The organism is Pseudomonas caricapapayae, from assembly GCF_001400735.1.
GTDB classification, from domain to species: Bacteria; Pseudomonadota; Gammaproteobacteria; order Pseudomonadales; family Pseudomonadaceae; genus Aquipseudomonas; species Aquipseudomonas caricapapayae.
The window spans coordinates 1-55658 of sequence record NZ_LJPW01000161.1 but is presented as its reverse complement, the minus strand read 5'-3'; the positions used below and the strand labels follow the sequence as shown (position 1 = coordinate 55658).

59 protein-coding genes and 1 other RNA gene (1 of these 60 running past the window's edge) are annotated in these 55658 nt (G+C 58.5%); 42 read left to right on the top strand and 18 right to left on the bottom strand.

Annotated elements, in window-relative coordinates:
• Nucleotides 1-141, top strand: partial view of a superoxide dismutase gene (locus tag ALO80_RS25070; protein ID WP_055010934.1) — the 3' portion only. The gene continues 471 nt to the left of window position 1, outside the view; 141 of the gene's 612 nt are visible here — the last part of the coding sequence; its start codon lies beyond the left edge, outside the window; it ends in the stop codon at nucleotides 139-141.
• 27 nt (nucleotides 142-168) lie between these two features.
• Entirely contained in the window at nucleotides 169-303 is a 135-nt protein-coding gene (locus ALO80_RS32215) for a hypothetical protein (RefSeq protein WP_122301868.1), read from the top strand.
• 24 nt (nucleotides 304-327) lie between these two features.
• Here the strand turns inward: ALO80_RS32215 and ALO80_RS25065 are convergent, their stop codons facing one another.
• The 10 genes from ALO80_RS25065 to ALO80_RS25020 form a co-directional block, all read right to left on the bottom strand.
• Nucleotides 328-600, bottom strand: coding sequence for an HPr family phosphocarrier protein (locus ALO80_RS25065; RefSeq protein WP_054985088.1), 273 nt, complete (start codon nucleotides 598-600; stop codon nucleotides 328-330).
• Between the two features lie 16 nt (nucleotides 601-616).
• A complete protein-coding gene (gene rapZ / locus ALO80_RS25060) occupies nucleotides 617-1474 on the bottom strand; it encodes an RNase adapter RapZ (protein ID WP_055010933.1) in 858 nt (285 codons plus the stop codon).
• Between the two features lie 2 nt (nucleotides 1475-1476).
• Entirely contained in the window at nucleotides 1477-1941 is a 465-nt protein-coding gene (gene ptsN, locus ALO80_RS25055) for a PTS IIA-like nitrogen regulatory protein PtsN (protein ID WP_055010932.1), read from the bottom strand.
• An 11-nt stretch (nucleotides 1942-1952) separates the two neighbouring features.
• Nucleotides 1953-2261, bottom strand: coding sequence for a ribosome hibernation-promoting factor, HPF/YfiA family (gene hpf / locus ALO80_RS25050; protein ID WP_002555091.1), 309 nt, complete (start codon nucleotides 2259-2261; stop codon nucleotides 1953-1955).
• A gap of 75 nt (nucleotides 2262-2336) precedes the next feature.
• Nucleotides 2337-3830, bottom strand: a complete 1494-nt coding sequence (locus ALO80_RS25045; RefSeq protein ID WP_054985091.1) for an RNA polymerase factor sigma-54 — start codon at nucleotides 3828-3830, stop codon at nucleotides 2337-2339.
• Between the two features lie 182 nt (nucleotides 3831-4012).
• A complete protein-coding gene (gene lptB / locus ALO80_RS25040; protein ID WP_002555089.1) occupies nucleotides 4013-4738 on the bottom strand; it encodes an LPS export ABC transporter ATP-binding protein in 726 nt (241 codons plus the stop codon).
• A complete protein-coding gene (gene lptA, locus ALO80_RS25035; protein ID WP_002555088.1) occupies nucleotides 4739-5287 on the bottom strand; it encodes a lipopolysaccharide transport periplasmic protein LptA in 549 nt (182 codons plus the stop codon). It lies immediately after the preceding gene.
• Nucleotides 5274-5846: an LPS export ABC transporter periplasmic protein LptC gene (gene lptC, locus ALO80_RS25030; protein WP_054985092.1), complete on the bottom strand. Its 573-nt coding sequence runs from the start codon at nucleotides 5844-5846 to the stop codon at nucleotides 5274-5276. Before lptC ends, lptA begins: the two co-directional genes overlap by 14 nt.
• An 8-nt stretch (nucleotides 5847-5854) precedes the next feature.
• A complete protein-coding gene (locus tag ALO80_RS25025) occupies nucleotides 5855-6394 on the bottom strand; it encodes a KdsC family phosphatase (RefSeq protein ID WP_055010931.1) in 540 nt (179 codons plus the stop codon).
• Nucleotides 6394-7368: a KpsF/GutQ family sugar-phosphate isomerase gene (locus ALO80_RS25020; RefSeq protein WP_055010930.1), complete on the bottom strand. Its 975-nt coding sequence runs from the start codon at nucleotides 7366-7368 to the stop codon at nucleotides 6394-6396. Before ALO80_RS25020 ends, ALO80_RS25025 begins: the two co-directional genes overlap by 1 nt.
• A 304-nt stretch (nucleotides 7369-7672) precedes the next feature.
• Here ALO80_RS25020 and ALO80_RS25015 point away from each other — a divergent pair, with 304 nt between their 5' ends.
• The 10 genes from ALO80_RS25015 to hisC all read left to right on the top strand — a co-directional run bounded on the left by ALO80_RS25015 (nucleotide 7673) and on the right by hisC (nucleotide 15675).
• Complete coding sequence (locus ALO80_RS25015; RefSeq protein WP_005754063.1) at nucleotides 7673-8482, top strand: ATP-binding cassette domain-containing protein; 810 nt, start codon at nucleotides 7673-7675, stop codon at nucleotides 8480-8482.
• Nucleotides 8482-9279: a lipid asymmetry maintenance ABC transporter permease subunit MlaE gene (gene mlaE, locus ALO80_RS25010; RefSeq protein ID WP_054985095.1), complete on the top strand. Its 798-nt coding sequence runs from the start codon at nucleotides 8482-8484 to the stop codon at nucleotides 9277-9279. The genes ALO80_RS25015 and mlaE overlap by 1 nt, the downstream gene beginning before the upstream one ends.
• Nucleotides 9279-9746 (top strand): outer membrane lipid asymmetry maintenance protein MlaD, encoded by a 468-nt coding sequence (gene mlaD, locus ALO80_RS25005; RefSeq protein WP_054985096.1) that lies wholly within the window; start codon nucleotides 9279-9281, stop codon nucleotides 9744-9746. The genes mlaE and mlaD overlap by 1 nt, the downstream gene beginning before the upstream one ends.
• A 19-nt stretch (nucleotides 9747-9765) precedes the next feature.
• On the top strand, nucleotides 9766-10416 hold the full coding sequence (locus tag ALO80_RS25000; RefSeq protein ID WP_054985097.1) for an MlaC/ttg2D family ABC transporter substrate-binding protein: 651 nt from the start codon (nucleotides 9766-9768) through the stop codon (nucleotides 10414-10416).
• The gene (locus tag ALO80_RS24995; RefSeq protein WP_054985098.1) at nucleotides 10413-10718 is read left to right on the top strand and encodes an STAS domain-containing protein; all 306 of its coding nucleotides are present in this window, start codon (nucleotides 10413-10415) and stop codon (nucleotides 10716-10718) included. Before ALO80_RS25000 ends, ALO80_RS24995 begins: the two co-directional genes overlap by 4 nt.
• A gap of 114 nt (nucleotides 10719-10832) precedes the next feature.
• Nucleotides 10833-11072, top strand: a complete 240-nt coding sequence (locus tag ALO80_RS24990; protein WP_002555079.1) for a BolA family protein — start codon at nucleotides 10833-10835, stop codon at nucleotides 11070-11072.
• Between the two features lie 22 nt (nucleotides 11073-11094).
• Entirely contained in the window at nucleotides 11095-12360 is a 1266-nt protein-coding gene (gene murA / locus ALO80_RS24985) for a UDP-N-acetylglucosamine 1-carboxyvinyltransferase (protein WP_002555078.1), read from the top strand.
• A gap of 156 nt (nucleotides 12361-12516) precedes the next feature.
• Nucleotides 12517-13152: an ATP phosphoribosyltransferase gene (gene hisG, locus ALO80_RS24980; RefSeq protein ID WP_002555077.1), complete on the top strand. Its 636-nt coding sequence runs from the start codon at nucleotides 12517-12519 to the stop codon at nucleotides 13150-13152.
• 124 nt (nucleotides 13153-13276) lie between these two features.
• Nucleotides 13277-14623 carry a histidinol dehydrogenase gene (hisD, locus tag ALO80_RS24975; protein ID WP_055010929.1) on the top strand — a complete coding sequence of 449 codons (1347 nt, stop codon included), beginning with the start codon at nucleotides 13277-13279 and terminating at the stop codon, nucleotides 14621-14623.
• Nucleotides 14623-15675: a histidinol-phosphate transaminase gene (hisC, locus tag ALO80_RS24970; RefSeq protein WP_055010928.1), complete on the top strand. Its 1053-nt coding sequence runs from the start codon at nucleotides 14623-14625 to the stop codon at nucleotides 15673-15675. Before hisD ends, hisC begins: the two co-directional genes overlap by 1 nt.
• A 174-nt stretch (nucleotides 15676-15849) precedes the next feature.
• On the opposite strand, the gene algW is transcribed toward hisC, so the two are convergent.
• On the bottom strand, nucleotides 15850-17010 hold the full coding sequence (algW, locus tag ALO80_RS24965) for a Do family serine endopeptidase AlgW (protein ID WP_004656566.1): 1161 nt from the start codon (nucleotides 17008-17010) through the stop codon (nucleotides 15850-15852).
• Between the two features lie 111 nt (nucleotides 17011-17121).
• On the opposite strand from algW, the gene ALO80_RS24960 reads away from it, so the two are divergent.
• The 3 genes from ALO80_RS24960 to cysN all read left to right on the top strand — a co-directional run bounded on the left by ALO80_RS24960 (nucleotide 17122) and on the right by cysN (nucleotide 20855).
• Nucleotides 17122-17880: a Nif3-like dinuclear metal center hexameric protein gene (locus ALO80_RS24960; RefSeq protein ID WP_055010927.1), complete on the top strand. Its 759-nt coding sequence runs from the start codon at nucleotides 17122-17124 to the stop codon at nucleotides 17878-17880.
• Between the two features lie 146 nt (nucleotides 17881-18026).
• Complete coding sequence (gene cysD, locus ALO80_RS24955; protein WP_003313577.1) at nucleotides 18027-18944, top strand: sulfate adenylyltransferase subunit CysD; 918 nt, start codon at nucleotides 18027-18029, stop codon at nucleotides 18942-18944.
• 12 nt (nucleotides 18945-18956) lie between these two features.
• Nucleotides 18957-20855 carry a sulfate adenylyltransferase subunit CysN gene (gene cysN / locus ALO80_RS24950; RefSeq protein ID WP_055010926.1) on the top strand — a complete coding sequence of 633 codons (1899 nt, stop codon included), beginning with the start codon at nucleotides 18957-18959 and terminating at the stop codon, nucleotides 20853-20855.
• 123 nt (nucleotides 20856-20978) lie between these two features.
• Here cysN and ALO80_RS24945 read toward each other — a convergent pair whose 3' ends face one another.
• Nucleotides 20979-21422 (bottom strand): YhcB family protein, encoded by a 444-nt coding sequence (locus tag ALO80_RS24945; RefSeq protein ID WP_054986676.1) that lies wholly within the window; start codon nucleotides 21420-21422, stop codon nucleotides 20979-20981.
• A gap of 145 nt (nucleotides 21423-21567) precedes the next feature.
• On the opposite strand from ALO80_RS24945, the gene ALO80_RS24940 reads away from it, so the two are divergent.
• The 3 genes from ALO80_RS24940 to zapE all read left to right on the top strand — a co-directional run bounded on the left by ALO80_RS24940 (nucleotide 21568) and on the right by zapE (nucleotide 24743).
• A complete protein-coding gene (locus ALO80_RS24940) occupies nucleotides 21568-22197 on the top strand; it encodes an alpha/beta hydrolase (protein WP_055010925.1) in 630 nt (209 codons plus the stop codon).
• A gap of 39 nt (nucleotides 22198-22236) precedes the next feature.
• Entirely contained in the window at nucleotides 22237-23586 is a 1350-nt protein-coding gene (locus ALO80_RS24935; protein ID WP_055010924.1) for a tryptophan--tRNA ligase, read from the top strand.
• Between the two features lie 62 nt (nucleotides 23587-23648).
• Nucleotides 23649-24743 (top strand): cell division protein ZapE, encoded by a 1095-nt coding sequence (gene zapE, locus ALO80_RS24930; RefSeq protein ID WP_054986673.1) that lies wholly within the window; start codon nucleotides 23649-23651, stop codon nucleotides 24741-24743.
• Nucleotides 24744-24809: 66 nt separating this feature from the next.
• Here the strand turns inward: zapE and ALO80_RS24925 are convergent, their stop codons facing one another.
• Nucleotides 24810-25715: a GlxA family transcriptional regulator gene (locus ALO80_RS24925; RefSeq protein WP_162491474.1), complete on the bottom strand. Its 906-nt coding sequence runs from the start codon at nucleotides 25713-25715 to the stop codon at nucleotides 24810-24812.
• Nucleotides 25716-26210: 495 nt separating this feature from the next.
• On the opposite strand from ALO80_RS24925, the gene rplM reads away from it, so the two are divergent.
• The 4 genes from rplM to ALO80_RS24905 all read left to right on the top strand — a co-directional run bounded on the left by rplM (nucleotide 26211) and on the right by ALO80_RS24905 (nucleotide 28382).
• Nucleotides 26211-26639, top strand: coding sequence for a 50S ribosomal protein L13 (gene rplM, locus ALO80_RS24920; RefSeq protein ID WP_002555065.1), 429 nt, complete (start codon nucleotides 26211-26213; stop codon nucleotides 26637-26639).
• A 14-nt stretch (nucleotides 26640-26653) separates the two neighbouring features.
• A complete protein-coding gene (gene rpsI / locus ALO80_RS24915) occupies nucleotides 26654-27046 on the top strand; it encodes a 30S ribosomal protein S9 (protein WP_002555064.1) in 393 nt (130 codons plus the stop codon).
• Between the two features lie 281 nt (nucleotides 27047-27327).
• Nucleotides 27328-27945, top strand: a complete 618-nt coding sequence (locus ALO80_RS24910; RefSeq protein WP_054986671.1) for a glutathione S-transferase N-terminal domain-containing protein — start codon at nucleotides 27328-27330, stop codon at nucleotides 27943-27945.
• 17 nt (nucleotides 27946-27962) lie between these two features.
• Nucleotides 27963-28382, top strand: a complete 420-nt coding sequence (locus tag ALO80_RS24905) for a ClpXP protease specificity-enhancing factor (protein ID WP_003313571.1) — start codon at nucleotides 27963-27965, stop codon at nucleotides 28380-28382.
• A gap of 60 nt (nucleotides 28383-28442) precedes the next feature.
• On the opposite strand, the gene ALO80_RS24900 is transcribed toward ALO80_RS24905, so the two are convergent.
• The 4 genes from ALO80_RS24900 to ALO80_RS24885 form a co-directional block, all read right to left on the bottom strand.
• The gene (locus tag ALO80_RS24900; RefSeq protein WP_003364054.1) at nucleotides 28443-29021 is read right to left on the bottom strand and encodes a BON domain-containing protein; all 579 of its coding nucleotides are present in this window, start codon (nucleotides 29019-29021) and stop codon (nucleotides 28443-28445) included.
• Nucleotides 29018-29611, bottom strand: coding sequence for a phosphoheptose isomerase (locus ALO80_RS24895; protein WP_003418801.1), 594 nt, complete (start codon nucleotides 29609-29611; stop codon nucleotides 29018-29020). The genes ALO80_RS24900 and ALO80_RS24895 overlap by 4 nt, the downstream gene beginning before the upstream one ends.
• Nucleotides 29612-29782: 171 nt before the next feature.
• Complete coding sequence (locus ALO80_RS24890) at nucleotides 29783-30157, bottom strand: YraN family protein (protein WP_054986670.1); 375 nt, start codon at nucleotides 30155-30157, stop codon at nucleotides 29783-29785.
• Entirely contained in the window at nucleotides 30154-31968 is a 1815-nt protein-coding gene (locus ALO80_RS24885; protein ID WP_055010922.1) for a penicillin-binding protein activator, read from the bottom strand. Before ALO80_RS24885 ends, ALO80_RS24890 begins: the two co-directional genes overlap by 4 nt.
• Before the next feature lie 279 nt (nucleotides 31969-32247).
• On the opposite strand from ALO80_RS24885, the gene rsmI reads away from it, so the two are divergent.
• The 18 genes from rsmI to lpxC all read left to right on the top strand — a co-directional run bounded on the left by rsmI (nucleotide 32248) and on the right by lpxC (nucleotide 51690).
• Complete coding sequence (gene rsmI / locus ALO80_RS24880) at nucleotides 32248-33117, top strand: 16S rRNA (cytidine(1402)-2'-O)-methyltransferase (RefSeq protein WP_055010921.1); 870 nt, start codon at nucleotides 32248-32250, stop codon at nucleotides 33115-33117.
• Between the two features lie 98 nt (nucleotides 33118-33215).
• An RNA gene (rnpB, locus tag ALO80_RS25370) (RNase P RNA component class A) lies at nucleotides 33216-33573 on the top strand.
• Between the two features lie 306 nt (nucleotides 33574-33879).
• Nucleotides 33880-34335 (top strand): division/cell wall cluster transcriptional repressor MraZ, encoded by a 456-nt coding sequence (mraZ, locus tag ALO80_RS24875; protein WP_002555055.1) that lies wholly within the window; start codon nucleotides 33880-33882, stop codon nucleotides 34333-34335.
• Nucleotides 34336-34337: 2 nt separating this feature from the next.
• A complete protein-coding gene (gene rsmH / locus ALO80_RS24870; RefSeq protein WP_083493403.1) occupies nucleotides 34338-35279 on the top strand; it encodes a 16S rRNA (cytosine(1402)-N(4))-methyltransferase RsmH in 942 nt (313 codons plus the stop codon).
• Complete coding sequence (gene ftsL / locus ALO80_RS24865) at nucleotides 35276-35569, top strand: cell division protein FtsL (RefSeq protein ID WP_002555053.1); 294 nt, start codon at nucleotides 35276-35278, stop codon at nucleotides 35567-35569. Before rsmH ends, ftsL begins: the two co-directional genes overlap by 4 nt.
• On the top strand, nucleotides 35569-37296 hold the full coding sequence (locus ALO80_RS24860; protein WP_162491698.1) for a peptidoglycan D,D-transpeptidase FtsI family protein: 1728 nt from the start codon (nucleotides 35569-35571) through the stop codon (nucleotides 37294-37296). Before ftsL ends, ALO80_RS24860 begins: the two co-directional genes overlap by 1 nt.
• Nucleotides 37296-38759, top strand: coding sequence for a UDP-N-acetylmuramoyl-L-alanyl-D-glutamate--2,6-diaminopimelate ligase (locus tag ALO80_RS24855; protein WP_055010918.1), 1464 nt, complete (start codon nucleotides 37296-37298; stop codon nucleotides 38757-38759). The genes ALO80_RS24860 and ALO80_RS24855 overlap by 1 nt, the downstream gene beginning before the upstream one ends.
• On the top strand, nucleotides 38752-40122 hold the full coding sequence (locus ALO80_RS24850; protein ID WP_055010917.1) for a UDP-N-acetylmuramoyl-tripeptide--D-alanyl-D-alanine ligase: 1371 nt from the start codon (nucleotides 38752-38754) through the stop codon (nucleotides 40120-40122). The genes ALO80_RS24855 and ALO80_RS24850 overlap by 8 nt, the downstream gene beginning before the upstream one ends.
• Entirely contained in the window at nucleotides 40122-41204 is a 1083-nt protein-coding gene (gene mraY / locus ALO80_RS24845) for a phospho-N-acetylmuramoyl-pentapeptide-transferase (protein WP_024687132.1), read from the top strand. The genes ALO80_RS24850 and mraY overlap by 1 nt, the downstream gene beginning before the upstream one ends.
• 5 nt (nucleotides 41205-41209) lie before the next feature.
• A complete protein-coding gene (gene murD / locus ALO80_RS24840) occupies nucleotides 41210-42556 on the top strand; it encodes a UDP-N-acetylmuramoyl-L-alanine--D-glutamate ligase (protein WP_055010916.1) in 1347 nt (448 codons plus the stop codon).
• Entirely contained in the window at nucleotides 42553-43767 is a 1215-nt protein-coding gene (gene ftsW / locus ALO80_RS24835; protein ID WP_055006907.1) for a putative lipid II flippase FtsW, read from the top strand. The genes murD and ftsW overlap by 4 nt, the downstream gene beginning before the upstream one ends.
• Complete coding sequence (gene murG / locus ALO80_RS24830) at nucleotides 43757-44827, top strand: undecaprenyldiphospho-muramoylpentapeptide beta-N-acetylglucosaminyltransferase (protein ID WP_055010915.1); 1071 nt, start codon at nucleotides 43757-43759, stop codon at nucleotides 44825-44827. The genes ftsW and murG overlap by 11 nt, the downstream gene beginning before the upstream one ends.
• Nucleotides 44820-46280: a UDP-N-acetylmuramate--L-alanine ligase gene (gene murC / locus ALO80_RS24825; protein ID WP_055010914.1), complete on the top strand. Its 1461-nt coding sequence runs from the start codon at nucleotides 44820-44822 to the stop codon at nucleotides 46278-46280. Before murG ends, murC begins: the two co-directional genes overlap by 8 nt.
• Nucleotides 46277-47233, top strand: a complete 957-nt coding sequence (locus tag ALO80_RS24820; protein WP_055010913.1) for a D-alanine--D-alanine ligase — start codon at nucleotides 46277-46279, stop codon at nucleotides 47231-47233. Before murC ends, ALO80_RS24820 begins: the two co-directional genes overlap by 4 nt.
• 3 nt (nucleotides 47234-47236) lie before the next feature.
• Nucleotides 47237-48106 (top strand): cell division protein FtsQ/DivIB, encoded by an 870-nt coding sequence (locus ALO80_RS24815; RefSeq protein WP_055010912.1) that lies wholly within the window; start codon nucleotides 47237-47239, stop codon nucleotides 48104-48106.
• 14 nt (nucleotides 48107-48120) lie between these two features.
• Nucleotides 48121-49377, top strand: a complete 1257-nt coding sequence (gene ftsA, locus ALO80_RS24810; protein ID WP_003364017.1) for a cell division protein FtsA — start codon at nucleotides 48121-48123, stop codon at nucleotides 49375-49377.
• A gap of 101 nt (nucleotides 49378-49478) precedes the next feature.
• A complete protein-coding gene (ftsZ, locus tag ALO80_RS24805; RefSeq protein ID WP_002555041.1) occupies nucleotides 49479-50666 on the top strand; it encodes a cell division protein FtsZ in 1188 nt (395 codons plus the stop codon).
• A gap of 112 nt (nucleotides 50667-50778) precedes the next feature.
• Entirely contained in the window at nucleotides 50779-51690 is a 912-nt protein-coding gene (gene lpxC, locus ALO80_RS24800) for a UDP-3-O-acyl-N-acetylglucosamine deacetylase (RefSeq protein WP_002555040.1), read from the top strand.
• 118 nt (nucleotides 51691-51808) lie between these two features.
• On the opposite strand, the gene ALO80_RS24795 is transcribed toward lpxC, so the two are convergent.
• Nucleotides 51809-52264, bottom strand: coding sequence for a DUF721 domain-containing protein (locus ALO80_RS24795; protein ID WP_054986227.1), 456 nt, complete (start codon nucleotides 52262-52264; stop codon nucleotides 51809-51811).
• A 304-nt stretch (nucleotides 52265-52568) separates the two neighbouring features.
• Here ALO80_RS24795 and secA point away from each other — a divergent pair, with 304 nt between their 5' ends.
• Both secA and ALO80_RS24785 read left to right on the top strand, forming a co-directional pair.
• Nucleotides 52569-55310 carry a preprotein translocase subunit SecA gene (gene secA, locus ALO80_RS24790; protein WP_055010911.1) on the top strand — a complete coding sequence of 914 codons (2742 nt, stop codon included), beginning with the start codon at nucleotides 52569-52571 and terminating at the stop codon, nucleotides 55308-55310.
• Nucleotides 55311-55419: 109 nt separating this feature from the next.
• The coding region (locus ALO80_RS24785; protein ID WP_174518974.1) for a bifunctional ornithine acetyltransferase/N-acetylglutamate synthase at nucleotides 55420-55658 on the top strand (239 nt) is incomplete at its 3' end.

Genomic DNA, 55658 nt, shown 5'->3' with positions numbered 1-55658 from the left:
ACGCCGATTCTGGGGCTGGACGTGTGGGAGCACGCCTATTACCTGCGCTATCAGAATCGCCGTCCCGAATACATCAACGCGTTTTACAACGTGATCAATTGGGATGAGGTGTCTCGACGTTATCAGGCCGCTCTGGCCTGACTCCAGCAACCCGACCCAAGGCAATTTATGCGTTCCGGGATACTCGCGATCAGCAGTGTGCGGTTGGTTCGTCTGGCGGTAGGGATTGTGCTGCTGGTGGCGGGTATGGCGTTACTGATTGCTCAAGGACTGAGCTGGTTGCGCCTGCAATGCTGGTTGTAATGCTTACAGCGATGGGATGAGGGCTTACTCGCCCTCATCAAACCTGTTGTCGATCAGCTCGACCAGGCCATCCAGTGCTTCCTGTTCGAACTCGCCTTCGGTGTGCAGGTGGATCTCGGTACCTTTGCCTGCAGCCAGCATCATCACCGCCATGATGCTTTTGCCGTCGACCATGGTCTGCGGCGATCGGCCGACCCTGATCGTGCAAGGGAACTTGCCTGCGACGCCCACGAATTTGGCAGCAGCGCGGGCGTGCAGACCCAGTTTGTTGATGATGGTTATTTGACGAGCGGGCATCGCAGTGAAAATCCTTTCAGCTAAGGTCGCGGTGGCGAACCTGAACGTTCTTGAATGATTGTTGCAAGACCTGGCCGAGCCGTTCGGTCAGGTAGACGGAGCGGTGGTGCCCGCCGGTGCAGCCGATGGCAATGGTAACGTAAGAACGGTTGCTGGCAGCAAACCGGGGCAGCCATTTGTTCAGGTAAGCGAAGATGTCCTGAAACATCTCTTCAACATCGGGCTGCACCGACAGGTAGTCGATAACCGGCTGCTCAAGTCCGGAATGGTCGCGCAGCTCAGGTTTCCAGTACGGGTTGGGCAGGCAGCGTACATCGAAAACCAGGTCGGCATCGATAGGCATGCCGCGCTTGAAGCCGAAGGACTCGATCAGGAACGCGGTGCCTGGTTCGGGCTTGTTCAGCAGGCGAAGTTTGAGTGCGTCACGCAACTGATAGAGGTTCAGGTGAGTGGTGTTGATCTTCAGGTCGGCCAGATCGATGATCGGGCCGAGCAGTGCGGTCTCGTCACGTATAGCCTCGGCCAGCGAGCGCTCCGCGGTGCTCAGCGGGTGGCGACGTCGGGTTTCCGAAAAGCGCTTGAGAAGGGTTGCCTCGTCCGCATCGAGGTACAACACGTCGCACTGGATGTTGCGTGAGCGTACTTCATCCAGCATCTGCGGAAAGCGGGTGAGATGGCTGGGCAGATTGCGCGCATCTATGGAAACCGCCAGCAAGGGCTCGGCCAGCTCGGTATTGATCAGCGCACGTTCGGCCAGCTCCGGCAGCAGGCCGGCAGGAAGGTTGTCGACACAGTAAAAACCGCTGTCTTCCAGCACATCCAGCGCCGTACTTTTGCCTGAGCCGGAGCGGCCGCTGACGATGATCATGCGCATGGTCAGTTTCCGTTCTGCACGTCCAGCACCACTTTATAAAGCGCTTCAGAGCTTTCAGCACTGCGCAGGCGCTTACGCACATCTTTGTCATCGAGCATGCTGGCGATCTGGCGCAGCAGCTCCAGGTGCTCATCGGTAGCGGCTTGTGGGACCAGCAATACGAACAGCAGGTCGACCGGCGCGCCATCGATGGCGTCGAAATCAACCGGGTTGGCAAGGTGAATGACCGCGCTGACAGGCTGGCTGCACTCGGCGAGACGACAGTGAGGGATTGCAATGCCGTTGCCGAAACCGGTCGAACCCAGTTTTTCGCGGGCAACAAGACTTGCGAATACTGTGTCCGAAACCATGCCCGGTACTTCACGACCGATCAGGTTGGCGATTTCTTCGAGTACACGCTTTTTGCTGCCGCCCGGCACGTTCACACAGGAGCGGCCGGGGGTCAGGATATTTTCGATTCGGATCATTTAAATGGGCGTTAGCGAGCGGCCGCACCTTTGAGGATGCTTTGCTGCTTTTCCTTATGCTTGAGCAATTGTCGGTCTAGCTTGTCAGTGAGCAGGTCGATGGCAGCATACATATCGTCATGTTCGGCATTGGCAACGACCTCTCCACCATGGATGTGCAACGTGGCTTCGATCTTCTGCTTGAGCTTCTCGACCGTCATCGTGACCTGCACGTTGGTAATCTTGTCAAAATGCCCCTCGAGCTTCTTGAGCTTGAGCTCAACGTATTCGCGAAGGGGTTTGGTCACTTCCAGTTGGTGTCCACTGATGTTGACTTGCATACAGCTTTCTCCTTTGCCAGTGCATAAAGAGACAGGCATGGCGCCTGCCTCTGGGACGCTGTGGCTCGGCCTGCATCACATCAGCCGCTTACGCTCACTGGAAGGCGCTATCCCGAGTGACTCGCGGTACTTGGCGACTGTGCGACGGGCTACTTGAATGCCTTGTGCCTCCAGTAAACCAGCGATCTTGCTATCACTCAACGGCTTTTTCTGATTTTCCGCCGCAACCAGTTTTTTGATGATTGCGCGAATTGCCGTTGACGAGCATTCGCCGCCCTCGGAAGTGCTTACATGGCTTGAGAAGAAGTATTTCAGCTCGTAAATGCCACGTGGAGTGTGCATGAATTTCTGAGTGGTCACGCGCGAGATGGTCGACTCATGCATGCCCACAGCCTCGGCAATATCGTGCAGGACGAGCGGCTTCATGGCCTCGTCACCGTATTCAAGAAAACCGCGCTGGTGTTCGACGATCTGTGTGGCGACCTTCATCAGCGTCTCGTTGCGGCTTTGCAGGCTTTTGATGAACCAGCGCGCCTCTTGCAACTGATTGCGCATGAAGGTGTTGTCTGCGCTGGTATCGGCGCGGCGCACAAAGCCGGCGTATTGCGGATTGACACGCAGGCGCGGTACTGACTCCTGATTGAGTTCGACCAGCCAGCGCTCGTTGTCCTTGCGCACGATCACGTCGGGAATGACATATTCGGCTTCTGTGGATTCGATCTGCGAGCCAGGGCGCGGGTTGAGGCTCTGGACCAGTTCGATGACCTGGCGCAGCTCGTCTTCCTTGAGCTTCATGCGCCGCATCAACTGACCGTAGTCGCGGCTTCCCAGCAGATCGATATAATCGGTGACCAGGCGTTGTGCTTCTGCCAGCCACGGCGTTTTCGCCGGCAACTGACGCAATTGCAGCAGCAGGCATTCGCTCAGGTTTCGCGCGCCGACGCCTGCCGGTTCAAACTGCTGGATACGGTGAAGGACGGCTTCGATCTCGTCGAGTTCGATGTCCAGCTCAGGATCGAAAGACTCGAGAATCTCATCGAGCGTTTCGTCCAGATAGCCCTGATTGTTGATGCAATCGATCAGCGTGACCGCCACCAGACGGTCCTTGTCGGACATTGGCGCGACGTTCAATTGCCACAGCAGGTGGCTTTGCAGGCTTTCGCCTGCAGAGGTGCGAGTGGTGAAGTCCCACTCGTCATCATCGTTGCTTGGCAGGCTGCTGGCGCTGGTCTGGTAAATGTCTTCCCATGCCGTATCGACAGGCAGTTCATTGGGGATGCGCTCGTTCCATTCGCCATCTTCAAGGTTATCCACAGTCGGTGCGGATTCCTGATAGGTCGGTTCCTGAACGTCGGGATTGGGCTTTTGTTCGATGTTGTCGGCAAGCGGGTCGGAGTTATCGAAGTCGTCGCCTTCTTCCTGCCGTTCCAGCATGGGGTTTGACTCCAGCGCTTCCTGGATCTCCTGCTGGAGGTCCAGAGTGGAAAGCTGAAGTAAGCGGATTGCCTGTTGCAGCTGCGGTGTCATCGTCAGCTGCTGGCCCATTCTCAAGACTAGCGATGGTTTCATGGCAGGGGCTAAACACCTTATTCGCCGGCGCGCATGCGCCATCTACTACAGGCGCCGTGGCGCCAACTTAAGCAAATTATATGCCTGAAACCTGTGCCTTTGCCTAGAGTGGTATGACAAATAAAATATTGTCAATACACTGCTTAGGCAACAATCGGCTGCGAAGCGTAAAGGGCAGTCGATTAAAGGCGGAATTCGTGGCCGAGGTAGACCTCTTTCACCAGCTGGTTCGCCAGAATGGTCTCGGAGTCGCCTTCTGCGATCAGTTGCCCATCGTTGACGATGTAGGCAGTTTCGCAGATATCCAGCGTTTCACGGACGTTGTGGTCGGTGATCAGCACGCCGATACCCTTGGCCTTGAGGTGGTGAATGATCTGCTTGATATCGCCCACGGAAATAGGGTCAACGCCTGCGAACGGTTCATCCAGAAGGATGAATTTCGGTGCGGTAGCCAGCGCCCGAGCGATTTCCACGCGGCGACGCTCGCCGCCCGACAGGCTCATGCCCAGATTGTCGCGGATGTGGGTGATGTGAAATTCCTGCAGGAGGCTTTCCAGCTCCTTGCGACGTGCCCCGGCATCGAGTTCCTTGCGGGTCTCGAGTATCGCCATGATGTTATCGGAAACCGACAGCTTGCGGAAAATCGACGCTTCCTGCGGTAGATAGCCGATGCCGGCGCGGGCGCGGCCGTGCATGGGTTGATGGCTGACGTCCAGGTCGTCAATCAGCACGCGCCCCTGATCGGCCTGGACCAGTCCCACGATCATGTAGAAGCAGGTGGTCTTGCCGGCACCGTTGGGGCCCAGCAAACCGACGATCTGGCCGCTGTCGATGGAAATGCTCACATCGCGCACGACCTGTCGGCTTTTGTAGCTTTTAGCCAGATGCTGGGCTTTGAGCGTTGCCATTTACTGGGCCTTCTGAGGTTGATCGGTTTTCTTTTTCGGCTGGATGACCATGTCGATACGTGGACGTGGTGTGGTCACCTTGGCACCGCCATTGGCGCGACCGGCACTGACGACCTGTCTGACCGTGTCGTAGACGATTTTCTCGCCTTCGGACGTGTTGCCATCATTGATGACCTTGGCCTTGTCGATCAGGACGATGCGGTCCTGCCCGGCGTAATACTGGATAGTGACGGCGTAAGCCTGCACGATCGGTTTATCAACTGCAGGCTTCTGCTCGTAATAAGCCAGATTGCCGACAGACGTGAACACGTCCACTTCGCCTTGGGCATTACGCGTGATCGTCACGGTGTTACCAGTGATTTTCATCGAGCCCTGGGTGATGATGACGTTGCCCTTGTAGGTCGCTACGCCTTTCTTGTCATCGAGCTGAGCATCGTCAGACTGGATGTGGATCGGCTGATCGCGGTCGGTTGGCAGGGACCAGGCGCTCGCGCTTCCCAGTGCTGCGCCCAGGCCGAGCAATAAAGGAAGAGTTTTAACGAGCCTCATACTGTCCTCTTACGTTGGACAGCAGGTCCATCCTGCTGTCTTTCAAATACGCTTTCATTCCCTTGGCCGTAGTCACACCGCCTGCGCCGTCGATTCTAACGTCTTGCTCGGTCTGCGCATATTGCTTCTGAGGGAATACGGTCATACGACTGGTGGTGATAATAGTCGTACGTTGTTTTTCATCGGTACGTTCGACGCGTACGGAGTCGATAAGCTCGACCTGGTCGCCACCTGACGAAACCTCGCCTTTCTTGCTCTGCACGTGCCAGGGAAACTCGCCGCCGCGATACATATGCAGATCCGGCGTAGTCAGCAGGGTCACGTCAGTGGCCTTTACGTGCTCGACCTTGTCAGAGGTCATGTCGTATTGAAGCGTGCCGTCCGGCAAATACTGAACACTATGGGCATTGATCGCATAGTAGTCGATGACCGTGTCATCGACCGTTGCGACCGGTTGGTCCATAAAGCTTTCCGGGCTGATATTCCAGTAGCCGACCGCTGCCAGCAGCAGTGCCAGTACCCCGAGAAGCAGGAACTTGCGAATTTTTTTAGTGAACATAATGGCTTCTATAAATAGGCGGAGTGAGCCGCTTCAAGGTTGCCTTGCGCACTCAGGATCAGTTCGCAGAATTCGCGCGCTGCGCCTTCGCCGCCCCGCGCGTTGGTGATTCCATGTGCGTGCTCGCGTACAAAAACGGCCGCATTGGCGACGGCCATGCCCAGTCCGACGCGCCTTATGACTGGCAAGTCTGGCAGATCATCGCCCAGATAGGCGACTTGTTCGTAACCAAGCTGGAGTTCTGCAAGCAGTTTGTCCAGCACCACCAGCTTGTCTTCGCGTCCCTGAAACAGGTGCTCGATGCCCAGGCTCTTTGCCCGACGCTCGACGATCGAGGTCTTGCGGCCGCTGATAATGGCTGTCGTGACGCCCGAGGCTATCAGCATTTTTATGCCTTGGCCGTCCAGGGTGTTGAATGTCTTGATCTCGCTGCCGTCTTCCATGAAATAAAGACGGCCGTCGGTGAGTACGCCATCGACGTCGAAAACGGCCAGTTTGATAGCCTTGCCGCGTTGCATGAGATCCTGGGTCATCGTTTCGGTTTCCATTACATGACGCCTGCGCGCAAAAGGTCCTGCAGGTTGAATGCGCCAACCGGCTGGTCATTCTGGTCTACGACAACAAGTGCACTGATTTTGTTGTCTTCCATGATTTTCAGCGCTTCGGCGGCCAGCATTTCTGCATGAGCCGTTTTGCCGTGAAGCGTCATGACTTCATCGATGACGGTCTGACGGATGTCGACAGGGCGATCCAGTGTTCTGCGCAAATCGCCGTCGGTGAAGATGCCGGCCAGTGTGCCATCGGCTTCGACAATTGCAGTCATGCCCAGCCCCTTGCGAGTCATTTCGAGCAGCGCATCCCGTAGCAGGGTGCCGCGTTGCACGCTGGGCAATGCGTCGCCGGAGTGCATGACATTCTCGACCTTGAGCAGCAGGCGACGACCCAGCGCGCCACCCGGATGGGAAAATGCAAAGTCTTCTGCCGTGAAACCCCGTGCATCGAGCAGCGCCACGGCCAGGGCGTCGCCCATGACCAGTGCGGCAGTCGTCGATGAGGTCGGTGCCAGATTGAGCGGGCAGGCCTCATGCACGACATGGGCATTGAGGTTGATGTCGGCAGCCTTGGCCAGAATGGACTCCGGGTCGCCGGTCAGGCTGATCATCTTTATGCCCAGCCGCTTGATCAGCGGCAGCAGGGTCACGATCTCGTTGGTGCTGCCGGAATTTGACAGGGCGAGAATGATGTCATCACGGGTGATCATGCCCATGTCGCCATGACTGGCTTCAGCCGGGTGCACGAAAAACGAGGTGGTGCCCGTGCTCGCCAGCGTGGCGGCAATCTTGTTGCCGATGTGTCCAGACTTGCCCATGCCGACCACAACGACTCGACCCTTGCTGGCGAGGATCATTTCGCACGCGCGCACAAAGTCGCCGTCAAGACGTTCGAGCAAGCCGTGTATGGCTTCTATCTCAAGGCGAATGGTGCGTTGCGCCGATTGGATCAGGTCAGTGGATTGGTTCATGTCTGGAAGGGGTCAGCCTGCTGAAAGGCGGCGATTATAGCGGTAATGAACGATTCCCTCACGTCTGATCGTCGTTGTGTTGTTTTTAAACGAATTTCCTACGTGTTCGAGGGTCTGTATCCACGTCTGTTGCCATAACATTGTGGTACAGAATAATTCAGCGAATACCTGAACCGCTCGGTTCTCTTCTTGGGGGCGGGTGGCGGCGGTGGTATAGTTCGCGGCCTGTTCGGCGCGCCTGGACAGCTTGTCGGGCTCCAAGAACCGGCGGCTGCTGGCGAAGGCTGTATCGCAAGGAGTTTAGATGAGTCCTGATGACGCCTATGCGGTCGAGTTGAAAGGTGTGTCTTTCAAACGCGGTACGCGCAGCATTTTCAATAACGTAGATATTCGTATTCCGCGGGGCAAGGTCACCGGGATCATGGGGCCGTCCGGTTGTGGCAAGACTACCTTGCTGCGCCTGATGGGCGCGCAGTTGCGTCCGGGCGAAGGCCAGGTATGGGTCAATGGCCAGAACCTGCCGGAGCTGTCGCGCAGCGATCTGTTCGATGCCCGCAAGCAGATGGGCGTGTTGTTTCAGAGCGGCGCGCTGTTTACCGATCTGGACGTTTTCGAAAATGTTGCCTTTCCCTTGCGTGTGCACACCGAGCTGCCGGAAGAAATGATCCGCGACATCGTACTGCTCAAGCTCCAGGCCGTGGGTCTGCGCGGTGCGGTCGAGCTGATGCCCGACGAATTGTCGGGTGGCATGAAGCGTCGTGTCGCGCTGGCCCGTGCAATCGCACTCGACCCGCAGATCCTCATGTATGACGAGCCCTTTGTCGGGCAGGATCCTATTGCGATGGGGGTGTTGGTGCGCCTGATCCGGTTGCTCAACGATGCGTTGGGTATCACCAGTATCGTGGTGTCTCATGATCTCAGCGAGACGGCGAGCATTGCCGATTACCTGTATGTCGTGGGCGACGGTCAGGTGCTGGGGCAGGGCACGCCCGAGGAATTGATGTCCTCGGACAATCCACGAATTCGTCAATTCATGACCGGCGAGCCTGATGGCCCTGTACCGTTTCACTATCCGGCACCGGATTTTCGCGAAGATCTATTGGGGAAGCGCTGATGCGCAATAAGTCACTGATGGACCGGGTTCGCCTGTTGGGGCGCTCGGCCATTGATATTGTTACTGTTCTGGGGCGTTCCGGTCTGTTTCTGGTCCATGCCCTGCTTGGTCGCGGCGGCGCGGGCAGCAGTTTTCAGTTGCTGGTAAGGCAGCTGTATTCGGTCGGTGTCATGTCGCTGGTCATCATTGTGGTGTCCGGACTGTTCATCGGGATGGTGCTGGCGCTGCAGGGCTTCAGCATTCTGACCAAATACGGTTCCGAGCAGGCAGTCGGCCAGATGGTCGCACTGACCCTGCTGCGTGAACTCGGTCCTGTGGTGACGGCTTTGCTGTTCGCCGGCCGTGCCGGTTCTGCATTGACCGCCGAGATCGGCAACATGAAGTCCACCGAGCAGCTGTCGAGCCTTGAGATGATCGGTGTCGATCCGCTCAAGTACATCGTTGCCCCCCGCTTGTGGGCAGGTTTCATCTCGCTGCCGATTCTGGCGATGATTTTCAGTGTGGTCGGTATCTGGGGTGCTTCCTGGGTGGCGATCGATTGGCTGGGAGTCTATGACGGCTCTTTCTGGTCGAACATGCAGAACAGCGTTTCTTTCACGAACGATGTGCTCAATGGGGTGATCAAAAGCGTCGTATTTGCCTTCGTGGTGACGTGGATCGCCGTTTTTCAGGGTTACGACTGCGACCCCACTTCCGAGGGGATCAGCCGCGCGACGACCAAAACCGTCGTATATGCCTCATTGGCCGTGCTGGGACTGGACTTTATTTTGACCGCCTTGATGTTTGGAGATTTCTGATGCAAAACCGTGCCATCGAAACCGGAGTCGGTCTGTTCCTGCTGGCCGGAATACTGGCTCTGCTCCTGCTGGCCCTGCGAGTCAGTGGTCTGAGCACAAGCGCCAGCACTGACACGTATAAACTTTATGCCTACTTCGACAATATTGCCGGTTTGACTGTCAGAGCCAAGGTAAGCATGGCTGGCGTCACCATCGGCAAGGTAACGGCGATCGATCTGGATCGCGATACCTTCACCGGTCGTGTGACGCTTGAGATCCAGAAGAAGGTCGACAACCTGCCTTCCGACTCGACGGCGTCGATCCTGACCGCTGGCCTGCTGGGTGAGAAATACATCGGTCTCAGCGTCGGTGGCGATGACAAGCTGCTAAAGGACGGTGCAACCATTCATGACACGCAGTCGTCGCTTGTGCTGGAAGACCTGATCGGGAAATTCCTGCTCAATACCGTAAGTAAAGACGCCAAGTAAGCCAAGTAAGGAGTTTTAAATGATCTCTACCCTGCGCCGCGGTCTGCTGATATTGCTGGCCACCTTGCCGATGCTGGCCAATGCTGCGGCAACGCCTTCGGCTCACGATCTGGTGGAACGTACCACCAAGGAACTGTTGAGCGACCTGGCTACCAATCGTGAGCAGTACAAGTCCAATCCGAGTGCTTTTTACGACGCGCTGAACCGTATTGTCGGACCGGTCGTCGACGCTGATGGCATTTCCAAAAGCATCATGACCGTGAAGTATTCCCGCAAGGCGACGCCTGAACAGGTGAAGCGTTTCGAAGAAAACTTCAAGCGCAGCCTTATGCAGTTCTACGGTAACGCATTGCTTGAGTTTAACAACCAGGGCATCACCGTAGCGCCTGCCAAGGATGAAGGCGACGACCGTACCAGCGTTGATATGCAGGTCAAAGGCAACAACGGTGCCGTCTACCCGGTTTCCTACACGCTGGTAAAACTGAACGGCGAGTGGAAGGTGCGTAACGTTGTCATCAACGGTATCAATATCGGCAAGCTGTTCCGTGATCAGTTCGCCGACGCCATGCAGCGCAACGGTAACAACCTGGACACCACAATCAATAACTGGGCTGGCGAAGTCGCCAAGACCAAGTCCACCGTAGACGCTGCGCAGAAGCCTGCACAATGAGTGAGTCCGCTGTCCGACTCGTCGGTCCGGGCGAACTCCGGTTGATCGGTGTGCTGGATTACCGCACCGGTCCGCAGCTGCGCAAGCAGGGTGCGGCACTGATCAAGTCCGGCGATCTGGCCGACCTGACGCTCGACTGCTCGGGCGTCGAGAAATCCAGCAGCGTGGGTCTTGCCTTGCTGCTGGCTTTCATGCGCGATGCCAGGGATGCAGGCAAGTCGATCACGGTCCGGTCGCTGCCTGAAGACATGCGCCAGATAGCCCGCGTATCAGGTCTGACCGAGTTACTGGACACCCACTGACAGGCATTATCGAGAAAGCCCTTTATCCGGGACCTGCTTGTCGGGCTTCGCATAACATGGGCTTTTTTGTATGATGGCCGACCCGCGCGCGTACAGCGCCGATCGAGGTTAAGCATGCAGGCCGTAGAAGTTAAAAGCTTCCTTGAAGGAAAGCTGCCGGAAATCAAGGTGGAAGTCGAAGGCGAAGGCTGCAACTTCCAGCTGAATATCATCAGCGACGAATTGGCTGGCCTGAGCCCGGTCAAGCGTCAGCAACAGATTTATACCCATCTGAACCCCTGGATTGCCGATGGCAGCATCCACGCGGTGACCATGAAATTTTTCAGCCGCGCTGCATGGGCCGAGCGTTCCTGAGCCAATTGGTGTCGAGACTCTAATGGATAAATTGATTATTACCGGCGGCGTTCGTCTTGATGGCGAAATTCGCATTTCCGGCGCAAAGAACTCTGCCTTGCCGATTCTTGCCGCCACCTTGCTGGCTGACGGGCCGGTTACCGTTCAGAACCTGCCACACCTGCACGACATCACCACCATGATCGAGCTGTTCGGTCGCATGGGCATCGAACCTGTGATCGATGAAAAACTCAGTGTCGAGATCGACCCGCGCACCATCAAGACGCTGGTCGCCCCGTACGAACTGGTAAAGACCATGCGTGCGTCGATTCTGGTCCTGGGCCCGATGGTCGCTCGTTTCGGCGAGGCCGAAGTGGCGCTGCCAGGCGGCTGTGCCATCGGTTCGCGTCCGGTTGACCTGCATATCCGTGGTCTTGAAGCCATGGGTGCGATCATTGATGTCGAGGGTGGCTACATCAAGGCCAAGGCACCTGAGGGTGGCTTGCGTGGCGCCAACTTCTTCTTCGATACCGTGAGCGTGACCGGTACGGAAAACATCATGATGGCTGCGAGCCTCGCCAACGGGCGCAGCGTGCTGCAGAACGCTGCGCGCGAGCCCGAGGTTGTCGATCTGGCCAACTTCCTGATCGCGATGGGTGCGAAAATCCACGGTGCCGGCACCGACACTATCACCATTGATGGCGTCAAGCGTCTGGGCCCGGCCACCTACAAGGTCATGCCTGACCGTATCGAGACCGGCACCTATCTGGTAGCCGCCGCCGTCACCGGTGGTCGCGTGAAGGTCAAGGATACCGATCCCACCATCCTTGAAGCTGTTCTGCTCAAGCTTCAGGAAGCCGGTGCGGAAGTCACGACCGGTGAAGACTGGATCGAGCTGAACATGCACGGCAAGCGTCCAAAGGCTGTCAACGTGCGTACCGCGCCGTACCCGGCGTTCCCGACCGACATGCAGGCGCAGTTCATCTCGCTCAATGCGATTGCCGAAGGCACAGGTGCGGTCATCGAGACGATCTTCGAAAACCGCTTCATGCATGTGTATGAAATGCACCGCATGGGCGCTCAGATCCAGGTCGAAGGCAACACGGCCATTGTCACCGGGACCGAAGTGCTCAAGGGCGCGCCAGTCATGGCAACCGACCTTCGGGCGTCGGCCAGTCTGGTGATCTCTGCGCTGGTCGCCCAGGGCGACACGCTGATCGATCGCATCTACCACATAGACCGTGGTTACGAGTGCATCGAAGAGAAGCTGCAAATGCTGGGTGCCAAGATCCGCCGCGTTCCGGGCTAGAGTAGCGTGCGGTCCTGATGCCTCCGGCATCGGGGCCGCCTGTTCTGTCGCGGGTGTGATTTCTGATTCGTTTCACTTCAGGCCGAACAGGCTTGAGGGTTGTCATGCGCCGCTGGCGTCGTGACAAAAGTTTCCTGATAAGGACTTACGTTTCCCATGTTGACCATCGCACTGTCCAAGGGCCGCATTCTTGATGACACCCTGCCGCTTCTTGCTGAAGCGGGCATCGTGCCGACCGAGAATCCGGACAAGAGCCGCAAGCTCATCATCCCCACGACTCAGGCCGATGTGCGCCTGCTGATCGTGCGAGCCACCGATGTGCCGACCTATGTCGAGCATGGGGCTGCCGATCTGGGTGTCGCGGGCAAGGATGTGTTGATGGAGTACACCGGCCAGGGCCTGTACGAGCCGCTGGACTTGCAGATTGCCAAGTGCAAGCTGATGACTGCAGGCGCTATCGGTGCCGTCGAGCCCAAGGGTCGTCTGCGCGTGGCGACCAAGTTCGTCAATGTTGCCAAGCGTTACTACGCCGAGCAGGGCCGTCAGGTCGATATCATCAAGTTGTACGGCTCCATGGAGCTGGCACCGTTGATCGGTCTGGCAGACAAGATCATCGACGTGGTCGACACCGGTAACACCTTGCGAGCCAATGGCCTTGAGCCGCAGGAGCTCATTGCGACCATCAGCTCGCGGCTGGTGGTAAACAAGGCGTCCATGAAAATGCAGCATGCACGCATTCAGGCCCTCATCGACACCCTGCGCAAGGCAGTGGAGTCGCGACACCGTAGCTGATTCACTCACGCAACGTTGAGTTGCGTCCAGCTATCCGTGTCATAGCCAGATTTCTCAGGTGCCTGCGCGGATAGCTTGGTAGCTTTAGGCTCCTGAGCATCCGCCAATTATTGAGGCCACCGCTATGACCACGCCCACTGCAATTCGCCGACTCGACGCTGCTGATCCGGATTTCGCACGACATCTGGATCATCTGCTGAGCTGGGAAAGTGTGTCTGATGACTCGGTCAACCAGCGCGTGCTCGACATCATCAAGGCGGTGCGCGAGCGTGGTGATGCGGCGCTGGTCGAGTTCACCCAGAAGTTTGACGGGCTGCAGGTCGCTTCGATGGCCGACCTGATTCTGCCTCGTGAGCGCCTGGAGCTGGCGCTGACCCGCATTACGCCGGTTCAGCGCGAAGCACTGGAAAAGGCTGCCGAGCGTGTGCGCAGCTACCACGAAAAGCAGAAGCAGGATTCCTGGAGTTACACCGAGGCCGACGGTACGGTGCTGGGCCAGAAAGTCACACCGCTTGACCGCGCAGGTCTGTATGTACCCGGTGGCAAGGCCTCTTATCCGTCCTCGGTATTGATGAATGCCATACCGGCCAAAGTGGCTGGCGTGACCGAAGTGGTCATGATCGTGCCCACGCCGCGGGGTGAGATCAACGAACTGGTACTGGCGGCCGCCTGCATTGCCGGCGTCGACCGGGTGTTCACCATCGGTGGCGCGCAAGCTGTGGCAGCGCTGGCTTACGGCACCGAAAGCGTGCCGAAGGTCGATAAGGTTGTCGGCCCTGGCAACATCTATGTAGCCACTGCCAAGCGTCATGTGTTCGGCCAGGTCGGTATCGACATGATCGCCGGTCCTTCCGAGATTCTGGTGGTGTGTGACGGTCAGACCGACCCGGACTGGATCGCCATGGACCTGTTTTCCCAGGCCGAGCACGACGAAGACGCCCAAGCCATTCTGGTCAGTCCGGATGCCGACTTTCTCGACAAGGTCGCGGCCAGCATTACCCGTTTGCTGCCGACCATGGAGCGCGCAGCTATCGTTGAAACGTCGATCAACGGCCGAGGTGCGCTGATAAAGGTGGCGGACATGGCGCAAGCCATCGAGGTCGCCAACCGCATTGCGCCTGAGCACCTGGAACTGTCGGTTGCCGACCCCGACGCCTGGCTGCCGCAGATTCGTCACGCAGGTGCGATCTTCATGGGCCGTCATACCTCCGAGGCGCTGGGCGATTACTGCGCAGGCCCCAACCACGTGTTGCCGACTTCCGGTACGGCACGTTTTTCCTCGCCGTTGGGTGTCTATGATTTCCAGAAGCGCTCATCGATCATCTATTGCTCGCCCCAGGGGGCGTCCGAGCTGGGCAAGACAGCATCCGTACTGGCTCGTGGCGAGTCATTGAGCGGTCACGCCCGCAGTGCCGAATATCGAATCACTGACCCCGACTGGAAAGCACGCAACACAGAGGACGGCAAATAATGAGCAAATTCTGGAGCCCTTTCGTCAGCGGTCTGGTGCCATACGTGCCGGGTGAGCAGCCGAAGTTGACCAGGCTGGTCAAACTCAACACCAACGAAAACCCGTATGGGCCGTCGCCAAAGGCCGTCGAGGCCATGCACGCTGCGCTGACCGACGACTTGCGTCTGTACCCGGACCCTAACAGCGACCTGCTCAAGCGCGCTGTTGCCGATTATTACAACGTACAGCCCAACCAGGTGTTCCTGGGCAACGGTTCTGATGAAGTGCTGGCGCATATCTTTCACGGTTTGTTTCAGCACGAGGCACCCTTGCTGTTCCCGGACATCAGCTACAGCTTCTATCCGGTGTACTGCGGCCTGTACGGAATCGACTACGAGATGGTCGCACTGGACGATCAATTCCGGATTCGTGCCGAAGACTATGCGCGGCCGAACGCCGGAATCATCTTCCCCAACCCGAATGCGCCAACCGGTTGCCTGCTTGGCCTGGACAAGGTCGAGCAGATCATCAAGGCCAGCCCGGATTCAGTGGTGGTTGTCGACGAGGCGTACATCGACTTTGGTGGCGAAACCGCGATTACGCTGGTCGATCGCTACCCGAACCTTCTGGTCACCCAGACCTTGTCCAAGTCACGCTCACTGGCCGGCCTGCGCGTCGGTCTGGCGGTGGGGCACCCTGATCTGATCGAGGCGCTGGAGCGGGTCAAGAACAGCTTCAACTCTTATCCGCTGGACCGCATGGCCAACGTGGGCGGTGCGGCGGCTTTCGAGGACCGTGAGCATTTCGAAGCGACGCGCAACAAGGTCATCGAAAGTCGCGAGGTGCTGGTCGAGCAGTTGCAGGGCAAAGGTTTTGAAGTGCTGCCCTCGGCCGCCAACTTCATCTTCGCCCGTCACCCGCAACACGACGCCGCAGCCCTGGCCGCAAAGCTGCGCGAGCAGGGCATTATCGTTCGTCACTTCAAGCAGCAGCGTATCGCTCAGTTCCTGCGCATCAGTATCGGCACGCCAGAGCAGCATCAGGCCCTGCTGGAAGGTCTGAGCGACATCTAAGGAGGGGGTCTGTGAGCCCGAAAGCGGGCTGACTCTGCATTGCCACTCAGGCTCGTGCACAGATCGTCCAGAACGACATGCACACGCGCAGGACTCCGCCAGCAAGCTCAATCCCACGCCCTTCGGGCAGAAGCCTGGACGCCTTTTTTTCCGGGCGTCTCAGGTAATGGCGCTTTACTCCGGCGCTGCGGCAGGCGTCGGTGCAGGCGGCGGACGCAGGCCGACTTCAGCGCTCAGACGCATTTCCTTGCCGTTGCGCATCACGTCGATGGCAATCTTGTCCTTGGGCTTGGTGCGCGCAACCTGGTTCATCGAGCGGCGACCGTCGCCGGCAGGCTCGCCATTTATGCTCAGGATCACATCCCCCAATTGCAGCCCGGCCTTCTGTGCAGGTCCGTCGCGGAAGATGCCTGCCACAACGATGCCCGGACGATCCTTCAGCCCGAACGACTCGGCCAGTTCCTGGGTCAGCGGTTGAACTTCGATGCCAAGCCAGCCACGAATGACCTGGCCGTGTTCGATGATCGACTTCATGACGTCCATCGCCAGCTTGGTCGGAATGGCGAAGCCGATGCCCTGGGATCCGCCGGATTTGGAAAAGATCGCGGTATTGATGCCGATCAGGTTGCCGCTGGCGTCTACCAGTGCGCCGCCCGAGTTGCCCGGGTTGATGGCCGCGTCGGTCTGAATGAAGTCTTCGTAGGTATTGAGGCCCAACTGGTTACGGCCAGTGGCACTGATGATCCCCATGGTCACGGTCTGACCAACCCCGAACGGGTTGCCGATGGCCAGCGCGACGTCGCCGATACGGATGCCGTCAGAACGTGCGATGGTGATTGCGGGAAGGTTTTTCAGGTCGATCTTGAGTACCGCCAGATCGGTTTCCGGGTCGTTGCCGATCACCCTGGCAATGGTTTCACGGCCGTCTTTCAAGGCAACCACGATCTGGTCTGCGCCAGTAGTGACGTGGTTGTTGGTCAGTATGTAGCCCTCCGGGCTCATCATGACGCCAGAGCCGAGGCTTGACTCCATGCGCTTTTGCTTGGGCGTGTTGTCGCCGAAGAAGCGCCGGAACTGCGGGTCTTCGAAAAGGGGATTATTGCCCTTGTTGACCATCTTGGTGGTATAGAGGTTGACCACCGCCGGGGCTGCGGCAATGACCGCATCGGCATAGGAAGACGGACCTTGCATGACGTTGGTGGTCTGTGGAGCCTGTTGCAGATTGACATCCAGGCTCGGCAGGCCGACCCACTGCGGATAACGCTGAATAATCAGCATGGCGATAAGCACGCCAGCCAGCAATGGCCAGCCGAAAAAACGCAGTGCCTTGAACATTTAACAAGTCCTGATGGTTGCGGGCGCAGAAAGTTTTGCCACGGGTGCGCCATAATGGCGGGCATTATACGAGTACAACGCAGCTCTGAACTGCATATTTAGGAGTCTTTTATGGCTGTTGCCCTGAGCACCCTGGTCGAAGAAGCCGACCGCTATCTGAACAGTGCCCGTATTCAGGATTACTGCCCCAATGGCCTGCAGGTCGAAGGCCGGCCCCAGGTCATGCGCATCGTCAGCGGCGTGACGGCGAGTCAAGCCCTGCTGGATGCCGCTGTCGAGGCGCAGGCCGATCTGATCCTGGTTCATCACGGCTATTTCTGGAAGGGCGAAAACCCTTGCGTGGTCGGCATGAAGCAGCGTCGCCTGAAAACGTTGCTCAAACATGACATCAGCCTGCTTGCCTATCATCTGCCGCTGGATGTGCATCCCGACGTGGGCAACAACGTGCAGCTGGCGCGGCAACTGGACATCACCGTTGAAGGCCCGCTGGATCCCGAAAATTCGCGCGTGGTCGGCTTGATCGGCTCGTTGTCCGAACCCATGACCGCGCGAGATTTTGCCCGTCGCGTACAGGACGCACTGGGGCGCGAGCCGTTGCTTGTCGAGGGCAGTCAGATGATTCGCCGTGTCGGCTGGTGCACCGGTGGCGGTCAGAACTATATCGATCAGGCGGTGCTGGAAGGCGTCGATCTCTTCCTGAGTGGCGAAGCGTCAGAGCAGACGTTTCACAGCGCCAGGGAAAACGACATAAGCTTCATCGCGGCCGGGCATCATGCCACCGAGCGTTATGGTGTTCAGGCTCTGGGTGATTATCTGGCCCGGCGTTTTGCCCTTGAACATATCTTCATCGACTGCCCGAACCCGATCTGACCGATCAAACGGTGGGGTATATGTATAGATCGTTTCGATCTAGCCGCATCGCTGATTAGCGATATCACGCATGTTAAAGTGCGCGGCTCGAATACGGCCCGCAGGCCGCCCCGGGGTTTCCCGGTTCATAACGAACGTGAGTAGCCATGGTTGACAAACTGACGCATCTGAAACAGCTGGAGGCGGAAAGCATCCACATCATCCGCGAGGTCGCCGCCGAGTTCGATAACCCGGTGATGCTGTACTCGATCGGCAAGGATTCGGCCGTGATGCTGCACCTGGCGCGCAAGGCATTCTTCCCCGGTAAATTGCCATTCCCGGTCATGCACGTCGATACCCGCTGGAAATTCCAGGAAATGTATCGCTTCCGTGACCAGATGGTCGAGGAAATGGGCCTTGATCTGATCACTCACATCAATCCCGATGGCGTGGCTCAGGGCATCAACCCCTTTACCCACGGCAGCGCCAAACACACCGACATCATGAAGACCGAGGGCTTGAAACAGGCGCTCGACAAACATGGTTTCGATGCTGCCTTCGGTGGTGCCCGACGCGACGAAGAAAAGTCCCGGGCCAAGGAGCGTGTCTACTCGTTCCGCGACAGCAAGCATCGCTGGGACCCGAAAAACCAGCGCCCCGAGCTGTGGAACGTCTATAACGGCAACGTCAACAAAGGCGAGTCGATCCGTGTGTTCCCGCTTTCCAACTGGACCGAGCTGGACATCTGGCAGTACATCTACCTCGAAGGCATCCCGATCGTGCCGCTGTATTTTGCAGCCGAGCGCGACGTTATCGAGAAGAACGGTACGCTGATCATGATCGACGACGAGCGCATCCTCGAGCATCTTACCGATGAAGAGAAGTCGCGCATCGTCAAGAAGAAGGTCCGTTTCCGTACTCTGGGCTGCTACCCGCTGACCGGTGCCGTCGAGTCCGAGGCGACCAGCCTGACCGACATCATCCAGGAAATGTTGCTGACGCGAACTTCCGAACGCCAGGGTCGGGTCATTGACCACGACGGTGCTGGCTCGATGGAAGAAAAGAAACGTCAGGGTTATTTCTAAGGGGGGTGTCACATGTCGCATCAATCTGATTTGATCAGCGAGGACATCCTCGCCTATCTGGGCCAGCACGAACGCAAGGAAATGCTGCGCTTCCTCACCTGTGGCAACGTCGATGACGGCAAGAGCACGCTGATCGGGCGTCTGCTGCACGACTCCAAGATGATCTACGAAGATCATCTTGAAGCTATTACCCGAGACTCGAAAAAGTCCGGTACCACTGGCGATGACGTCGATCTGGCGTTGCTGGTGGACGGTCTGCAGGCCGAGCGCGAGCAGGGCATCACCATCGATGTCGCGTATCGCTATTTCTCCACGGCCAAGCGCAAGTTCATCATTGCCGATACGCCAGGACATGAGCAGTACACCCGTAACATGGCCACTGGTGCTTCGACCTGTGACCTGGCGATCATTCTGGTGGATGCGCGCTATGGCGTGCAGACCCAGACCCGCCGTCACAGCTATATCGCTTCGCTGCTGGGCATCAAGCATATCGTTGTCGCCATCAACAAGATGGACCTCAATGGTTTTGACGAGAGCGTGTTCGAGTCGATCAAGACCGATTACCTGAAGTTTGCCGAGGGTATTGCGTTCAAGCCGACCACCATGGCGTTTGTGCCGATGTCGGCGCTCAAGGGCGACAACGTGGTGAACAAGAGCGAGCGTTCGCCGTGGTACACCGGCCAGTCGCTGATGGAGATTCTCGAAACCGTCGAAATCGCCAGTGATCGCAACTATGCAGACCTGCGATTCCCGGTGCAGTACGTCAACCGTCCGAACCTGAATTTCCGTGGCTTCGCCGGTACGCTGGCCAGCGGCATCGTGCACAAGGGCGACGAGATCGTCGTGCTGCCGTCGGGCAAGAGCAGCCGTGTGAAGTCCATCGTCACCTATGAGGGTGAGCTGGAGCATGCCGGACCGGGTCAGGCTGTGACCCTGACCATGGAAGACGAAATCGACATCTCCCGTGGCGACCTGCTGGTGCATGCCGACAACGTTCCGCAGGTCAGCGATGCGTTCGACGCCATGCTGGTATGGATGGCCGAAGAGCCCATGCTGCCGGGCAAGAAATACGACATCAAGCGTGCCACCAGCTATGTGCCGGGCTCCATTGCCAGCATTACCCATCGGGTCGATGTGAACACGCTGGAGGAAGGCCCTGCCAGCTCGTTGCAACTGAACGAGATCGGCCGGGTCAAGGTCAGCCTCGATGCGCCCATCGCGCTGGACGGCTACAGCAGCAACCGCACCACGGGCTCTTTCATTGTCATTGATCGTCTGACCAACGGCACTGTGGCGGCGGGCATGATCATTGCCAAGCCGGTCTCGGGCGGTGGTTCGCAGCATCATGGCGAACTGGCCCATGTCTCCACCGAGGAGCGTGCGCAGCGTTTTGGCCAGCAACCGGCCACAGTATTGTTCAGCGGCCTGTCCGGCGCGGGCAAGAGTACGCTGGCGTATGCGGTCGAGCGCAAGCTGTTCGACATGGGCCGTGCGGTCTACGTACTGGACGGTCAGAACCTGCGTCATGACCTGAACAAGGGCTTGCCACAGGACCGTGCCGGTCGTACCGAGAACTGGAGCCGTGCCGCTCACGTGGCGCGCCAGTTCAACGAGGCGGGCCTGCTGACCCTGGCTGCTTTCGTTGCGCCGGACGCCGAGGGACGTGAGCGTGCCAAGGCGCTGATCGGCAAAGAGCGTCTGCTGACCGTCTATGTTCAGGCGTCACCCGCGGTGTGCCGCGAACGTGACCCGCAAGGTCTGTATGCCGCTGATGGCGACAACATTCCTGGCGAGTCCTTCCCGTATGACGTGCCACTGAATGCCGATCTGGTGATCGACACGCAGACACTCAACCTGGAAGAAAGCGTCAGGCAGGTGCTGGACCTGCTGCGCAGCCGCGGCGCGATCTGATTGCGCTGACACCGTGTCCGTTCTCTGAGCGGGCACGGAACGCACAGAAAAGGCTGACACGCGCCTACAAAAAAGCCCGCCGCAGACAGTGTCTGCGGCGGGCTTTTCAGTGGTTGTGAATCCCTATCTTTTCAAGCCGTAATGCTCATCCAGCATTCCTGGAGTGTTGGGCGACTTGGGGGCGTAGTCCTTGGGGGTCTCGGTGTCACGCGGGGGGGTAAGGCGGTCGCGATGATCGCGATGTGCCTGATTGGCCTCCGGGTGCAGAGCCGCCAGCAGGCGTTGACGGGTCAACTCGTCGAGAGCCAGACGGTTGGCGCCCTCGGCAAGGTGTTCCTGAACATCCTGGTAGCTCTGTGAAAGCTTCTGTACCAGATTGGCCGTGCTGTTGAAGTGCGTGACTACCTCGTTCTGATAGGTGTCGAAACGCTCCTGAATGTCGTCCAGCTGACGCTGGGTGCTGTTCGGAACGGTGTTGGGCAGCAGGCGTGCCACCAGAAAACCAATGACGACACCGGCCACCAGGGCGAGCGTCGGCAACAACCAGACTAAGAGCGAGTGTTCCACGAGTCCTTCCTCTATAAACGGCTTTGCTTTACGTTAACGGCTGGAACCTGCGCTGTATACCCGCGACGTATCGTTGATATGCAAGCCGCAGACAATCAGCTAGACGAGTCGACCCATTTCGAGGTCACGGAGTTCTGTTTTGCTCATGCGTGAAACCCCATTATTTATCGATGGCCCAGAAGGCCAGCTCGAAGCGCTGTATCAGGACGTACCCGACGCCCGAGGCGTTGCACTGATTTGCCATCCTAACCCGATACAGGGTGGAACGATGCTCAATAAAGTCGTCTCGACGCTGCAGCGTACCGCAAGAGACCAGGGTCTGATCACCTTGCGCTTCAATTATCGCGGTGTCGGTGCCAGTGCCGGTACGTCGGTTGCCGGGCCGGGCGAAATCGATGATGCTCAGGCTGCAGCCCGGTGGCTGCGGGCTCGGCACGCTGATCTGCCGATGACCCTGTTCGGTTTTTCCTTTGGCGGCTACGTCGCTGCGAATCTGGGGGGAAGGCTGGAGGCCGAGGGTGAAACGCTGACTCATTTGTTTCTGGTTGCTGCTGCGGCGTCGCGGCTCAAGGATCAGAGCGTACTGCCACACGCCTGCCCGCTGACGATCATTCAGCCCGAGAGCGACGAAGTGATTGATCCCGAAACGGTCTATGCATGGTCTGCAGCACTGCAACGTCCACATGAGCTACTGAAAGTGGCAGAATGCGGACACTTTTTTCATGGCAAGCTGACCGATCTGAAAGATCTGCTTCTGCCGCGACTTTCCAGCTGACTGCAGCCCGTATTGCACCCTATTGATAAGCGACCTGCCATGACCACTCGTATCCTGACCGGTATCACGACCACCGGTACTCCCCATCTGGGCAACTACGCGGGTGCCATTCGCCCGGCCATTGTTGCCAGCCGTCAGAGCGACTTCGATTCGTTCTATTTTCTGGCCGATTACCACGCGCTGATCAAATGCGATGAACCGCTGCGCATTCAGCGTTCGCGTCTGGAAATCGCCGCAACCTGGCTGGCAGCTGGCCTGGACGTTGAGCGTGTGACCTTCTATCGCCAGTCGGACATCCCCGAGATCCCGGAACTGACCTGGCTGCTCACCTGTGTAGCGGCCAAGGGCCTGCTCAATCGCGCCCACGCCTACAAGGCGTCGGTGGACAAGAACGTGGACAGCGGCGAAGACCCGGATGCGGGTATCACCATGGGCTTGTACAGCTATCCGGTGCTGATGGCCGCCGATATTCTGATGTTCAATGCTCATCAGGTTCCGGTAGGGCGCGACCAGATTCAGCACGTTGAAATGGCCCGCGATATCGGCCAGCGTTTCAACCACCTGTTCGGTCACGGCAAGGAATTCTTTGTCATGCCAGAGGCGCTGATCGAAGAGAGCGTTGCGACGCTGCCAGGCCTGGACGGTCGCAAGATGTCCAAGAGCTACGACAACACCATCCCGTTATTCAGCAGTGCCAAGGAGATGAAAAACGCCATATCGCGCATCGTCACCGACTCGCGTGCGCCGGGTGAGGCGAAAGACCCGGACACCTCGCACCTGTTTACCCTGTACCAGGCTTTCTCGACGGCCGGGCAGTGCGCCGAATTCCGTTCCGACCTGTTGCAGGGCCTGGGCTGGGGCGAAGCGAAAAATCGTCTGTTTGCCTTGCTGGATGCCCAGTTGAGCGAACCCCGCGAAAAGTACCTGGGGCTGATCGAGCGTCCTGCCGATCTCGAAGACATCCTGCTCGCCGGTGCGCAGAAAGCCCGGCGTGTCGCCACACCATTCCTTGAGCAATTGCGCGAGGCGGTGGGGCTGCGGTCGTTCCGTACCGTGGTGCAGAACGCCGATACCGGCAAGAAAAAGGCCAGCAAGGGCGCTCGTTTCGTCAGCTTCCGTGAAGACGACGGCAGCTTCCGTTTCCGTTTGCTGGCTGCCGATGGCGAGCAGTTGCTGTTGTCGCGCCATTTTGCCGATGGCAAGGCTGCTGGCGTCGTCAGCAAGCAGTTGCAGCAGGGCGGTGAACTGGACCTGCGCAGTGAGGACGATCGCTTTACGCTGTGGCTGAACGGCGACTGTGTGGCGGACAGTCCGGTATTTGCCGACGCTGCCGCACGCGACAGCGCCATCGAGACTCTCAAGCTGGCGCTTGCTCCTCAACAGGACTGATTGCCAATCCTCGGGGTCGTCGCTACAGTGACGACCCGTTTTTGTTGCCTTGCTAACGAATTATGACGCCCCTAGAACGATATCAAGCTGATCTGAAACGCCCGGACTTCTTCCATGATGCCGCGCAGGAAAACGCTGTACGCCATTTGCAGCGTCTGTACGACGATCTGGTTGCCGCTCACGACAGCAAGCCCGGCCTGTTCGGCAAGCTGTTCGGCAAAAAGGAACCCGCTCTGGTCAAGGGGCTGTACTTCTGGGGGGGCGTGGGCCGCGGCAAGACGTATCTGGTTGACACGTTCTTTGACGCCTTGCCGTTTCAGGACAAGGTGCGCACTCACTTCCACCGCTTCATGAAGCGCGTGCACGAAGAGATGAAGACCCTAAAAGGCGAGAAAAACCCGCTGACGATTATTGCCAAGCGTTTTTCCGACGAAGCGCGGGTCATCTGTTTTGACGAGTTCTTCGTTTCCGACATCACCGACGCCATGATTCTAGGGACGCTGATGGAAGAGCTGTTCAAGAATGGCGTGACGCTGGTTGCAACCTCCAACATCGTCCCGGACGGTTTATACAAGGACGGTTTGCAGCGGGCGCGTTTCCTGCCGGCTATCGCGTTGATCAAGCAGAATACCGATATCGTCAATGTCGACAGCGGTGTCGATTACCGCCTGCGTCACCTTGAGCAGGCCGAGCTGTTTCACTTCCCGCTCAACGAAGTCGCACAGGAAAGCCTGCGTAAAAGCTTCAAGGCCCTGACTCCGGATTGCGCTGAGACCATCGAAAACGATGTGTTGATGATCGAAAACCGCGAGATCCGTGCCCTGCGTACCTGTGATGACGTGGCCTGGTTCGATTTTCGCGAGTTGTGCGACGGGCCTCGCAGTCAGAACGATTACATCGAGCTGGGCAAGATTTTCCATGCGGTGCTGATCAGCGGCGTCGAGCAGATGGACGTTTCTACCGACGACATCGCCCGGCGCTTTATCAATATGGTCGACGAGTTCTATGACCGTAATGTCAAGCTGATCATCTCGGCCGAGGTTGAATTGAAGGACCTGTACACCGGTGGGCGGTTGATGTTCGAGTTCCAGCGCACCTTGAGTCGCCTGCTCGAAATGCAATCCCACGAATTCCTTTCGCGGGCGCACAAGCCCTAGTAGCAACTGCAAGTTTCAAGCTTCAAGTCAGAAGCTTGAAACTTGTCCCAGGCTTGCAGCTTGAGCTCAGAGCCTCTCCTTGTGGTTTTCGAACTGCTGTCGATACTGGTTGGGCGACAGCTCGGTGTGCTGGCGAAACAGGCGAGCGAAAAAGCTGGCATCGTCATAGCCCACCTCATAGCTGATGGTCTTGATGCTCTTGCGAGACCCTGACAGCAACCCCTTCGCCGTTTCAATCCGCAGCCGTTGCAGGTAATGCAGCGGCTTGTCGCCCGTGGCCGCCTGAAAGCGGCGCATGAAGTTGCGAATGCTCATGCCGTGTTCGCGGGCGACATCTTCAAAGCGAAACTTGTCGGCAAAATGCTCTTCCAGCCAGTGCTGGATCTGCAGAATTATCACGTCCTGATGCAGCTTTTGACCGCCAAAACCGATTCGCCCTGGTGAGTAGGTGCGGCGCACCTCGTAGAGAATGTCACGGGCCACCGCCTGGGCTACGTTGGCACCGCAGAAACGCTCGATCAGGTAGATGTAGAGATCGCAGGCTGAGGTCGTGCCACCTGCGCAGTAAACGTTATCGGCATCGGTCAGGTGCTTTTCCTGATTGAGCAGCACCTTGGGGTAGCGTTCGGCAAACGCGCCGAAAAAGCGCCAGTAGGTAGTCGCTTCCTTGCCGTCCAGCAAGCCGGCCTCGGCGAGCCAGTAGACGCCGGTGGCTTCTGCGCAAAGCACGGCACCCTTGGCGTGTTGCTCGCGCAGCCAGGGCAGAATCTGTGGGTAGCGTTGGCACAGGGTTTCAAAGTCATCCCAGAATGCCGGGATGACGATGATATCGCTCTGGCACAGTGCTCCGTCGACCGGCAGCGTGACATCGCTGAAGCTGCTGACAGAGAGGCCGTCCGGGCTGACCAGGCGCGTTTCGAAAGCGGGCACCAGGCCCTGGCCCAATTGTTTGCTGTAGCGAAGGCTGGCCAGGTGAAAGAAGTCCTTGGCCTGCATGACCGTCGAGGCAAACATCTTGTCAGTGGCGAGGATGCTTACGCGGCGTAGCGGAGTGGCGTGTTGGATCGGCATAATCGTTATTCTTATATGGGTAAATGGTCAAGCAACGGCTGGATCGTCTTATTTTTTATCGGGCCTGTCCAGCCTCCTCATGTCAGGATCCCTGCGAGAGGTGCGCATGATGGCCTTATGCTAAGGGCGCAAATATCCGCCAATCCACACCTCGCAGGCAATAAACAGAATGTGAACAAAAAATCCGGTTGAGGTTATTTTTACAGTCTGTATAATCCGCCAGCTCTTTGCAGTGGAAGTGATGCGCCGTCTGCCGAAGAATCTTGCCGTATAACGGACGCGCTGACCCGAGCCCCCGATAGCGTCTGTTTCCGGCTGCCTTTGACTTGTCAAAGTACGCACTATTCAGTAAGATCCGCCGTCTAATTTTCAGGGCGGCCCCTGAGGCTATAAAGAATGAAAACTTTTACTGCTAAACCGGAAACAGTTAAGCGCGACTGGTTCGTCGTCGACGCTGCTGGTCAGACCCTGGGTCGTCTGGCCACCGAAATCGCGAGCCGTCTGCGTGGCAAGCACAAGCCGGAATACACTCCGCACGTTGATACCGGCGACTACATCGTCGTGATCAATGCCGAGCAGATCCGCGTTACTGGTGCCAAAACCACCGACAAGATCTACTACTCACACTCCGGTTTTCCGGGCGGGATCAAGTCGATCAACTTCGAAAAGCTGATCGCCAAAGCTCCTGAGCGCGTGATCGAGACCGCGGTCAAAGGCATGCTGCCTAAGAACCCGCTGGGTCGCGACATGTATCGTAAGCTGAAAGTCTATGCGGGCGCTGTACACCCTCATACTGCTCAGCAGCCCCAAGAACTGAAGTTTTAACGGAATAGTTCATTATGTCGGCGACTCAAAATTACGGCACTGGCCGTCGCAAGACCGCAACCGCTCGCGTTTTCCTGCGTCCGGGTACTGGTAACATCTCGATCAACAACCGCTCCCTGGACAATTTCTTCGGTCGCGAAACTGCCCGCATGGTAGTTCGTCAGCCGCTGGAACTGACCGAGACAGTTGAAAAGTTCGACATCTACGTCACCGTTATCGGTGGCGGTGTAAGTGGTCAGGCTGGCGCAATTCGCCACGGTATCACTCGCGCTTTGATGCAGTACGACGAGACTCTGCGCGGTGCGCTGCGTAAAGCAGGCTTCGTGACTCGCGATGCCCGTGAAGTTGAACGTAAGAAAGTCGGTCTGCGTAAAGCGCGTAAGCGTCCGCAGTACTCGAAGCGTTAATTCGCTCTTCGTTCAAAGAAAGAACGTCCATCCCCTCGCGGGGCTGGGCGTTTTTTTATGGGTGTGATTTTTGCGGTTCTGGTGTTTTGAGCGTGGGCGTGCCGCGTCGATAGAGCGAGATTTATACACCTGTCGACGAAGATTGCGGAATTTACGTCGTGTAAATGAGCTATCTTGTGGCCCGCGACGAACACCTGTGCTGTTGCGTTCATTATCGGATGCGCTCTGGGGGCGTGTTCGTTTGTCTGTCCGATAAATTTTAACAAGCGAGGAGGATCGCCATGGGCGTGACCAACCGGTTGGCCTGTTACTCCGACCCCGCCGACCACTATTCTCATCGCGTACGCATTGTGCTCGCCGAGAAGGGTGTCAGCGCCGAAATTATTGAAGTCGTGGCGGGTCGTCATCCGCCGCAGCTGATTGAAGTAAATCCGTATGGCAGCTTGCCGACCCTCGTCGATCGTGACCTGGCGTTGTATGAGTCGACGGTGGTCATGGAATATCTGGATGAGCGTTATCCGCATCCACCCTTGCTGCCTGTCTATCCGGTGGCTCGCGCCAACAGCCGCCTGCTGATCCATCGCATCCAGCGAGACTGGTGTGGCCTTGTGGACCTGATCCTCGACACGCGCAGCAAAGAGCCTGCTCGCGTCCAGGCACGCAAGGAGCTTCGTGAGAGCCTGGCCGGGGTTTCCCCGTTGTTCGCGGAAAAAGCTTTTTTCATGAGTGACGAGCTAAGTCTCGTCGATTGCTGTCTACTCCCCATACTCTGGCGTTTGCCAATTTTGGGTATTGAATTGCCGCGGCCTGCCAAGCCGTTGCTTGATTACATGGAGCGCCAATTTGCGCGTGAGGCTTTTCAGGCGAGTCTGTCTGCTGCCGAACGTGAAATGCGCTAAGGCTTAAGGAGCCGTTAATGAACTCCAGTCGCCCTTATCTTGTTCGCGCTCTCTATGAGTGGATCGTCGATAACGATTGCACCCCGCATGTGCTGGTCAATGCAGATTATCCCTCGGTGCAGGTCCCGCAAGGGTTTGCCAACGACGGGCAGATTGTCTTGAATGTCTCGCCAAGTGCAGTGCGTCATCTGCACATGGATAATGAGGCGGTGAGCTTCGAAGGCCGTTTCGGTGGTGTGCCGCACACGCTTTATGTGCCTGTCGCTGCCATTCTGGGTATTTATGCCCGTGAGAACGGTCAGGGCATGGTTTTCGATCTGGAGCCCTCCATGGAGGAAGGCGAGGAAATCGAGATCGAGATTGAAGACGATACGCCTCCGCCAGACAGCGAACCGCCACGCCCGAGTGGTCGGCCGAGTCTGAAGGTCGTCAAGTAAAAGACAGGCATAAAAAAGGCGATCTTCGGATCGCCTTTTTTATTGCCTGTCGGTTACCCGTCAGTCGATGTACTCGAAGAGTTTGACGATCTTCTGCACGCCGGAGACGCCCTGTACCAGGTTGGTGGCGCGATTGGCTTCGTCCTGGGTTACCAGGCCCAGCAGGAAGACGATGCCGTTCTCGGTCACCACCTTGATGCGCGAGCCGGGGATGGATGCGTCGGCGATCATCTGGCTTTTGATCTTGGTGGTCAGCCATGCGTCGTTGTTGCGGGCCAGCAGCGAGGAGGGTGCCATCACCTGCAGTTCGTTGTTGACCTTCTTGACGCGCTGAACGGCGCTGGCGGCTTGTTCAGCCATGGCCTTGAGGTCGGCGCGCGGTGTCTGGCCAGCCAGCAGCACGATGCCGTTGAAGCTGGTCACGACGATGTGCGAGCCCTCTGCGAGGTCAGGGTTGGCTTTGGAGATGTTGACGGCTGCCTTGGTCTCGATCAGCGAGTCGTCGATCTTGCTGCCGAAGGTGCGCGTGCCGCGATCGTCTTCGATCGGTTTTTCGCGAGTGGCCGTGATCACCGAACTGCATCCGGTGATGCTGAGGCACAGTGTCAGAACCAGTAGGCTAAGACGATTAGGGGTCATTCTTCACTCCCGAACAGTTGGCTGTCGATCAAATCGCAAAGGCAATGGATCGCCAGCAGATGGACTTCTTGTATGCGTGCCGTGACGTTGGCGGGTACGCGTATTTCCACGTCCTCGGGCAATAGCAGCGAGGCCATGCCGCCACCGTCGCGTCCCGTCAATGCTACGACAATCATTTCGCGATCATGTGCGGCCTGGATGGCTTGAATAATATTCGCCGAGTTGCCACTGGTGGAAATGGCCAGCAACACATCGCCTGGTTGACCCAGTGCGCGGATCTGCTTGGAGAAGATTTCGTTGTAGCTGTAATCGTTGGCGATCGAGGTAATCGTCGAGCTGTCGGTTGTCAGTGCAATGGCCGGCAGGCTCGGCCGCTCGCGTTCGAAGCGGTTGAGCAATTCCGAGGAAAAGTGTTGTGCATCGCCAGCGGACCCGCCGTTGCCGCACGCGAGCATCTTGCCCTCGTTGAGCAGGGCATTGACCATGACCTGACTGGCTTGCTCGATAAAGGGTGCAAGGACTTCCATCGCCTGTTGCTTGGTTTCGATGCTGGCCTGGAACAGCCGGCGAATTCGGGATTGCATGTCCATCAATGTGACCTTAATTAGAGCGTACGGCGGCGGGGCGGATGCGCCGGGTTTTCCCGGGAGCTATCCGGCACACACGGGTGTGCAGCCGGCAAAACAAATAGCGAAATCGGTGAGGGCTGTAGTGTATTGCAGGTCATGGCTCAAGTGGGGCTGCTGCTTCACTGAGCCAGGTCAGCTGTCAAAAGCGCTCTTGATCCAGTTCAGCGGTGCAGCCTTGCCGGGTTCGCCTTCAATGGCGATTACGTCGAAGCGACAGGGGTGGCTGGCCCAGCCTGTTACTTGCTGCAGAAAAAGCTGTGCGGCAGTGACGAGTTTTTCCTGCTTGCGAAAATCGACGCTTTCCATGGCCCCGCCCCAGCCGGAATGACGCCGGTAGCGAACTTCGACGAATACTACTGTATCGCCGTCAAGCATGACTAGATCAAGCTCGCCGCGTTTGCATAACCAGTTTTGCTCGATAAGGCTCAGCCCCTGCTGTTGCAAAAACTGTAGGGCGAAGGCTTCGGCCTCGCGCCCTGCTTGCTGGCGGGTGCTGCGTTGCGTCAAGGGGCGGTGTCCGGCAGGCGCTGGATCTTGCCATCGACGAATTCGGCCCACGGAAGTTGGCGTTCGACGCGGCGGCCCGGGTTCAGGCTCAGGCTGCCGGACAGCCCGTCAATGCGGCTATCCGGCATTGCCTTGAGCTGGGCCAGGCGTGGAGCCAGGCGGTAGGCGTCGATACCCATTGCGTACAGGCGACCCAGGCTGCCTGCCGCCTGAGGCCATTGCGCGGTGACTTGCTGGCGCAGCGGGTCTTCGGCATTCAGCAGCCAGGGGGTTTCGCAGAAGCGTACGCCGTTGAGGTCCATGTACTGTGCATGATCGTTGCTGTTGGTGAACAGATGCGAAGTGGCGTAGACCGGAACGTCGCCTGCGTACTGGAAGACCATGGTCGGCTTGATCTGCTGCGCTTGCTGAGGCGTTGCGGCAAGGAACATGAAGTCGATGTCCTGGCGACGGCTGGGCTGAGCGGCTACCTGAGTTCCGGCAGTGCTTTGCAGTCGCTGGGCGCGTCCCTCGCTGTTGCGCAGCTGGAACAGATCTGCGACCTGCTGTGCCAATTCGACAGGTTGGTCAACGTGTTCGGCGGCAATCAGCGTGCCGCCCTTGGCCTGCCAGCTCTTGCGGAAGGCATCCAGCACCCGGTCGCCCCATTCGCCTTTCGGCACCATCGCAACGGCACTGCGCTTGCCGTCTGCCCAGGCGCGACGTGCAACTTCGCGGGCTTCGTCTTCTGCGGCCAGGCCGAACTGATACAGCTGAGCAGGGCCTTCGTTGCTGGTGTCGCTGTAGTTCAGTGCCAGGGTGGTAATTGGCAACTGTTGACGGCTGTTCAACTGCTTGACGAGATTTTTTTCCAGCGGGCCGACGACCAGTTGTACGCCAGCGGCTTGAGCCTGACGGTAAAACTCGTCCATCGAGGTGACGCGCGAGCTGTCGAAAACCTGGATGGCGGGTGGATTCTGTCCTGCTTGTTGCGCCTGAAAATGCGCAGCCATGAAACCTTCGCGCAGCGCTTTGGCAACAGCCGCCAGTTGGCCGTCCTGAGGCAGCAGCAGAGCAATTTTGGTAATCGGCTCGCTGGTGAGGGCGCGTAATTGCGCAAGGGCGGTAGGCAATTGCAATGCGGCAGGGTGTTTCGGGTTCTGGGCTTTCCAGCTGTCGATGGCGGCCTGTTGCTGCTCGAGCGTGCCAGCGCCCTTGATCGAGCGAGCGAGGTTCAGCCAGCCGCCCATATCGTCGGTGGCGGTGCTTTGCAGTTGCTCGGCAGGGAGGGCGGACACCAGGGTCCAGATCGCATCATTGTTGGCCCTGGCTTCTGCGCCTTGCAGTAGGGGGCCGGCAAATACCCGCTCGTTGGCCGCTGCCAGTGCCTGACCATCAGCCTCCAGTGCGCGTGCCTTGACCATGTGAGTGCGAACCTGCTGCTCGACCGACAGTTCGCCCAGGCGCTGCATGCTCAGATGGTTCAGTGCTGTCAGTGCTGCCTTGGGCTGGTTACGGCCCATCGCCAGTTCTGCTGACAGTGTGCTGGCAAACACCTGCAGGCCAGGTTTGAGCTGGTCGATCTGCACTTGTCCGAGGATCTGTGCAGCGCGTCCTGCGTCGTTCTGGCGGCTCGCCAGGTCGGCAGCGCTCAGGCGCAGCGTTGCGGCCTGCTCGGGTGTCTTGGCGCTGGCGGCCTGATCAAGCAACTGCTCGATGCTGGCGTCAGGGGTTCGAGGCAGCTCGCCAAGACTGGACGAGGGCGAGCTGGCACACGCTGCGAGAAGGGCAGCGAGGCAGAGGGCAGAGAGCAGCCGCAGACAAGCGATCATTGGTATGTTCCTGAAACTCGAGCGAATTAACGGGGAATTGTACCCAAGCGCTGGCCGGGGTGCGATGTCGAAGGTGTTTAAAGCCATGATATTGGTGGCGTTAGGGTCATCATGCGGCCGAATCGTTCAATTCGAGAGGGGTATCGTGCTTCATGCTCAGGCCTGATCATGTTTATATTCCTTTTTGACTGCATCCCTGATGCGTGAACCGCTCGGCCGGGCTTCAGCCTGTACACTATGTCCTTCCAGGTACCCGCCTTAACCTATGAGGTCTGCGTTTTGACTGTTCCGGTTGTTTCGAATTCCACTCCAGGCTCGCTTTATGTAGTGGCGACTCCTATAGGCAATCTGGACGACATGAGCGTGCGAGCATTGAAGGTGTTGCGTGAAGTCTCGCTGATTGCGGCTGAAGACACTCGCCATTCGGCGCGTCTTATGCAGCATTTCGGGATTTCAACTCCGCTGGCTGCCTGCCACGAGCATAACGAACGTGATGAGGGTAGTCGTTTCATTACGCGTCTGCTGGCTGGCGACGATGTTGCGCTGATTTCCGATGCAGGCACGCCGTTGATTTCCGATCCCGGTTATCACCTGGTACGTCAGGCGCGTGCCGCCGGTGTGCCGGTGGTCCCGGTGCCCGGTGCCTGTGCCTTGATTGCTGCTCTTTCGGCGGCCGGGCTACCTTCGGACCGGTTTATTTTCGAGGGCTTCCTCCCGGCCAAAACTGCAGGTCGCAAGGCAAGACTCGAGCGGGTCGGGGAAGAGCCACGCACGCTTATCTTCTATGAGGCACCACACCGGATTCTCGAGTGTCTTCAAGATATGGAGCTGGTCTTCGGTGCTGACCGTCAGGCCTTGCTGGCGCGTGAAATAACCAAAACTTTCGAAACGCTCAAAGGTCTGCCATTGAGTGAGCTACGGGCGTTCGTCGAGGCCGACAGCAATCAGCAGCGTGGCGAGTGCGTTGTGCTGGTAGCGGGCTGGACGCCGCCCGAGGGCGAGGACGTCATCGGTGAAGAGGCGCGCCGCATACTTGATCTACTGCTCGCGGAGATGCCGCTCAAGCGCGCTGCAGCTTTGGCAGCCGAGATAACCGGCGTGCGCAAGAACCTGCTTTATCAGGTGGCGCTGGAAAAGCAGAAGGAATGATGAATGGCTTTTGAAGAGGGCAGATAAAGGGGGCAAGCGCATCGCACATGCTATTAAAGCTTGTTCTTGGTGGCATGTGCCGCTAACCTTGTCGGCGGAGAGTCGATTGGACAGTCGCTGCCTCTTGTTGTTCCGCAACAGGGGGGGGAGGAAAGTCCGGGCTCCATAGGGCGGAGTGCCAGGTAACGCCTGGGAGGCGTGAGCCTACGGAAAGTGCCACAGAAAATAACCGCCTAAGCACTTCGGTGCCGGTAAGGGTGAAAAGGTGCGGTAAGAGCGCACCGCACGTCTGGTAACAGTTCGTGGCAAGGTAAACCCCACTCGGAGCAAGACCAAATAGGGTTCCTAGGCGTGGCCCGCGCTGGAACCGGGTAGGTTGCTAAAGACGTCCAGTGATGGCCGTCGTAGAGGAATGACTGTTCTCGACAGAACCCGGCTTACAGATCGACTCTCCACCTTTTTTTCACCCTTCGTTTCAAGCAGCAAATCCCTCCCGTAATACCAAAAAAATCTTACAGCTCATAAATCACATTAACTTCTGATCGCAACGGTTTGAGTTGTGTGGGATTTATCTGTCAGAGCCTTCGTAAAATTACCCTTTTATACCCGATACCTCTCCTAAATCTCCGAAATGTAAGGGTTTTCCTTAAGACCGTGCCTTGACGGTGTGGTGGGCGCGTTCCTATAGTGTGCACAAGTGGCAGAAAGTGGCACGAAGTGGGTTTTTTCAGCGCAAAAAGCTAATATTCGGAGAATGCGCCTGTGTTCCGTGGTGCCAACGCGATCAATCTCGATGCCAAGGGCCGTCTCGCTATGCCGAGCCGGTACCGTGACGAGTTGGATTCGCGTAGTGCCGGGCAACTTATCGTGACTATTGATGCCGTTGATCCCTGCCTTTGCCTTTATCCGCTTTCCGAATGGGAGCTTATAGAGGCAAAACTTCGTGATCTGGCGACGTTTCGTGAAGAGAACCGTCGTCTGCAAAGGCTTCTGATTGGTAATGCCGTCGATCTGGAACTCGATGGCAGCGGGCGTTTTCTGGTGCCGCCACGCCTGCGCGAGTACGCCAGGCTGGATAAGCGCGTAATGCTGGTGGGCCAACTCAACAAGTTTCAACTGTGGGACGAGGACGCCTGGAATGCTCTTGCTGATGCTGACCTGGCTGCCATTCAAAAACCTGGCGCGATGCCCGACGAATTACGTGATTTGATCCTGTGACTATGAATAGCGGCTTTACCCACATCACCGTGCTGCTTGAAGAAGCCGTGGAGGCTCTCGCGGTGCGCGCCGATGGCTGCTATCTGGACGGCACGTTCGGACGTGGCGGGCATAGTCGTCTTATATTGAGCCAGCTTGGCCACGATGGTCGGCTTCTGGGGTTCGACAAGGACCCTCAAGCGATTGCCACCGGGCAAGCGCTAGCGGCCGAAGACGGCCGCTTTGTCATTGTGCAGCGCAGCTTTGCCGAGCTGGGCTCAGAGGCGCAAGAGCGCGGTCTGGCTGGAAAGGTGAGCGGTATTCTGCTGGACCTGGGTGTGTCGTCCCCGCAACTGGATGATCCCGAGCGCGGTTTCAGCTTCATGAACGACGGTCCACTGGACATGCGCATGGACCCTACCCGTGGCGTAAGCGCTGCCGAGTTCATTGCCACCGCGCCTGCCGAAGAAATTGCCCGTGTATTCAAGGAATACGGCGAAGAGCGATTTGCCAAGCGCATGGCCAACGCCGTCGTCGCGCGCCGTGACGTGCAGCCTTTCGAGCGCACAGCCGACCTGGCTGAAGTCCTCAAGGTTGCCAACCCTGCCTGGGAAAAGGGCAAAAATCCTGCAACGCGTGCCTTTCAAGGGCTGCGTATTCACGTGAACAACGAGCTGGGTGATCTGGAAACCGGCCTTGAAGCTGCGCTTGATGCGTTGGAGATCGGTGGTCGTCTTGTCGTCATCAGTTTTCATTCGCTGGAAGACCGCATCGTCAAGTTGTTCATGCGCAAGCTCGCCAAGGGCGAAGCCGACAACATGCCGCGTAACTTGCCGATCCAGTTCAAGCCATTCGAGCCGAAAATCAAGATCCACGGCAAGGCCCGGTTCGCTTCGGATGTCGAAACCAAAGCCAATCCGCGCTCGCGCAGTGCTGTCATGCGTGTAGCGGAGAAGCTCAGGTGAGCCGTCTGTTCCTGAAGCCTCTACCGGGCGGCAGCTTCATTATGCTGCTGCTGTTTATTGCTGTCCTGATTTCGGCGATTGGCGTTTCCTATAGCGCTCATTGGAACCGTCAGTTGCTCAATTCGCTGTATTCGGAAATGAGCGTGCGCGACAAGGCGCAGGCCGAGTGGGGGCGTCTGATCCTCGAGCAGAGCACCTGGACGGCGCACAGCCGTATCGAAAATCTGGCCACCGAACAGCTGAAGATGCGCATCCCCAGCGCTGCCGAAGTGCGGATGGTGGCACCATGATGAAACTTGAAGGCGCTCTGTATCCGTGGCGTTTTCGCGTGGTCGTGGGGCTGCTGGTGTCCCTCGTGCTCGCCATTTGCTGGCGTATCGTCGACCTGCAGGTCATCGACCATACCTTTCTAAAAGAGCAGGGCGATGCGCGCAGCCTTCGGCACATCCCTATTCCGGCGCACCGTGGCCTGATCACCGACCGTAACGGCGAGCCGCTGGCAGTCAGTACTCCGGTAACAACGTTGTGGGCCAACCCGCGTGAAATGCAGCAGGACAAATCCAAGTGGCCGATGCTTGCTGCCGCTCTGGGTCAGGACCTCAAGGCATTGACCGAGCGACTGGACTCGCAGGCGAACAAGGAATTCATCTATCTGGTCCGAGGCCTGACGCCAGAGCAGGGTCAGTCGGTCATTGATCTGAAAGTGCCCGGTGTCTACGGAATCGAGGAATTTCGCCGCTTTTATCCGGCAGGCGATGTCACTGCGCACATGGTCGGCTTTACCGACCTTGATGACCACGGTCGTGAAGGCGTCGAGCTGGCTTATGACGACTGGCTCGCCGGCGTGCCCGGCAAGCGTCAGGTCATCAAGGACCGGCGTGGCCGACTGATCAAGGATGTTCAGGTAACCAAGAATGCCAAGGCCGGAAAGACCTTGGCTTTGTCCATTGATCTGCGCCTGCAATATCTGGCGACCCGTGAACTGCGCAACGCCATCGTGGAAAACGAAGCCAAGGCAGGCAGCATGGTGATCATGGACGTGAAGACCGGTGAGGTTCTGGCGATGGTCAACCAGCCGACCTACAATCCGAACAACCGCCGCACCATGGTCCCTGCAGCCATGCGCAACCGGGCGATCATCGACGTGTTCGAACCGGGTTCGACCATGAAGCCGATCTCCATGACCGCTGCGCTGGACAGTGGCCGCTGGAAGCCGACCGACAAGGTCGAGGTGTATCCGGGTACCTTGCAGATCGGCAAATACACCATTCGTGACGTGACCAAGACCGAAGGTCCGATCCTCGATCTGACCGGTATCCTGATCAACTCCAGTAACGTTGGCATGAGCAAGGTCGCGTTTGATGTGGGCGGTGAAGCCATCTTCCGTGCCATGCAGCGCGTTGGCTTCGGTCAATACACCGGCCTCGGTTTCCCCGGCGAGCGCGTTGGCAACCTGCCCAACTACCGTGAATGGCGCAAGGCGGAAACCGCCACGCTGTCATACGGCTACGGTCTGTCGGTCACTGCTTTGCAATTGGTGCACGCTTATGGCGCGCTGGCCAACAACGGTCGCATTGTGCCGTTGACCATTCTGAAAACGGATAAAGAGCCGGATTCGACCCAGGCCATTCCCGAAAAAACTGCCAAGACCCTGCAGGGCATGTTGCAGCAGGTCATCGAAGACCCGCGCGGGGTATATCGCGCCCGTGTGCCTTCCTATCACGTCGGCGGCAAGAGTGGTACGGCGCGCAAGACGTCTATTGGCACCAAGGGCTATGCGGAGAACTCCTATCGCTCACTGTTCGCCGGTTTCGGGCCGATGAGTAACCCGCGCTATGCCATCGTCGTGGTTATCGACGAGCCGAGCAAGGGCGGTTACTACGGCGGTCTGGTTTCGGCACCGGTATTCAGCAAGGTCATGTCCGGCACGTTGCGTCTGATGAACGTGACGCCTGACAACCTTGCGCCACCGGAACAAGTCAATGCTGCACCGGTAGCCAAAGGAGGGCGTGGTTGATGGCCTTTAATCTGAGCAAGATCTTCGCTCACACCGACCGCGATCCATTGATTCGCGAGTTGACCCTGGACAGCCGCAATGTTCGTCCGGGCGACCTTTTTCTGGCCGTACCGGGCATCAAGGTCGACGGCCGCGCACATATTGCCGATGCGCTCAAGCGTGGCGCAGCGGCGGTGGCGTATGAGGTGGAGGGCTCGACCGTTCTGCCGATCACCGACGTGCCGCTGATACCGGTCAAAGGCCTCGCAGCGCAGTTGTCCGACATTGCCGGTCGTTTCTATGGCGACCCGAGCCGAAGCCTGAATCTGGTCGGTGTCACCGGCACCAACGGCAAGACCAGTGTGACCCAGTTGATTGCCCAGGCGCTTGACGTCTTGGGTCAGCGCTGCGGCATCGTCGGCACCCTGGGTACCGGCTTCTACGGCGCGCTGCAAAGCGGGCGTCATACCACGCCTGATCCGATTGCCGTGCAGGCGACGCTGACCGATCTGAAAAAGGCCGGTGCACGCGCAGTGGCGATGGAAGTCTCGTCCCACGGTCTCGATCAGGGACGTGCTACGGCGTTGGCCTTTGATGTGGCGGTGCTGACCAACCTGTCCCGCGATCATCTGGATTATCACGGCACCATGGAGGCATACGCTGCCGCCAAGGCAAAGCTGTTCGCATGGTCCGATCTCAAGTGCCGGGTGATCAACCTGGATGACGATTTCGGTCGTGAACTGGCCGCCGTCAAACAAGAGTCGCGCCTGATCACCTACAGCCAGCTGGACAGCTCGGCCTACCTGTATTGCCGCGATGCCAAGTTCGATGACGATGGCGTGCGTGCCACGCTGGTCACGCCTCAGGGTGAACACTTCCTGCGCAGCAGCCTGTTGGGTCGTTTCAACTTGAGCAATGTGCTGGCTGCGGTCGGCGCGCTGCTGGGCCTGGACTACGCGCTGGACGAAATTCTCAAGGCGCTGCCGAAACTCGAAGGCCCGGTCGGACGCATGCAGCGCTTGGGCGGTGCCGACAAACCGCTGGTAGTCGTCGATTACGCGCATACCCCGGATGCGTTGGAAAAAGTCCTTCAAGCGCTACGTCCGCACGCGAAGGGGCGCTTGTTGTGCCTGTTCGGCTGCGGTGGCGATCGTGATCGCGGCAAGCGCCCGCTGATGGCTGAAGTGGTCGAACGTCTGGCCGACGGTGTGTGGGTCACCGACGACAACCCGCGCTCCGAATCGCCGGCCGGTATTTTTGACGACATCCGCCCTGGATTTGTTGCTGCCGACAAGGTGCGCTTCATTGAAGGTCGCGGGCAGGCCATTGCCGAGCTGATTGCCAGCGCGAGTGCCGATGATGTCGTGGTCCTGGCCGGCAAAGGGCATGAGGACTATCAGGAAATCAACGGTCAGCGTCAGCCATTTTCCGATCTGCAGGAAGCTGCCAGGGCGCTTGCCACATGGGGGCCTGCGAATGCTTAAGCCAATGACATTCAGCGAACTGGTTGTACCACTTGATGCGAGCATGGTCGGTGGCGACTGCAGTTTTGCCGGTGTGAGCACCGATAGCCGCGGCATCGAGCCGGGCCAGCTGTTCGTGGCCCTGACCGGTCCTCGCTTTGACGGCCACGCGTATCTCGATCAAGTGGCTGCCAAAGGCGCGGTCGGAGCTTTGGTCGAGCGCGAAGTGCAGGGCGCGGCCTTGCCACAACTGGTCGTGCTGGACACCCGCAAAGCCCTTGCGCAACTGGGCGCGATGAATCGCAATGCCTTCGTCGACAGGCCAGTGGCCGCCGTCACCGGTTCGAGCGGCAAGACCACGGTCAAGGAAATGCTCGCCAGCATCCTGCGCACGCGCGGTCCGGTGCTGGCTACCCGTGGCAACCTGAACAACGAACTGGGCGTTCCGCTGACTCTGCTGGAGCTGGCCCCTCAATATTCCTCTGCCGTCATCGAACTGGGTGCGTCGCGAGTTGGCGAGATCGCCTACACCGTGAGCCTCACCAAGCCGCATGTCGCCATGATCACCAACGCCGGAACCGCCCATGTCGGTGAGTTTGGCGGTCCGGACAAAATTGTCGAAGCCAAAGGCGAAATTCTGGAAGGCCTTGATGCCAGCGGCACGGCAGTGCTGAATCTGGAGGACAAGGCGTTCCCGATCTGGCGCAAGCGCGCTGGTAATCGCAACGTCCTGACCTTCGCGCTCAGCGATCCGGCTGCGGACCTGCACGCCAGCGAAATCACTCGTGATGCGCGAGGCTGTCCAGGTTTCACCATCAACAGCCCGTTGGGTACGGCACAGGTCCAGTTGAACCTTCTGGGCGCGCATAACGTGACCAACGCCCTGGCGGCTGCGGCTGCCGGATGTGCGTTGGGTGTCACGCTGGAAGGCATCGTCACGGGCCTGAACAACGTGCAACCGGTCAAAGGACGCGCTGTTGTGCAAATCGCCAGCAACGGGACGCGCGTCATCGATGATACCTACAACGCCAATCCTGCCTCGATCAACGCGGCCGTCGACATCCTCACCGGTTTTACGGGTCGTACCGTGCTGGTGCTGGGCGATATCGGCGAGCTGGGAGAATGGGCCGAGCAAGGTCATCGCGACGTGGGTGCCTACGCCGCTGGCAAGGTCTCGGCGCTGTATGCCGTCGGTCCGTTGATGACTCATGCCGTCAGCGCCTTTGGCGAGCATGCGCACCACTTTGCCAGTCAGGCGGAGCTGATCGCGGCGCTGGGCGCCGAGCAGGATCCCGATACCACTTTACTGATCAAGGGCTCGCGTAGCGCTGCCATGGAAAACGTCGTGGCTGCCTTGTGCGGTTCTAGCCTGGAGAAACATTGATGCTGCTGCTGTTGGCCGAGTTTTTACAACAGTTCTACAAAGGCTTCGCGGTCTTTCAGTACCTGTCATTGCGCGGGATCCTCGGCGTGCTCACTGCGCTGACATTGTCGTTGTGCCTGGGGCCGTGGATGATCCGCACCCTGCAGATGCGTCAGATCGGCCAGTCGGTGCGCAATGACGGTCCGCAGTCGCATTTGTCCAAATCGGGTACGCCGACCATGGGCGGCGCGCTGATCCTGTCGTCCATTGGTATCAGCACATTGCTGTGGGCTGACCTGAGCAACCGCTATGTCTGGGTGGTGTTGCTCGTGACACTGCTGTTCGGGGCCATCGGCTGGGTCGATGACTACCGCAAGGTGATCGAAAAGAATTCGCGTGGCCTGCCCAGTCGCTGGAAGTATTTCTGGCAGTCGGTGTTCGGCCTCTGTGCAGCAATCTTTCTTTACACAACTGCGCCGTCTGCCACCGAAACCACACTGATCGTGCCAATGCTCAAGGATGTGCGCATCCCGTTGGGTATCGGTTTTGTCGTCCTGACCTATTTCGTGATCGTCGGCTCCAGCAACGCAGTCAATCTGACTGACGGTCTGGACGGTCTGGCGATCATGCCGACGGTGATGGTGGGCGGTGCGCTGGGCATCTTCTGCTACCTGTCGGGCAACGTAAAATTTGCCGAATACCTGCTGATTCCCTATGTGCCAGGGGCGGGTGAGCTGATTGTGTTCTCAGGCGCGCTGATCGGCGCAGGGCTCGGGTTTCTCTGGTTCAACACGTATCCGGCGCAGGTCTTCATGGGCGACGTGGGAGCCCTGGCGCTGGGTGCAGCACTGGGCACCATGGCGGTGATCGTACGTCAGGAAATCGTCCTGTTCATCATGGGCGGCGTGTTCGTGATGGAAACCCTTTCAGTGGTTATTCAGGTTGCGTCTTTCAAACTCACCGGTCGTCGCGTATTCCGCATGGCACCGATCCACCACCACTTTGAACTCAAAGGCTGGCCCGAGCCGCGCGTGATTGTCCGTTTCTGGATCATCACCGTGATTCTGGTGCTCATCGGCCTTGCCACACTGAAACTGAGGTAGAACGAGTGTCCCTGATCGTTTCCGACCGCTTCCGCATTGTTGTGGGGCTTGGCAAAAGTGGCATGTCCCTGGTTCGCTTTCTGGCGAACCGGGGCGTGTCCTTTGCCGTGGCCGACACGCGGGAGAATCCTCCTGAGCTGGCGACCCTGCGTCGCGACTATCCGCAGGTGGAAGTGCGTTGTGGCGAGCTGGACGTGGATTTTCTCTGCCGTGCCGACGAATTGTACGTCAGCCCCGGCCTGGCGCTGGCCACACCGGCCCTGCAGCAGGCACACGCGCGCGGCGTCAAACTGTCCGGTGACATCGAGCTGTTCGCGCGTTACGCGAAGGCACCGATCATCGCTATTACCGGTTCGAATGCGAAAAGTACGGTAACGACGCTGGTAGGCGAAATGGCTGTCGCTGCAGGCAAACGCGTTGCGGTAGGGGGCAACCTGGGTACTCCGGCTTTGGACCTGCTCAGCGACGATGTCGAACTGTACGTGATGGAGCTGTCCAGCTTTCAGCTTGAAACCACCGACCAGCTCAACGCTGAAGTGGCGACCGTGTTGAACATCAGCGAGGACCACATGGACCGCTACAGCGGTCTGCCTGCCTACCACCTGGCCAAGCACCGGATTTTCCGCGGTGCCCGGCAGGTGGTGGTCAATCGTCAGGATGCGCTGTCCCGTCCGCTGATTGGCGAAGGCCTGCCGTGCTGGACATTCGGTCTCAACAAGCCCGATTTCCACGGTTTCGGTCTGCGCGAAGAGGACGGCGAAAAGTACCTGGCGTTCCAGTTCGAAAACCTCATGCCGGTCCGTGAGCTGAAAGTCCGGGGCGCGCACAATCAGGCCAACGCCCTTGCAGCGCTGGCGCTCGGGCACGCCGTGGGGCTGCCCTTCGATGCCATGCTCGCCAGCCTGCGTGAATTCACCGGGCTGGAGCATCGCTGCCAGTGGCTGCGAGAGCACCACGGCGTTCATTACTACAACGATTCCAAAGCCACCAACGTCGGTGCCGCACTGGCTGCCATCGAAGGCCTGGGTTCGGATATCGATGGCAAGCTGGTGCTGATTGCCGGTGGCGATGGCAAAGGTGCCGACTTCAGTGCTTTGCGTGCGCCTGTTGCGGAGCATTGCCGCGCCGCAGTGTTGCTGGGGCGCGATGCCGAACTGATCGCTCAGGCCTTGGGCGAAGCGGTTCCGCTGGTTCGTGTGGATACCGTACAGGCCGCTGTCGAGCACAGCGCCCGTCTGGCTCAGCGCGGCGATGCCGTTCTGCTTTCCCCTGCATGCGCCAGTCTGGACATGTTCAAGAATTATGAAGAGCGCGGACACGTGTTCGCGCAGGCAGTGGAGTGCTTGTCATGATCTTCGGTGTGATCAAGCCTTATCCATCGCCACTGATCAGCGGACGCGGAATCGACCTCGACTTCCCGATGCTGGTCGGCTGTCTGGCGCTGCTCGGCCTTGGGCTGGTCATGATTACCTCCGCCTCGTCGGAAGTGGCCGCCGTGCAGTCTGGCAATACGCTGTACATGATGACGCGTCATCTGGTGTATCTGCTGATCGGCCTGGGTGCCTGCGGTGTGACCATGATGATCCCCGTCGCCACCTGGCAGCGTCTGGGCTGGATGATGCTGCTCGGTGCTTTCGGCCTGTTGCTGTTGGTGCTCGTGCCGGGCATCGGGCGTGAGGTGAACGGTTCGATGCGCTGGATCGGGTTCGGCGCGTTCAACGTGCAGCCATCGGAAATCGCCAAGGTATTTGTGGTGATTTTCCTTGCCGGCTACCTGATTCGTCAGCAGCAGGAGGTTCGCGAAAGCTGGATGGGCTTCTTCAAGCCGTTCATCGTGCTGTTGCCGATGGCAGGTCTGCTGCTGATGGAACCAGACTTCGGTGCAACCGTGGTAATGATGGGCTCGGCGGCCGCCATGTTGTTCCTTGGTGGCGTCGGTCTGTTCCGTTTCTCGCTGATGGTGGTTCTGGCTGTCGCTTCGGTCGTGGTTCTGGTCCAGGCCCAGCCTTACCGGATGGCGCGTCTGACCAACTTTACCGACCCATGGGCCGACCAGTTCGGCTCCGGCTACCAATTGACCCAGGCGCTGATCGCTTTCGGTCGTGGCGAATGGTTCGGCGTCGGGCTGGGCAATAGCGTGCAGAAACAGTTCTATCTGCCGGAAGCGCATACCGACTTCGTGTTTTCCGTGCTCGCGGAGGAGCTGGGTGTGATTGGTTCGCTGATCACCGTTGCATTGTTTCTGTTCGTCAGTATCCGCGGCATGTACATCGGCATGTGGGCCGAGCGTGCCAAGCAGTTTTTCGGTGCCTATGTGGCTTACGGTCTTTCGTTTCTGTGGATTGGTCAGTTCCTGATCAATATCGGCGTGAACGTCGGTCTGTTGCCGACCAAGGGCCTGACCCTGCCATTCCTCAGCTATGGCGGCAGCTCGCTGGTGATCTGCTGTGCAAGCCTTGGCCTGTTGCTGCGCATCGAGTGGGAATCGCGCAACAACATGGGCAGTGAAGAAGCCGAGTTCAAGGAAAGCGACTTCGCCGAGGAGACGCCCCATGGACGCTAACGTACTGATCATGGCGGGCGGCACTGGCGGGCACGTGTTCCCGGCGCTGGCGTGCGCACGCGAGTTCCAGGCACGCGGCTACAAGGTCCACTGGCTGGGTACGCCGCGCGGCATTGAAAACGAGCTGGTCCCGCAGGCCGGTCTGACGCTGCACCTGATCAATGTCACCGGTCTGCGCGGCAAAGGCCGTTTGTCGCTGCTCAAGGCACCGTTCATGTTGCTCAAGGCCTTGTTGCAGGCGCGCAAGGTCGTGCGTCAGGTGAAGCCGGTCTGCGTGGTTGGCTTCGGCGGCTATGTCACCGGTCCCGGCGGTCTGGCGGCGAAGCTCGCGGGCGTACCGTTGGTCATTCATGAGCAGAACGCTGTTGCCGGGACTGCCAACCGCAGTCTGGCCTCGTTTGCCAGTCGCGTGTGCGAGGCGTTCCCGAACACGTTTGCGGTCTCGTCCAAGCGCCGCACTACCGGCAACCCGGTGCGTGTCGAGCTGTTTCTCGAAACGCCGCGTCAGGCACTGGCCGGACGCAAGGCTCGTCTCCTGGTACTGGGCGGCAGCCTGGGAGCAGAGCCATTGAACAAGTTGCTGCCCGAGGCGCTGTCTCAGTTGCCCCAGGACATCCAGCCCGAAGTGTTTCATCAGTCGGGCAAGAATCACGACGCAGTCACCGCCGAGCGCTATCGCAACGTGGGCGTCGAGGCGCAGGTTGCGCCGTTCATCCAGAACATGGCCCAAGCCTATGGCTGGGCCGATCTGGTGGTCTGTCGTGCAGGCGCATTGACCATCAGCGAACTGGCCGCCGCCGGTCTGCCGTCGTTGCTGATACCGCTGCCCCACGCGATTGATGACCATCAGTCACGTAATGCTGACTATCTGGCTCGCGAAGGCGCAGCCTTCGTCATGCCGCAAGCGACAACTGGCGCCGCCGAGATGGCAGCACGCCTGAAAGAGGTTTTGATGCAACCCGAACAATTGAACAGCATGGCCCGCACCGCACGCAGTCTGGCCAGGCCCGATGCAACCAACACTGTCGTCAACGTCTGTGTGGAGGTGGCCCATGGTTGAGAATCAACGCGCCATGCCACAACCTGAAATGCGTCGCATCCGTCGCATCCACTTCGTCGGTATCGGTGGCGTCGGCATGTGCGGGATTGCCGAGGTGTTGTTGAACCTGGGCTATGAAGTCTCGGGCTCCGATCTGAAGGGCTCGGCCGTGACCGAGCGCCTGGAATCGTTCGGCGCGCAGATTTTTGTCGGTCACCGCGCTGAAAACACCGTCGGTGCCGACGTACTGGTCGTGTCCAGCGCTGTGAATACCTCCAATCCTGAAGTCGCCACTGCGCTGGAACGACGTATTCCGGTGGTGCCTCGTGCAGAGATGCTTTCCGAGCTGATGCGCTACCGCCACGGTATCGCTGTAGCCGGTACGCATGGCAAGACCACTACCACCAGTCTGATCGCCTCGGTATTCGCTGCAGGCGGCCTGGACCCGACTTTCGTGATCGGCGGACGTCTGAACGCAGCGGGCACAAACGCCCAGTTGGGCACCAGCCGTTATCTGATTGCCGAAGCAGACGAAAGCGATGCCAGCTTCCTGCACCTGCAGCCTCTGGTCGCGGTAGTCACCAACATCGACGCCGATCATATGGCGACCTACGAAGGTGACTTCAACAAGCTGAAGAAGACCTTCGTCGAGTTCCTGCACAACCTGCCGTTCTACGGTTTGGCGGTGATGTGTATCGACGACCCGGTGGTGCGTGAAATTCTGCCACTGGTCAAGCGTCCGACGCTGACCTACGGTTTCAGCGAAACTGCCGACATACGTGCGATCAACGTGCGTCAGGACGGCATGCTGACCTTCTTTACCGTACTGCGCCGCGACCGCGAGCCGCTGGATGTGTCGGTAAACATGCCCGGCAACCATAACGTACTCAACTCGCTGGCGACGATCGCCATCGCTACCGACGAAGGCGTCAGCGACGAGGCGATCGTTCAGGGCCTGTCAGGGTTCCAGGGCGTCGGTCGTCGATTCCAGGTGTACGGCGAACTGCCGGTCGAAGGTGGCAACGTGATGTTGGTCGATGACTACGGTCATCACCCGCGTGAAGTCGCCGCTGTTATCAATGCCGTGCGCGGCGGCTGGCCTGATCGTCGTCTGGTGATGGTCTACCAGCCGCATCGTTTCAGTCGCACCCGCGATCTGTACGACGATTTCGTGCAGGTTCTGGCGGACGCCAACGTATTGCTGCTGATGGAAGTCTACCCGGCCGGTGAAGAGCCTATCCCGGGTGCGGACAGCCGCAATCTGTGCCACAGCATTCGTCAGCGTGGTCAACTGGACCCCATCTACATCGAGCGTGGCGTCGAACTGGCACCGCTGGTCAAACCGCTGTTGCGCGCTGGCGACATTCTGCTGTGCCAGGGCGCAGGCGACATCGGTGGCCTTGCACCGCAACTGCTGAAAAGCCCGCTGTTCGTCGGTGCCAAAGTGGCCTCCACCGAAGGGAAGCTGAAATGACAGCCGACCGGTCTTCCCTGCGCTCGACTCTCGAGCCGAAAAGCTTCGGCCGTGTCGCCGTGCTCTTCGGTGGCAAGAGTGCCGAACGGGAAGTTTCCCTGAACTCGGGTAATGCGGTGCTCAAGGCATTGCTCGATGCTGACGTGGATGCGTTCGGCATTGATGTGGGCGATGACTTTCTGCAGCGACTGGTCAGTGAGAAGATCGACCGTGCCTTCATTGTCCTGCACGGAAGGGGCGGCGAAGACGGCACCATGCAGGGCCTGCTGGAATGCCTGGAAATCCCTTATACCGGCAGTGGTGTACTGGCTTCCGCGCTGGCGATGGACAAGCTGCGCACCAAGCAGGTGTGGCAGAGTCTTGGCCTTGCGACGCCTTTGCATGCCGTTCCTGGAAACGAGAGCGATTGTATTTGCGCGGCGACGGAACTGGGCTTCCCTTTGATCGTCAAACCGGCCCATGAAGGTTCAAGTATCGGTATGGCAAAGGTGAACAGCGTCGATGAATTGATCGCCGCCTGGAAAGCCGCCAGTACCTACGATTCGCAAGTATTAGTTGAACAGTGGATTCAGGGACCTGAGTTCACCGTGGCGTCTCTGCGTGGCCAGGTGTTGCCTCCCATCGGCCTGGGCACTCCTCACAGTTTTTACGATTACGACGCCAAGTACCTGGCTTCCGATACTCAGTACCGGATTCCGTGCGGGCTTGGCGATGCGCAGGAACAGGAACTCAAAGACCTTGCAGCACGCGCTTGCGAAGCCATCGGCATTGCAGGGTGGGCGCGCACGGATGTCATGCAGGACGCACAAGGCAAGTTCTGGTTACTGGAAGTGAATACCGTGCCGGGCATGACCGATCACAGTCTGGTGCCCATGGCGGCACGCGCTGCGGGTCTGGATTTTCAACAACTGGTGTTGGCGATTCTCGCCGACAGCGTTCAGGCGAGAGGGTAAGGCATGTACGGCGCGTCGGCACGTCCTCAGCCACCTGCACCCGGTCGCAACAAGCCGGTGCCGCGTGGTGCCAGCCGAATGGTGGCCAAGGAGCCTCTGTCGGCGCGTCTGCCCAAGGCCAACTTCAGCTTTCTGAAGCGTCTGTTCTGGCCTGTGCTGCTGGTGGTTCTGGGCTTTGGCACTTATGAGGCAGCACAGCGTTTGCTGCCGTATGCCGACCGCCCGATCACCCGCATCAATGTGCAGGGCGATTTGAGTTACATCAGCCAGCAGGCTGTGCAGCAGCGGATTGCGCCTTATGTGGCGTCGAGTTTTTTCAAGATCGATCTGGCCGGTATGCGCACCGAGCTCGAGCAGATGCCATGGATCGCCCACGCCGAGGTTCGTCGCGTATGGCCGGATCAGGTCGTGATTCGTCTTGAAGAGCAGTTGCCGGTTGCCCGCTGGGGCGATGAAGCGCTGTTGAATAACCAGGGGCAGGCTTTCACACCGCGTGAACTGTCCAATTACGAACATCTTCCCCAGTTGTTCGGCCCGCAGCGGGCCCAGCAACAGGTGATGCAGCAGTATCAGGTGTTGAGTCAGATGTTGCGCCCGCTGGGCTTCTCCATCGTGCGCCTGGAACTGCGCGAGCGCGGCAGCTGGTTCCTGACGACAGGTGCCGGTAGTGCTGGCCCGGGTATCGAATTGTTGCTTGGACGCGACCACCTCGTCGAAAAAATGCGTCGTTTCATCGCGATTTACGACAAAACGCTGAAAGAACAAATCACGAATATCGCGCGCGTCGACTTGCGTTACTCCAACGGCCTTGCGGTCGGTTGGCGCGAACAGGCAGCGCCGACGACGGAAAAACCCGCCGTCGCGAAGAATTGATAAGAGGCAGGACCATGGCAAACGTGCAAAGCGGCAAAATGATCGTCGGGCTGGATATCGGTACCTCCAAGGTGGTGGCACTGGTAGGCGAAGTCGCGGCCGATGGCTCGCTGGAAATCGTGGGTATCGGTACCCATCCCTCCCGCGGCCTGAAAAAGGGCGTGGTAGTGAACATCGAGTCGACCGTGCAGTCGATTCAGCGCGCAATCGAAGAAGCGCAGCTGATGGCGGGTTGCCGCATTCACTCGGCGTTCGTCGGCGTTGCCGGCAGCCATATCCGTAGCCTGAACTCGCACGGCATCGTGGCGATTCGTGATCGCGAAGTCAGTTCCGCAGACCTGGAGCGTGTACTCGATGCTGCTCAGGCGGTGGCCATTCCTGCCGACCAGCGCGTACTGCACACCCTGCCTCAGGATTACGTGATCGATAACCAGGAAGGCGTGCGTGAACCGCTCGGCATGTCCGGCGTGCGTCTGGAAGCCAAGGTCCACGTTGTGACCTGTGCAGTGAACGCAGCGCAGAACATCGAGAAGTGCGTACGTCGCTGTGGTCTGGAGGTCGACGACATCATTCTCGAACAACTGGCCTCGGCGTATTCCGTACTCACCGATGACGAGAAAGAGCTGGGCGTGTGCCTGGTGGATATCGGTGGTGGCACGACTGACATCGCGATCTTTACCGAAGGCGCCATTCGTCATACGGCAGTCATCCCTATTGCGGGTGATCAGGTGACCAACGACATAGCCATGGCGTTGCGTACCCCGACCCAGTACGCCGAAGAAATCAAGATTCGTTACGCCTGCGCGCTGGCCAAGCTGGCCGGTGCCGGTGAAACCATCAAAGTACCGAGCGTGGGCGACCGTCCACCTCGCGAGCTGTCGCGCCAGGCTTTGGCCGAAGTGGTAGAGCCTCGTTACGACGAGCTGTTCACCCTGATCCAGGCCGAGTTGCGTCGCAGCGGTTATGAAGATCTGATCCCGGCCGGCATCGTGCTGACCGGCGGTACAGCGAAAATGGAAGGTGCGGTCGAACTGGCCGAGGAAATCTTCCACATGCCGGTTCGCCTTGGCGTGCCGCACAGCGTCAAAGGGCTCGCTGATGTCGTGCGCAACCCGATCTACTCGACCGGCGTAGGCCTGTTGATGTACGGGCTGCAGAAGCAGTCGGACGGCATCTCGCTGTCCGGGATCGTCGGCAACAGCAGTTACAGCGACGAAACCAAGGCACCGGTGCTTGAGCGGATCAAGCGCTGGGTGCAGGGCAATTTCTGAGTTTCAACGTTCAAACGTTTCACGGCGTCAGATTCAGGGCTTCAAAAGCAGTATCGGCAGGCAGTAGGCAAAACTAACTAGAAAGCGGAAGGAGAGAGAAAATGTTCGAACTCGTAGACAACGTCCCGCAAAGCCCGGTTATCAAAGTTATCGGTGTAGGCGGTGGTGGCGGAAACGCTGTCAATCACATGGTCAAGAGCAACATCGAAGGCGTGGAATTCATCTGCGCCAACACTGACGCTCAAGCGCTGAAAAACATTGGCGCGCGGACCATTCTGCAATTGGGTACCGGCGTGACCAAAGGCCTTGGCGCTGGCGCCAACCCTGAGGTCGGTCGTCAGGCCGCCCTGGAAGATCGTGAGCGCATTGCAGAAGTTCTGCAGGGCACCAACATGGTTTTCATCACCACTGGCATGGGCGGCGGTACCGGCACCGGTGCAGCACCGATCATCGCTGAAGTGGCCAAGGAAATGGGCATCCTCACGGTTGCTGTCGTGACCCGTCCATTCCCGTTCGAAGGCCGCAAGCGTATGCAGATCGCCGATGAAGGCATCCGCATGCTGTCCGAAAGCGTCGACTCGTTGATCACCATTCCCAACGAGAAGCTGCTGACCATCCTCGGTAAGGACGCCAGCCTGCTGTCGGCTTTCGCCAAGGCTGACGATGTACTGGCCGGTGCCGTTCGCGGTATCTCCGACATCATCAAGCGTCCGGGCATGATCAACGTCGACTTCGCCGACGTTCGTACCGTAATGAGCGAAATGGGCATGGCGATGATGGGCACTGGCTGCGCCAGCGGTCCGAACCGTGCACGCGAAGCGACCGAAGCGGCCATTCGCAATCCATTGCTCGAAGACGTCAACCTGCAGGGTGCTCGCGGCATCCTGGTCAACATCACTGCCGGTCCTGACCTGTCTCTGGGTGAGTACTCCGACGTGGGTAGCATCATCGAAGCGTTCGCTTCCGAGCACGCAATGGTCAAGGTCGGTACCGTTATCGATCCGGACATGCGTGACGAGTTGCACGTGACTGTGGTTGCCACTGGCCTGGGCGCGAAAATCGAGAAACCTGTCAAGGTCATCGACAACACGCTGCAGACCACCCAGCAGGCTCCTGCCCAGCAGGCGTCGCGTCAGGAAGCACCGTCGGTCAACTACCGCGATCTGGACCGTCCTACCGTGATGCGCAACCAGGCACACGCAGGCGCTACGGCCGCGGCGAAGATGAACCCTAACGATGATCTCGATTACCTGGACATCCCGGCTTTCCTGCGTCGTCAGGCCGATTGATGAAATGTATCAGGGGTATTAGGGTGATTGGTGTTCAGCAAAGGCATGGTCTGCTATCATCGCCAGCCTTTGTTGATACCAGTTCGCAACTTGCGCTGAAGCGGCCCATGCCATGATTAAACAACGCACCCTGAAAAATATTATCCGTGCCACAGGTGTAGGCCTGCACTCCGGGGAGAAGGTTTACCTGACCCTCAAGCCCGCACCTGTGAATACCGGCATTGTGTTTTGCCGAGCTGACCTTGACCCCGTCGTGCAGATTCCTGCGCGTGCGGAAAACGTCGGCGACACCACTCTGTCGACCACGCTGGTCAATGGTGATGTCAAAGTTGACACGGTAGAACACCTGCTCTCGGCCATGGCTGGCCTTGGCATCGATAACGCCTACGTCGAGCTCTCTGCCTCCGAAGTTCCTATCATGGACGGCAGCGCAGGCCCTTTCGTATTCCTGATTCAATCGGCTGGCCTGGAAGAACAGGACGCGCCGAAGAAGTTCATCCGTATCCTGCGTGAAGTCACTGTGGAAGAGGGCGGTAAACGCGCTACTTTCGTGCCTTTCGAAGGGTTCAAGGTCAGTTTCGAGATCGATTTCGATCACCCCGTCTTCCGTGATCGCACCCAGAGTGCAAGCGTGGACTTTTCCAGCACTTCCTTCGTGAAGGAAGTCAGCCGTGCCCGGACCTTCGGGTTCATGAGTGACATCGAGTACCTGCGCAAGCACAACCTCGCACTCGGCGGCAGTGTGGAAAACGCCATCGTGGTCGACAAGGACGGCGTACTGAACGAAGACGGCCTGCGTTACGAGGACGAATTCGTCAAACACAAAATCCTCGACGCCATCGGTGATCTTTACCTGCTGGGCAACAGCCTGATCGGTGAGTTCCGTGGTTTCAAATCGGGGCATGCACTGAACAATCGTCTTCTGCGCACGTTGATCGAGCAGAAAGACGCCTGGGAAGTGGTGACTTTCGAGGATGCCAGTACGGCACCTATTTCTTACATGCGCCCTGTAGCGGCCGTGTAGGCAAGCTTTACTCTCTTTCCTTTTGTTCTTTGAAGGCTGCCCTCGGGTGGCCTTTTTTTATGGCGTTTACGTCGGAAATCAATGCTCGGCGGACATCGTGCGAGGATAGGGCAGAGAGTTATTTTTTGTCTCTGGCATGGCTGGCCAGCCGCTCCAGTGCGGCACGCAGCTTGGGGTCGGTGATGCCATCGGCGGTGGCTTGAATGTTTTCTGCAGCAACCGTCGACAGGTCGATGGTGTGCGTGGCGGCCCCGCGCGGTGCCTCAGGGGGCTGCACCCTGAAGACGATGCGCATCAGGTTGACGAATTCGTCGAAAGCCATCAGTTGGCGGTGCAGGCGCTTTTGCTGATAGCGCAGGCGCGTAGCCCAGTGACCGTCCGTCACGATCAGCAACAAGGTGCCTTCGCGCCATGAGGCCACATGACAATGCTCGCGCGCCGCTGGCTGCAGCTGGCTTTCGAGCAGACGCTGCAAATGGCTCAGGCGTTCGGCGTGACGAAAGATGGCCTTCAGAGGCTTGGCTTCACGCAGCAAAACCGCGGGCGGGCGGGCGTTCAGAGGACGAAAGGCCATGGGAGAGTGCCTGGTGACAAGATGAACATCTTAACAGAAAGCGTTCTGACGGCTGCTTTTCAGGTCATTTCCGTGCTTTCATATGCAAATCAATGAGTAACTTCCCCGAATGACGGGTTGAAGTGCTTGAAAATGGCCCCATTGTAAACCTGCCCCATAACAGCGCTGTGCCAGCATCGTGGAATAACGCCACTTTCCTCACCATCGTTTCCGGGTAGAATGCTCGTTCGCATGCGGCCATCTGGGCTGCACGGGCGACTCACGGGGCCGCCCTCCATTCCTATGTGTGGAAGATCCTGTCGATATGTTTGCGCCTTTGTTGAAAAAACTTTTTGGAAGCAAGAACGAGCGTGAAGTCAAACGCATGCTCAAGACGGTACAGATCGTCAATGCCTTCGAAGAGCAAATGGTGGCCCTTTCGGACGAGCAATTGCGCGCCAAGACCGAAGAGTTCAAGGCCCGCATAGCCAAAGGCGAGACCCTCGATCAACTGCTGCCCGAAGCCTTTGCCGTCGCTCGTGAAGCGGGCAAGCGTGTCATGGGCATGCGCCACTTCGACGTTCAGTTGATCGGCGGCATGACCCTGCACGAAGGCCAGATCGCGGAAATGCGTACCGGTGAAGGTAAAACCCTGGTCGGTACGTTGGCTGTGTATCTCAATGCGCTGTCCGGCAAGGGCGTTCACGTCGTCACCGTGAACGACTACCTCGCTCGCCGCGATGCCAACTGGATGCGTCCGCTGTACGAGTTCCTCGGCCTGACCGTAGGTATCGTCACGCCATTCCAGCCGCCTGAAGAGAAACGCGCCGCTTACGCTGCCGACATCACTTACGGCACCAACAACGAATACGGTTTCGATTACCTGCGCGATAACATGGCGTTCAGCATGGACGACAAGTTCCAGCGTGAACTCAATTTTGCCGTGATCGACGAAGTCGACTCGATTCTGATCGACGAAGCGCGTACGCCGCTGATCATCTCGGGTCAGGCCGAAGACAGCTCCAAGCTGTACACCGAAATCAACCGCCTGATCCCCAAGCTCGAGCAACACATCGAGGAAGTGGAAGGCGAAGTCACCAAGCCGGGCCACTTCACCGTTGACGAGAAAACCCGTCAGGTCGAACTGAACGAAGCCGGTCACCAGTTCATCGAAGAAATGCTCACCGAAGTCGGTCTGCTGGCCGAGGGCGAAAGCCTGTACTCCGCGCATAACCTGGGGCTGTTGACTCACGTTTATGCCGGTCTGCGAGCGCACAAACTGTTCAACCGCAACGTCGAGTACATTGTTGCGGACGGCCAGGTTCTGCTGGTCGACGAGCACACCGGCCGTACCATGCCGGGCCGTCGTTTGTCCGAGGGCTTGCATCAGGCCATCGAAGCCAAGGAAAACCTGAACATTCAGGCCGAAAGCCAGACCCTGGCATCGACCACGTTCCAGAACTACTTCCGTCTGTACAACAAACTGTCCGGCATGACCGGTACAGCCGACACCGAAGCGTTCGAATTCCACCAGATCTACAACCTGGCCGTGATGGTCATTCCGCCGAACAAGCCGTTGGCGCGTAAGGACTTCAATGACCTCGTCTATCTGACGGCGGAAGAAAAGTACGCAGCCATCGTGACCGACATCAAGGCCTGCATTGCAGAAAACCGCCCGGTGCTGGTAGGTACGGCGACCATCGAAACTTCCGAGCACATGTCCAATCTGCTCAAGAAGGAAGGTATCGATCACAAGGTTCTGAACGCCAAGTTCCACGAAAAAGAAGCAGAAATCATCGCGCAGGCCGGTCGCCCGGGTGCGTTGACCATTGCGACCAACATGGCCGGTCGCGGTACCGACATCCTGTTGGGCGGTAACTGGGAAGTCGAAGTCGCCAATCTGGAAGACCCGACGCCCGAGCAGATCGCACAGATCAAGGCTGACTGGCAAAAACGCCATCAGCAGGTGATCGAAGCGGGCGGCCTGCACGTCATTGCTTCCGAGCGTCACGAATCGCGTCGTATCGACAACCAGTTGCGTGGTCGTGCCGGCCGTCAGGGTGACACCGGCTCCAGCCGTTTCTACCTGTCGCTTGAAGACAGCCTCATGCGCATTTTCGCTTCCGACCGGGTGAAGAACTTCATGAAGGCGCTGGGCATGCAGTCCGGTGAGGCCATCGAGCACCGCATGGTGACCAACGCCATCGAAAAAGCGCAGCGCAAGGTGGAAGGCCGTAACTTCGACATCCGCAAGCAGTTGCTCGAGTTCGATGACGTGGCCAACGAGCAGCGTAAAGTGATTTATCACATGCGTAATACGTTGCTGGCTGCCGAGAACATCGGCGAGACCATCGCAGATTTCCGTGAAGAAGTGCTCAACAACCTCATCAGTCAGCATATTCCGCCACAGTCCCTGCCAGAGCAGTGGAATGTTGCCGGTCTGGAAGCTGCGTTGAACACCGACTTTGCGGTCAAGCTGCCCGTCCAGCAGTGGCTGGACGAAGACGATAACCTGCACGAAGACAGCCTGCGTGAAAAAATCATGGCGCAGCTGCTGGTGGCATACAACGAGAAGGAAGATCAGGCCAGCGCCGAAGCCCTGCGTTCCTTCGAGAAGCAGATTCTTCTGCGCGTGCTGGACGACCTGTGGAAAGATCACCTGTCGACCATGGACCACCTGCGTCACGGTATTCACTTACGCGGCTATGCACAGAAGAACCCGAAGCAGGAATACAAGCGCGAATCCTTTACGCTGTTCCAGGAACTGCTGGATTCGATCAAGCGCGACACCATCCGTGTACTCTCGCACGTGCAGGTTCGCCGCGAAGATCCAGAGGAAGAAGAAGCACGCCTGCGTCAGGAAGCCGAAGAGCTGGCCAGTCGCATGCAGTTCGAGCACGCGCCTGCGCCGGGTATCGAGCAGCCATTGCTGGACGAAGAGGGTGGCGAGGCACCTGTAGCCGTCGCCGCCGAGCCGGTCCGCAACGACCAGAAACTGGGTCGCAACGAGCTGTGCTGGTGTGGTTCGGGCAAGAAATTCAAGCACTGTCACGGCCAGATCAACTAAGCCTCTGACTGTGTAATACCTGCGCCGCGACCGGCTTGCCCGTCGCGGCGTTTTTTCATTGATAGCCGTACCGTTGCGGACGGCACCACACTCCTTGAGGAGCACCCCGATGGCTGTTGGTCTTGGTCCTTTGCCTGCGTTGCACCCGGTTCCCGGTTTTGAACTTGGCATTTCTTCTGCCGGCATCAAACGCCCCGGGCGCAAGGATATCGTGGTCATGCGCTGTGCCGAAGGCTCCAGCGTTGCCGGTGTATTCACCTTGAATGCGTTCTGCGCCGCACCGGTCATTCTGGCCAGACAGCGTGTTCAAGGCACCGTGCGTTATTTGCTGACCAACACCGGCAACGC

Coding starts and splice junctions, on each gene's coding strand:
- rpsI (WP_002555064.1), top strand. CDS start 26,654: ATGTCGGCGACTCAAAATTACGGCACTGGCCGTCGCAAGACCGCAACC.
- lptB (WP_002555089.1), bottom strand. CDS start 4,738: ATGGCAACGCTCAAAGCCCAGCATCTGGCTAAAAGCTACAAAAGCCGA.
- ALO80_RS24895 (WP_003418801.1), bottom strand. CDS start 29,611: ATGGACATGCAATCCCGAATTCGCCGGCTGTTCCAGGCCAGCATCGAA.
- murG (WP_055010915.1), top strand. CDS start 43,757: ATGGACGCTAACGTACTGATCATGGCGGGCGGCACTGGCGGGCACGTG.
- rapZ (WP_055010933.1), bottom strand. CDS start 1,474: ATGCGCATGATCATCGTCAGCGGCCGCTCCGGCTCAGGCAAAAGTACG.
- ALO80_RS25015 (WP_005754063.1), top strand. CDS start 7,673: ATGAGTCCTGATGACGCCTATGCGGTCGAGTTGAAAGGTGTGTCTTTC.
- ALO80_RS24855 (WP_055010918.1), top strand. CDS start 37,296: ATGGCCTTTAATCTGAGCAAGATCTTCGCTCACACCGACCGCGATCCA.
- mlaD (WP_054985096.1), top strand. CDS start 9,279: ATGCAAAACCGTGCCATCGAAACCGGAGTCGGTCTGTTCCTGCTGGCC.
- ALO80_RS25020 (WP_055010930.1), bottom strand. CDS start 7,368: ATGAACCAATCCACTGACCTGATCCAATCGGCGCAACGCACCATTCGC.
- hisG (WP_002555077.1), top strand. CDS start 12,517: ATGTTGACCATCGCACTGTCCAAGGGCCGCATTCTTGATGACACCCTG.
- ALO80_RS24990 (WP_002555079.1), top strand. CDS start 10,833: ATGCAGGCCGTAGAAGTTAAAAGCTTCCTTGAAGGAAAGCTGCCGGAA.
- lptC (WP_054985092.1), bottom strand. CDS start 5,846: ATGTTCACTAAAAAAATTCGCAAGTTCCTGCTTCTCGGGGTACTGGCA.
- ftsW (WP_055006907.1), top strand. CDS start 42,553: ATGATCTTCGGTGTGATCAAGCCTTATCCATCGCCACTGATCAGCGGA.
- ALO80_RS24860 (WP_162491698.1), top strand. CDS start 35,569: ATGAAACTTGAAGGCGCTCTGTATCCGTGGCGTTTTCGCGTGGTCGTG.
- rsmH (WP_083493403.1), top strand. CDS start 34,338: ATGAATAGCGGCTTTACCCACATCACCGTGCTGCTTGAAGAAGCCGTG.
- rplM (WP_002555065.1), top strand. CDS start 26,211: ATGAAAACTTTTACTGCTAAACCGGAAACAGTTAAGCGCGACTGGTTC.
- ALO80_RS24820 (WP_055010913.1), top strand. CDS start 46,277: ATGACAGCCGACCGGTCTTCCCTGCGCTCGACTCTCGAGCCGAAAAGC.
- hpf (WP_002555091.1), bottom strand. CDS start 2,261: ATGCAAGTCAACATCAGTGGACACCAACTGGAAGTGACCAAACCCCTT.
- secA (WP_055010911.1), top strand. CDS start 52,569: ATGTTTGCGCCTTTGTTGAAAAAACTTTTTGGAAGCAAGAACGAGCGT.
- ALO80_RS24995 (WP_054985098.1), top strand. CDS start 10,413: ATGAGTGAGTCCGCTGTCCGACTCGTCGGTCCGGGCGAACTCCGGTTG.
- ALO80_RS25000 (WP_054985097.1), top strand. CDS start 9,766: ATGATCTCTACCCTGCGCCGCGGTCTGCTGATATTGCTGGCCACCTTG.
- ALO80_RS32215 (WP_122301868.1), top strand. CDS start 169: ATGCGTTCCGGGATACTCGCGATCAGCAGTGTGCGGTTGGTTCGTCTG.
- zapE (WP_054986673.1), top strand. CDS start 23,649: ATGACGCCCCTAGAACGATATCAAGCTGATCTGAAACGCCCGGACTTC.
- lptA (WP_002555088.1), bottom strand. CDS start 5,287: ATGAGGCTCGTTAAAACTCTTCCTTTATTGCTCGGCCTGGGCGCAGCA.
- ALO80_RS25045 (WP_054985091.1), bottom strand. CDS start 3,830: ATGAAACCATCGCTAGTCTTGAGAATGGGCCAGCAGCTGACGATGACA.
- hisC (WP_055010928.1), top strand. CDS start 14,623: ATGAGCAAATTCTGGAGCCCTTTCGTCAGCGGTCTGGTGCCATACGTG.
- cysN (WP_055010926.1), top strand. CDS start 18,957: ATGTCGCATCAATCTGATTTGATCAGCGAGGACATCCTCGCCTATCTG.
- ALO80_RS24850 (WP_055010917.1), top strand. CDS start 38,752: ATGCTTAAGCCAATGACATTCAGCGAACTGGTTGTACCACTTGATGCG.
- mlaE (WP_054985095.1), top strand. CDS start 8,482: ATGCGCAATAAGTCACTGATGGACCGGGTTCGCCTGTTGGGGCGCTCG.
- ALO80_RS25065 (WP_054985088.1), bottom strand. CDS start 600: ATGCCCGCTCGTCAAATAACCATCATCAACAAACTGGGTCTGCACGCC.
- ALO80_RS24900 (WP_003364054.1), bottom strand. CDS start 29,021: ATGACCCCTAATCGTCTTAGCCTACTGGTTCTGACACTGTGCCTCAGC.
- ALO80_RS24910 (WP_054986671.1), top strand. CDS start 27,328: ATGGGCGTGACCAACCGGTTGGCCTGTTACTCCGACCCCGCCGACCAC.
- ftsZ (WP_002555041.1), top strand. CDS start 49,479: ATGTTCGAACTCGTAGACAACGTCCCGCAAAGCCCGGTTATCAAAGTT.
- ptsN (WP_055010932.1), bottom strand. CDS start 1,941: ATGATCCGAATCGAAAATATCCTGACCCCCGGCCGCTCCTGTGTGAAC.
- algW (WP_004656566.1), bottom strand. CDS start 17,010: ATGTTCAAGGCACTGCGTTTTTTCGGCTGGCCATTGCTGGCTGGCGTG.
- lpxC (WP_002555040.1), top strand. CDS start 50,779: ATGATTAAACAACGCACCCTGAAAAATATTATCCGTGCCACAGGTGTA.
- murA (WP_002555078.1), top strand. CDS start 11,095: ATGGATAAATTGATTATTACCGGCGGCGTTCGTCTTGATGGCGAAATT.
- ALO80_RS24815 (WP_055010912.1), top strand. CDS start 47,237: ATGTACGGCGCGTCGGCACGTCCTCAGCCACCTGCACCCGGTCGCAAC.
- ALO80_RS24905 (WP_003313571.1), top strand. CDS start 27,963: ATGAACTCCAGTCGCCCTTATCTTGTTCGCGCTCTCTATGAGTGGATC.
- ALO80_RS24795 (WP_054986227.1), bottom strand. CDS start 52,264: ATGGCCTTTCGTCCTCTGAACGCCCGCCCGCCCGCGGTTTTGCTGCGT.
- ALO80_RS25025 (WP_055010931.1), bottom strand. CDS start 6,394: ATGGAAACCGAAACGATGACCCAGGATCTCATGCAACGCGGCAAGGCT.
- ftsA (WP_003364017.1), top strand. CDS start 48,121: ATGGCAAACGTGCAAAGCGGCAAAATGATCGTCGGGCTGGATATCGGT.
- ALO80_RS24960 (WP_055010927.1), top strand. CDS start 17,122: ATGGCTGTTGCCCTGAGCACCCTGGTCGAAGAAGCCGACCGCTATCTG.
- ALO80_RS24885 (WP_055010922.1), bottom strand. CDS start 31,968: ATGATCGCTTGTCTGCGGCTGCTCTCTGCCCTCTGCCTCGCTGCCCTT.
- ALO80_RS24940 (WP_055010925.1), top strand. CDS start 21,568: ATGCGTGAAACCCCATTATTTATCGATGGCCCAGAAGGCCAGCTCGAA.
- cysD (WP_003313577.1), top strand. CDS start 18,027: ATGGTTGACAAACTGACGCATCTGAAACAGCTGGAGGCGGAAAGCATC.
- ALO80_RS24935 (WP_055010924.1), top strand. CDS start 22,237: ATGACCACTCGTATCCTGACCGGTATCACGACCACCGGTACTCCCCAT.
- hisD (WP_055010929.1), top strand. CDS start 13,277: ATGACCACGCCCACTGCAATTCGCCGACTCGACGCTGCTGATCCGGAT.
- mraY (WP_024687132.1), top strand. CDS start 40,122: ATGCTGCTGCTGTTGGCCGAGTTTTTACAACAGTTCTACAAAGGCTTC.
- murC (WP_055010914.1), top strand. CDS start 44,820: ATGGTTGAGAATCAACGCGCCATGCCACAACCTGAAATGCGTCGCATC.